General features: G+C 44.4%; 54 protein-coding genes, 1 rRNA gene, 1 pseudogene, 2 riboswitches and 1 other annotated feature (1 of these 59 cut by a window edge). Of the genes and pseudogenes, 41 read left to right on the plus strand and 15 right to left on the minus strand.

Annotated features, from left to right (window positions below; translation table 11 throughout):
- Positions 1-117: the beginning of a DUF378 domain-containing protein gene (locus ACFQ2J_RS15150; protein ID WP_386062303.1), read on the minus strand. The gene continues 117 nt to the left of window position 1, outside the view; only the first 117 of its 234 coding nucleotides appear in the window; it begins with the start codon at positions 115-117; its stop codon lies off the left edge, out of view.
- A 146-nt stretch (positions 118-263) separates the two neighbouring features.
- Here ACFQ2J_RS15150 and ACFQ2J_RS15155 point away from each other — a divergent pair, with 146 nt between their 5' ends.
- The 3 genes from ACFQ2J_RS15155 (at position 264) to ACFQ2J_RS15165 (ending at position 3,654) form a co-directional block, all read left to right on the plus strand.
- Positions 264-1,430, plus strand: a complete 1,167-nt coding sequence (locus ACFQ2J_RS15155) for an iron-containing alcohol dehydrogenase (RefSeq protein WP_386062306.1) — start codon at positions 264-266, stop codon at positions 1,428-1,430.
- Positions 1,431-1,730: 300 nt separating this feature from the next.
- A complete protein-coding gene (locus ACFQ2J_RS15160; protein ID WP_386062309.1) occupies positions 1,731-3,080 on the plus strand; it encodes a glucose-6-phosphate isomerase in 1,350 nt (449 codons plus the stop codon).
- 169 nt (positions 3,081-3,249) lie between these two features.
- The gene (locus ACFQ2J_RS15165; RefSeq protein ID WP_386062312.1) at positions 3,250-3,654 is read left to right on the plus strand and encodes a YugN-like family protein; all 405 of its coding nucleotides are present in this window, start codon (positions 3,250-3,252) and stop codon (positions 3,652-3,654) included.
- Here the strand turns inward: ACFQ2J_RS15165 and ACFQ2J_RS15170 are convergent.
- The 3 genes from ACFQ2J_RS15170 to ACFQ2J_RS15180 all read right to left on the minus strand — a co-directional run bounded on the left by ACFQ2J_RS15170 (position 3,643) and on the right by ACFQ2J_RS15180 (position 5,820).
- Positions 3,643-4,641, minus strand: coding sequence for a potassium channel family protein (locus tag ACFQ2J_RS15170; protein ID WP_386062314.1), 999 nt, complete (start codon positions 4,639-4,641; stop codon positions 3,643-3,645). The two genes, ACFQ2J_RS15165 and ACFQ2J_RS15170, sit on opposite strands and share 12 nt — an antisense overlap.
- 82 nt (positions 4,642-4,723) lie before the next feature.
- Positions 4,724-5,284: a thioredoxin family protein gene (locus ACFQ2J_RS15175; RefSeq protein ID WP_386062317.1), complete on the minus strand. Its 561-nt coding sequence runs from the start codon at positions 5,282-5,284 to the stop codon at positions 4,724-4,726.
- Between the two features lie 104 nt (positions 5,285-5,388).
- Positions 5,389-5,820 carry a DUF4395 domain-containing protein gene (locus ACFQ2J_RS15180; RefSeq protein WP_386062319.1) on the minus strand — a complete coding sequence of 144 codons (432 nt, stop codon included), beginning with the start codon at positions 5,818-5,820 and terminating at the stop codon, positions 5,389-5,391.
- 136 nt (positions 5,821-5,956) lie between these two features.
- Here ACFQ2J_RS15180 and ACFQ2J_RS15185 point away from each other — a divergent pair, with 136 nt between their 5' ends.
- The 8 genes from ACFQ2J_RS15185 to ACFQ2J_RS15220 all read left to right on the plus strand — a co-directional run bounded on the left by ACFQ2J_RS15185 (position 5,957) and on the right by ACFQ2J_RS15220 (position 10,891).
- The gene (locus ACFQ2J_RS15185; RefSeq protein WP_386062322.1) at positions 5,957-7,015 is read left to right on the plus strand and encodes a M20/M25/M40 family metallo-hydrolase; all 1,059 of its coding nucleotides are present in this window, start codon (positions 5,957-5,959) and stop codon (positions 7,013-7,015) included.
- Positions 7,016-7,319: 304 nt separating this feature from the next.
- Positions 7,320-7,514 (plus strand): hypothetical protein, encoded by a 195-nt coding sequence (locus tag ACFQ2J_RS15190; RefSeq protein WP_386062324.1) that lies wholly within the window; start codon positions 7,320-7,322, stop codon positions 7,512-7,514.
- A 19-nt stretch (positions 7,515-7,533) separates the two neighbouring features.
- Positions 7,534-7,953: a metallothiol transferase FosB gene (gene fosB / locus ACFQ2J_RS15195; RefSeq protein WP_386062326.1), complete on the plus strand. Its 420-nt coding sequence runs from the start codon at positions 7,534-7,536 to the stop codon at positions 7,951-7,953.
- 16 nt (positions 7,954-7,969) lie between these two features.
- On the plus strand, positions 7,970-8,353 hold the full coding sequence (locus ACFQ2J_RS15200; RefSeq protein ID WP_386062329.1) for a VOC family protein: 384 nt from the start codon (positions 7,970-7,972) through the stop codon (positions 8,351-8,353).
- A complete protein-coding gene (locus ACFQ2J_RS15205) occupies positions 8,350-8,835 on the plus strand; it encodes a tetratricopeptide repeat protein (protein ID WP_386062331.1) in 486 nt (161 codons plus the stop codon). Before ACFQ2J_RS15200 ends, ACFQ2J_RS15205 begins: the two co-directional genes overlap by 4 nt.
- Positions 8,795-9,319 (plus strand): GNAT family N-acetyltransferase, encoded by a 525-nt coding sequence (locus ACFQ2J_RS15210; RefSeq protein WP_386062334.1) that lies wholly within the window; start codon positions 8,795-8,797, stop codon positions 9,317-9,319. The genes ACFQ2J_RS15205 and ACFQ2J_RS15210 overlap by 41 nt, the downstream gene beginning before the upstream one ends.
- 10 nt (positions 9,320-9,329) lie before the next feature.
- A complete protein-coding gene (locus ACFQ2J_RS15215) occupies positions 9,330-9,863 on the plus strand; it encodes a DJ-1/PfpI family protein (RefSeq protein ID WP_386062336.1) in 534 nt (177 codons plus the stop codon).
- 135 nt (positions 9,864-9,998) lie between these two features.
- Positions 9,999-10,142, plus strand: a riboswitch (FMN riboswitch).
- A 170-nt stretch (positions 10,143-10,312) separates the two neighbouring features.
- A complete protein-coding gene (locus ACFQ2J_RS15220; RefSeq protein WP_386062339.1) occupies positions 10,313-10,891 on the plus strand; it encodes an ECF transporter S component in 579 nt (192 codons plus the stop codon).
- 47 nt (positions 10,892-10,938) lie between these two features.
- On the opposite strand, the gene ACFQ2J_RS15225 is transcribed toward ACFQ2J_RS15220, so the two are convergent.
- The 3 genes from ACFQ2J_RS15225 to ACFQ2J_RS15235 form a co-directional block, all read right to left on the minus strand.
- Positions 10,939-11,316, minus strand: a complete 378-nt coding sequence (locus ACFQ2J_RS15225) for a TraR/DksA C4-type zinc finger protein (protein WP_386062342.1) — start codon at positions 11,314-11,316, stop codon at positions 10,939-10,941.
- A gap of 20 nt (positions 11,317-11,336) precedes the next feature.
- Positions 11,337-11,732 (minus strand): hotdog fold thioesterase, encoded by a 396-nt coding sequence (locus tag ACFQ2J_RS15230; protein ID WP_386062345.1) that lies wholly within the window; start codon positions 11,730-11,732, stop codon positions 11,337-11,339.
- Positions 11,733-11,845: 113 nt separating this feature from the next.
- Entirely contained in the window at positions 11,846-12,784 is a 939-nt protein-coding gene (locus tag ACFQ2J_RS15235; RefSeq protein ID WP_386062348.1) for a 1,4-dihydroxy-2-naphthoate polyprenyltransferase, read from the minus strand.
- A gap of 260 nt (positions 12,785-13,044) precedes the next feature.
- Between ACFQ2J_RS15235 and ACFQ2J_RS15240 the strand changes: the two genes are divergently transcribed.
- The 8 genes from ACFQ2J_RS15240 to ACFQ2J_RS15275 all read left to right on the plus strand — a co-directional run bounded on the left by ACFQ2J_RS15240 (position 13,045) and on the right by ACFQ2J_RS15275 (position 22,050).
- Positions 13,045-14,457 carry an isochorismate synthase gene (locus ACFQ2J_RS15240; protein WP_386062351.1) on the plus strand — a complete coding sequence of 471 codons (1,413 nt, stop codon included), beginning with the start codon at positions 13,045-13,047 and terminating at the stop codon, positions 14,455-14,457.
- A complete protein-coding gene (gene menD / locus ACFQ2J_RS15245) occupies positions 14,436-16,172 on the plus strand; it encodes a 2-succinyl-5-enolpyruvyl-6-hydroxy-3-cyclohexene-1-carboxylic-acid synthase (protein WP_386062354.1) in 1,737 nt (578 codons plus the stop codon). Before ACFQ2J_RS15240 ends, menD begins: the two co-directional genes overlap by 22 nt.
- A gap of 5 nt (positions 16,173-16,177) precedes the next feature.
- Positions 16,178-16,981 carry a 2-succinyl-6-hydroxy-2,4-cyclohexadiene-1-carboxylate synthase gene (menH, locus tag ACFQ2J_RS15250; protein WP_386062356.1) on the plus strand — a complete coding sequence of 268 codons (804 nt, stop codon included), beginning with the start codon at positions 16,178-16,180 and terminating at the stop codon, positions 16,979-16,981.
- A gap of 33 nt (positions 16,982-17,014) precedes the next feature.
- Complete coding sequence (menB, locus tag ACFQ2J_RS15255) at positions 17,015-17,833, plus strand: 1,4-dihydroxy-2-naphthoyl-CoA synthase (protein WP_386062359.1); 819 nt, start codon at positions 17,015-17,017, stop codon at positions 17,831-17,833.
- A 354-nt stretch (positions 17,834-18,187) separates the two neighbouring features.
- Positions 18,188-19,678: an o-succinylbenzoate--CoA ligase gene (locus ACFQ2J_RS15260; RefSeq protein WP_386062529.1), complete on the plus strand. Its 1,491-nt coding sequence runs from the start codon at positions 18,188-18,190 to the stop codon at positions 19,676-19,678.
- The gene (gene menC, locus ACFQ2J_RS15265; RefSeq protein ID WP_386062363.1) at positions 19,675-20,775 is read left to right on the plus strand and encodes an o-succinylbenzoate synthase; all 1,101 of its coding nucleotides are present in this window, start codon (positions 19,675-19,677) and stop codon (positions 20,773-20,775) included. Before ACFQ2J_RS15260 ends, menC begins: the two co-directional genes overlap by 4 nt.
- A 110-nt stretch (positions 20,776-20,885) precedes the next feature.
- A complete protein-coding gene (locus ACFQ2J_RS15270) occupies positions 20,886-21,638 on the plus strand; it encodes an IucA/IucC family C-terminal-domain containing protein (RefSeq protein ID WP_386062366.1) in 753 nt (250 codons plus the stop codon).
- Between the two features lie 85 nt (positions 21,639-21,723).
- Entirely contained in the window at positions 21,724-22,050 is a 327-nt protein-coding gene (locus ACFQ2J_RS15275) for a hydrolase (RefSeq protein WP_386062369.1), read from the plus strand.
- 46 nt (positions 22,051-22,096) lie between these two features.
- Here the strand turns inward: ACFQ2J_RS15275 and ACFQ2J_RS15280 are convergent, their stop codons facing one another.
- Positions 22,097-22,906: a DUF6612 family protein gene (locus ACFQ2J_RS15280; RefSeq protein WP_386062371.1), complete on the minus strand. Its 810-nt coding sequence runs from the start codon at positions 22,904-22,906 to the stop codon at positions 22,097-22,099.
- Positions 22,907-23,034: 128 nt separating this feature from the next.
- Here ACFQ2J_RS15280 and ACFQ2J_RS15285 point away from each other — a divergent pair, with 128 nt between their 5' ends.
- Together ACFQ2J_RS15285 and ytkD are read left to right on the plus strand one after the other, a co-directional pair.
- Complete coding sequence (locus ACFQ2J_RS15285) at positions 23,035-23,634, plus strand: hypothetical protein (protein ID WP_386062374.1); 600 nt, start codon at positions 23,035-23,037, stop codon at positions 23,632-23,634.
- 35 nt (positions 23,635-23,669) lie between these two features.
- Positions 23,670-24,140 carry an RNA deprotection pyrophosphohydrolase gene (gene ytkD / locus ACFQ2J_RS15290; protein WP_386062377.1) on the plus strand — a complete coding sequence of 157 codons (471 nt, stop codon included), beginning with the start codon at positions 23,670-23,672 and terminating at the stop codon, positions 24,138-24,140.
- 47 nt (positions 24,141-24,187) lie between these two features.
- Here ytkD and ACFQ2J_RS15295 read toward each other — a convergent pair whose 3' ends face one another.
- From ACFQ2J_RS15295 to pckA, 4 genes are all read right to left on the minus strand, one after another.
- Complete coding sequence (locus ACFQ2J_RS15295; RefSeq protein WP_386062379.1) at positions 24,188-24,991, minus strand: ABC transporter permease; 804 nt, start codon at positions 24,989-24,991, stop codon at positions 24,188-24,190.
- On the minus strand, positions 24,972-25,748 hold the full coding sequence (locus ACFQ2J_RS15300) for an ABC transporter ATP-binding protein (protein WP_386062382.1): 777 nt from the start codon (positions 25,746-25,748) through the stop codon (positions 24,972-24,974). The genes ACFQ2J_RS15295 and ACFQ2J_RS15300 overlap by 20 nt, the downstream gene beginning before the upstream one ends.
- A gap of 11 nt (positions 25,749-25,759) precedes the next feature.
- Positions 25,760-26,752 (minus strand): ABC transporter substrate-binding protein, encoded by a 993-nt coding sequence (locus ACFQ2J_RS15305; protein ID WP_386062385.1) that lies wholly within the window; start codon positions 26,750-26,752, stop codon positions 25,760-25,762.
- A gap of 384 nt (positions 26,753-27,136) precedes the next feature.
- A complete protein-coding gene (gene pckA, locus ACFQ2J_RS15310; RefSeq protein WP_386062388.1) occupies positions 27,137-28,726 on the minus strand; it encodes a phosphoenolpyruvate carboxykinase (ATP) in 1,590 nt (529 codons plus the stop codon).
- A gap of 173 nt (positions 28,727-28,899) precedes the next feature.
- Here pckA and ACFQ2J_RS15315 point away from each other — a divergent pair, with 173 nt between their 5' ends.
- The 3 genes from ACFQ2J_RS15315 (at position 28,900) to asnB (ending at position 33,323) form a co-directional block, all read left to right on the plus strand.
- Positions 28,900-29,286: a thiol-disulfide oxidoreductase DCC family protein gene (locus tag ACFQ2J_RS15315; protein WP_386062391.1), complete on the plus strand. Its 387-nt coding sequence runs from the start codon at positions 28,900-28,902 to the stop codon at positions 29,284-29,286.
- Positions 29,287-29,340: 54 nt separating this feature from the next.
- Positions 29,341-29,452: riboswitch (SAM riboswitch) on the plus strand.
- A gap of 258 nt (positions 29,453-29,710) precedes the next feature.
- Complete coding sequence (gene metK, locus ACFQ2J_RS15320) at positions 29,711-30,907, plus strand: methionine adenosyltransferase (protein ID WP_386062394.1); 1,197 nt, start codon at positions 29,711-29,713, stop codon at positions 30,905-30,907.
- Positions 30,908-31,415: 508 nt separating this feature from the next.
- Positions 31,416-33,323, plus strand: a complete 1,908-nt coding sequence (gene asnB / locus ACFQ2J_RS15325) for an asparagine synthase (glutamine-hydrolyzing) (protein ID WP_386062397.1) — start codon at positions 31,416-31,418, stop codon at positions 33,321-33,323.
- On the opposite strand, the gene ACFQ2J_RS15330 is transcribed toward asnB, so the two are convergent.
- Entirely contained in the window at positions 33,310-34,188 is an 879-nt protein-coding gene (locus ACFQ2J_RS15330; protein ID WP_386062400.1) for a C39 family peptidase, read from the minus strand. The two genes, asnB and ACFQ2J_RS15330, sit on opposite strands and share 14 nt — an antisense overlap.
- A gap of 27 nt (positions 34,189-34,215) precedes the next feature.
- Positions 34,216-34,737 (minus strand): gamma carbonic anhydrase, encoded by a 522-nt coding sequence (locus ACFQ2J_RS15335; protein ID WP_386062403.1) that lies wholly within the window; start codon positions 34,735-34,737, stop codon positions 34,216-34,218.
- 69 nt (positions 34,738-34,806) lie between these two features.
- Here ACFQ2J_RS15335 and ACFQ2J_RS15340 point away from each other — a divergent pair, with 69 nt between their 5' ends.
- The gene (locus ACFQ2J_RS15340) at positions 34,807-35,592 is read left to right on the plus strand and encodes an alpha/beta hydrolase (RefSeq protein ID WP_386062406.1); all 786 of its coding nucleotides are present in this window, start codon (positions 34,807-34,809) and stop codon (positions 35,590-35,592) included.
- 46 nt (positions 35,593-35,638) lie between these two features.
- On the plus strand, positions 35,639-36,685 hold the full coding sequence (locus tag ACFQ2J_RS15345; RefSeq protein WP_386062532.1) for a tetraprenyl-beta-curcumene synthase family protein: 1,047 nt from the start codon (positions 35,639-35,641) through the stop codon (positions 36,683-36,685).
- A gap of 12 nt (positions 36,686-36,697) precedes the next feature.
- On the opposite strand, the gene ACFQ2J_RS15350 is transcribed toward ACFQ2J_RS15345, so the two are convergent.
- The gene (locus tag ACFQ2J_RS15350) at positions 36,698-37,267 is read right to left on the minus strand and encodes a class I SAM-dependent methyltransferase (RefSeq protein WP_386062410.1); all 570 of its coding nucleotides are present in this window, start codon (positions 37,265-37,267) and stop codon (positions 36,698-36,700) included.
- Positions 37,268-37,373: 106 nt separating this feature from the next.
- Between ACFQ2J_RS15350 and ACFQ2J_RS15355 the strand changes: the two genes are divergently transcribed.
- The 15 genes and pseudogenes from ACFQ2J_RS15355 to ACFQ2J_RS15430 form a co-directional block, all read left to right on the plus strand.
- Positions 37,374-37,661, plus strand: a complete 288-nt coding sequence (locus ACFQ2J_RS15355) for a DUF2524 family protein (protein WP_386062413.1) — start codon at positions 37,374-37,376, stop codon at positions 37,659-37,661.
- Positions 37,662-37,839: 178 nt separating this feature from the next.
- Positions 37,840-38,460: a hypothetical protein gene (locus ACFQ2J_RS15360; RefSeq protein ID WP_386062416.1), complete on the plus strand. Its 621-nt coding sequence runs from the start codon at positions 37,840-37,842 to the stop codon at positions 38,458-38,460.
- Between the two features lie 24 nt (positions 38,461-38,484).
- Positions 38,485-39,030: a DUF4247 domain-containing protein gene (locus ACFQ2J_RS15365; protein ID WP_386062418.1), complete on the plus strand. Its 546-nt coding sequence runs from the start codon at positions 38,485-38,487 to the stop codon at positions 39,028-39,030.
- Between the two features lie 19 nt (positions 39,031-39,049).
- Positions 39,050-39,472, plus strand: coding sequence for a DUF350 domain-containing protein (locus ACFQ2J_RS15370; protein WP_386062421.1), 423 nt, complete (start codon positions 39,050-39,052; stop codon positions 39,470-39,472).
- A gap of 20 nt (positions 39,473-39,492) precedes the next feature.
- On the plus strand, positions 39,493-41,025 hold the full coding sequence (locus tag ACFQ2J_RS15375; protein ID WP_386062423.1) for a polyamine aminopropyltransferase: 1,533 nt from the start codon (positions 39,493-39,495) through the stop codon (positions 41,023-41,025).
- 140 nt (positions 41,026-41,165) lie between these two features.
- Positions 41,166-41,921, plus strand: coding sequence for a hypothetical protein (locus ACFQ2J_RS15380; RefSeq protein ID WP_386062425.1), 756 nt, complete (start codon positions 41,166-41,168; stop codon positions 41,919-41,921).
- Positions 41,922-41,929: 8 nt separating this feature from the next.
- Positions 41,930-42,304: a GntR family transcriptional regulator gene (locus ACFQ2J_RS15385; RefSeq protein ID WP_386062535.1), complete on the plus strand. Its 375-nt coding sequence runs from the start codon at positions 41,930-41,932 to the stop codon at positions 42,302-42,304.
- A 37-nt stretch (positions 42,305-42,341) separates the two neighbouring features.
- Positions 42,342-42,995 (plus strand): annotated as a pseudogene (locus ACFQ2J_RS18800) (ATP-binding cassette domain-containing protein); the annotation flags it as partial.
- A 2-nt stretch (positions 42,996-42,997) separates the two neighbouring features.
- Positions 42,998-43,918, plus strand: coding sequence for an ABC transporter ATP-binding protein (locus tag ACFQ2J_RS15400; protein WP_386062428.1), 921 nt, complete (start codon positions 42,998-43,000; stop codon positions 43,916-43,918).
- A complete protein-coding gene (locus ACFQ2J_RS15405) occupies positions 43,911-44,852 on the plus strand; it encodes an ABC transporter permease (RefSeq protein WP_386062431.1) in 942 nt (313 codons plus the stop codon). The genes ACFQ2J_RS15400 and ACFQ2J_RS15405 overlap by 8 nt, the downstream gene beginning before the upstream one ends.
- A gap of 62 nt (positions 44,853-44,914) precedes the next feature.
- Positions 44,915-45,131 (plus strand) — a binding site (T-box leader).
- Between the two features lie 54 nt (positions 45,132-45,185).
- Positions 45,186-47,600, plus strand: coding sequence for a leucine--tRNA ligase (leuS, locus tag ACFQ2J_RS15410; RefSeq protein WP_386062434.1), 2,415 nt, complete (start codon positions 45,186-45,188; stop codon positions 47,598-47,600).
- 171 nt (positions 47,601-47,771) lie between these two features.
- Positions 47,772-48,080: a rhodanese-like domain-containing protein gene (locus ACFQ2J_RS15415; RefSeq protein WP_386062437.1), complete on the plus strand. Its 309-nt coding sequence runs from the start codon at positions 47,772-47,774 to the stop codon at positions 48,078-48,080.
- A gap of 21 nt (positions 48,081-48,101) precedes the next feature.
- Positions 48,102-48,440: a rhodanese-like domain-containing protein gene (locus tag ACFQ2J_RS15420; RefSeq protein WP_386062440.1), complete on the plus strand. Its 339-nt coding sequence runs from the start codon at positions 48,102-48,104 to the stop codon at positions 48,438-48,440.
- Positions 48,441-48,624: 184 nt separating this feature from the next.
- Positions 48,625-48,825 carry a hypothetical protein gene (locus ACFQ2J_RS15425; RefSeq protein WP_386062445.1) on the plus strand — a complete coding sequence of 67 codons (201 nt, stop codon included), beginning with the start codon at positions 48,625-48,627 and terminating at the stop codon, positions 48,823-48,825.
- A 333-nt stretch (positions 48,826-49,158) separates the two neighbouring features.
- Positions 49,159-49,221, plus strand: a 16S ribosomal RNA gene (locus ACFQ2J_RS15430); the annotation flags it as partial.

The raw sequence follows: 49,221 nt of genomic DNA on the forward strand, positions 1-49,221 counted from the left end.
TTGCTCTCCGCCGCCGAATAGTCCTGCGACTAGATCGTACTGGAATAGTCCGATCAAGCCCCAGTTCACAGCGCCGATGATGACTAGTGTCAAAGCAATCCGTTGAATCAGGTTCATGTGTGATTACCTCCATTAATAGTAAGATGATGTTCGCGTTTAGCATCACACATTTTCCAAATAATATACATGAAGCTGATGTTTTGAGTGAGCAGCTGATTTCATCCATAATAAGTGATGTATTGCATCGAAAGGAGAGACGACGAATGGACACATTTACTTTTCAAAATCCGACTAAACTTATTTTTGGAAAAGATACATTGACGAAACTTCCAGAAGAAATCCCGGCGGGTACGAAGCGTGCCTTGATGGTGTATGGAGGCGGAAGTATTAAGAAGAACGGCATTTATGACCGTGTACTGGCTCAGTTCGAGAAAGCCGGTGTAGAAGTCTTTGAACTTGGTGGTGTCGAACCGAACCCTAAACTTTCCACAGTGAAAGAAGGAGCGAAAATATGCAAAGAAGAACAGGTCGACTTCATCTTAGCGGTTGGTGGCGGAAGCGTCATCGATGCCACAAAAACAATTGCAGCAGCAGCGAAGTATGACGGAGATCCCTGGGACCTGGTAACGAAGAAAGCTACACCGGATGGAGTACTTCCATTTGGAACTGTATTGACATTGGCTGCTACAGGTTCAGAAATGAACGCAGGTGCGGTCATCACGAATTGGGAGACGAATGAGAAGTATGGCTGGGGCTATTCACCATACACTTATCCTGCATTTTCCATCCTGGATCCTGCACACACGGTGTCAGTGCCAAGAGATCAGACGGTGTACGGCATCGTAGACATGATGACGCATTTGATGGAACAGTATTTCCATAATCCTACGAATTCGCCTGTCCAGGATGAAATGATTGAAGGTGTGTTGCGCAGCGTCATTGAAACGGCTCCGAAACTGCTGGATGACCTAGCATCCTTTGAACATCGTGAAACAATCCTGTATGCAGGAACAATTGCGTTGAATGGGATGCTGCAAATGGGCTATCGTGGAGACTGGGCTTCCCACAATATCGAGCATGCGGTATCAGCAGTTTATGATATCCCACACGCAGGAGGTCTTGCTATTCTGTTCCCTAACTGGATGAAGTACAATGTCGAGCAAGATGCAGCGAGATTCAAGCGCTTCGCTGTAAAGGTGTTCGGTGTGGATGCAGCTGGTAAATCAGATGAGGAAGTCGCCCAGGAAGGGATCGCTGCCCTTCGCAGCTTCTGGTCTTCAATAGGAGCGCCGGAACGACTGAATGACTACAACATTGGATTGGATAAATTTGATGTGATCGTCGACCGTGCGATGCGCCGTGGTAAATTCGGTAATTTCCGCCAGCTTGACTCCATTGATGTTGAAAAAATCCTGCACATGTCTAAATGATTGGATGACCGCCCTGGATTCTGGGGTGGTCTTTTTGTGTGTTCGCTCATAAAATCTGATTTTCGCTTATAAATCTCAGTTATCGCTCATAAATTCGAAATTCCGCTCACAAACGTACGAAAATCGCCCATAAATCCAGAATTCCGCTCACAAATCCCACGCACCCCGTAATAACCCCCATAACAATCGAATTTCAGATGTATCCGTTTACATTCATCCGCTTGCTTGATTTGTCCGTCCGGTTTCGATAAAGTGAAAATGGCTTATAGAAAAATTAAGTACGGAAGTGGAGGAAATACGATGACACATATTCGCTTTGACTATAAAAAGGCGCTGCCGTTTTTCGGCGAGCATGAACTTACTTACATGGAAGATGCAGTGCAGCTTGCTCACGAAGCATTGCGCCAGAAAACTGGACCAGGGAATGACTTCCTAGGCTGGCTAGACCTTCCTGAGAATTACGATAAAGAGGAATTCTCACGGATCAAACAATCTGCTGAAAAAATCAAAAATGATTCTGATGTTCTGCTAGTAGTCGGTATCGGCGGTTCTTATCTTGGAGCGCGTGCTGCACTAGAGATGCTGAACCATAGCTTCTACAATGAGCTTTCCAAGGAGCAGCGCAAGACACCACAAGTGTTCTTCGTAGGAAACAGTATCAGTGCTCCTTATTTGAATGATCTGTTCGACGTACTGAAAGATAAAGACGTCTCCATCAACGTCATTTCAAAGAGTGGTACGACAACGGAGCCTGCGATTGCGTTCCGCATTTTCCGTAAATTCCTTGAAGAAAAATACGGAGTGGAAGAGGCGCGTAAACGTATTTACGCGACGACGGATAAAGCGAAGGGTGCACTGAAAACACTGGCAGATGAAGAAGGGTACGAAAGCTTTGTTGTACCAGACGATGTAGGGGGCCGTTTTTCTGTACTGACAGCTGTCGGACTGCTGCCAATCGCAGCTAGCGGCATCGATATCGATCAGATGATGGCTGGTGCGAAAGATGCAAGCCACGAGTTAAGTGCAGAAAAATTGGAAGAAAACCCGGCGTACCAATACGCTGCTGTGAGAAACGTCCTCTACAACAAAGGGAAATCAATTGAAATGCTTGTGAACTATGAACCTGCATTGCAATACTTCTCAGAGTGGTGGAAGCAATTGTTCGGTGAAAGTGAAGGGAAAGACCAAAAAGGAATCTTCCCTGCGTCTGCAAACTTCTCCACAGACCTCCATTCAATGGGGCAGTATGTACAGGATGGTCGTCGCGATTTGTTCGAAACTGTACTTAAAGTGAATGAACCTAAATCGGATGTGACGATTGAAGAGGATGCACAGAACCTTGATGGCTTGAACTACCTCGCTGGAAAGACTGTCGACGAAGTGAATGAAAAAGCATATGAAGGAACGTTGCTTGCGCATACAGATGGCCAAGTTCCTAACTTGATCATCGAAGTGCCGAAGCTTGACGCTTATACATTCGGCCAGCTTGTGTATTTCTTCGAAAAAGCTTGTGCCATCAGTGGGTACATCCTTGGAGTCAATCCATTCGATCAGCCTGGTGTGGAAGCGTACAAGAAAAATATGTTCGCTCTGCTTGGTAAACCAGGATTTGAAGACTTGAAAGAAGAACTTGAAAAACGCTTGAAATAATTAAAAAATGAGGGTGTCCGTTGCGGGCACCCTCATTTTTTATACTTTAAGAAAGTCTAATTTTATTAAAGGAGGATTTCGCCATATTTGCATGGCGACAAGCCAAGTTTTTCTAATGAATTCATATTTCCATCGAGAACGGTAAAACTAACGAAAAAGGAGTGTTCGAATGATACCTATCTCTTCGAAAGTCACTGGTGAAGTATTTTCACTGCACGACCTTGAATCAAAACTTAGCCCTTTAGGTTATGTGATAGGCGGCAACTGGGATTACGACCATGGAAGTTTCGACTACAAAATTGATGATGATGTCGGTTATCAATTTTTACGCGTGCCATTTGATGTGGAGCATGGTTCCCTTGACGCGCCAACATCAACCGTAAAAATAGGCGAGCCATTTCTCCTGTCACACAAATACCAGCGTGGTCTTGATGACAATGTACATGTGGGAAATATCAAAGCCTCTTTCGATCAGTTTTCTGAGCCACAGGATCCGGATGCTTCCGTCGACGAGAAGTATATCGCAGTCGGTCAGGAGCTTGTCCGGGAACTGGAAGCTACGCTATTGGCTTAAAGGAGTCAACACGACAAGCCGATCTGATTTCTCGATGATTGCATCACTGTATAAATTCAATTTCAACTGTTCATCTCTGATGATTCCTACCAATGTTTCTTTGTCAGAGGCGTAATGGATCAACGCCTCTTTGAACTGCTTTCCAACCAACGTATCTGGAGGATCAAGTTCATGGAATTGCTGTTCAGTCATGATTTCCAACAGCAGCTCGAATGGCTTGACTGGATCATTCCGATGTAATTCATGATAAAACAATGCGCTCATGAAATCATTGGAACGGATCACTGTTGTGGCACCTGCCCTCCGCGCATTAACAGAATGTTTTTCCGTCAGAATTTCCGCAATGATCTTCAATTCAGGGTTAAGGCCTTTCATTGCAACAATCGCCAGTATAACCACCTGATCGGCTTGTTCCTCTCTCATTGAAGGATCGGCGGTGATTAGTATTTCTTTGGCATAGGAAATATTCGCTTTATGGAGCGTCTCATCATCACTAACATCCCCACGGATGAAGTGAACGGGGTATTGATTGTAGGGAAGTTCCCTCATGGTCCGATCAATTAATACGATATCTTCAGGGTCATTATGCTGCTGCATGATCTCAATCAATTGCCGTGTCCGTTCATTCCATCCGACCAGAATAATGTGGCCTTTTCCTTTGAAGGCAACTTTTCCGGTGGATAAATCTTTCTCGTGCTTGATTGTTCCTGCAGACAGCGTAGCCATATAAAAGGTTACCAGTCCCCCACCAGCCAGAATGAGCAAGATGCCTATGATGCGTCCCGCATTGCTCAATGGAACGTAATCACCGTAACCCACGGTGGACCCTGTCACGAACGCCCACCAAATCCCGTCGAAAATAGTGGGGAAATGCTGAGGTTCGATAAAATGGATGAGTGCACCGAAAAAAACCATGAATACAATCACGGTCAGGAACAGTCGCAGGAATATGGGAAGCCGGAAGTAAAATCTTGTCCAACTGTACATGATTAGGAAGGACTCCTTTTTAAGATACAGTATGGACGAATTCAAATGGAAATATAAGAAAACCGGCCGCAGAGGGCCGGTTTTATGCAATAGACTTCAAACGCGAGCGGATGCATGAATAGACTTCATCCCAAAAATCGCGATTCTCACGGAATGCTCTTGTCAGGAACGTGAACATTTCCTGTTGTTTTTCTTTGAAATCATTTGCTTCCTTAGGGGGAAGCGCGGCATTCGATTCGTTGATGAAACGCTGGATTGTTTTAGCGCGTGGACCCCAAACTGCAACTTCCCTGCCGTTTTTATCTATGAAAATGAAAATCGGGATCGATCGGCTCTTTCCATTAGTGAGATACTGATCCATCAGTTCCAGATTCTGATCCCTGTAAAGGAAATGGACATCCATATTCGTTGCTTCAGCAATCCTCAATAAAATCGGGATATTCAGCATGGCGTCCCCGCACCAGCTTTCTGTCAGTACTAGGACTCTCAGTTCTTTCGAGCGTAATTTCTCGAACAACTCATAATCCTTTTCTTCCAGTTGAAAATTCTCATATATATGAATGAGGTTTTCCCGGTGAACCTCCATAACGTCCACATATTCCTGTGCAGTAATGCCTTTGTTGTACCATTCTTCCAGTTTCATGGAACTCCTCCTCCTAAAATAAGCCTCCCTTGGTGCATACCCGAAAAGTCCCTGTTTCAAGCTCATCAAAAAGAAAAGCTCCATCAAATGAGGGAGCTTTGTGACTATCGTCCACTATGCAATTTGCGATATCGATATTGCTGCCATTGAAAACGGATGAAGCATCCGACGCAGAACCCCATGATAGCAATAGAAGCAGCCAGGAAGACCATAGCAGTGAAGAGATGACCGATGATCATCCATCCGCCGGTATAAGCCATGTATGCCATCGTCAGACAGAAGACAGCGATGATTTGATTGAATTGCTGCTGCTGCTTATCTTCTGGAATATAGGATGGAAGCGGCTTTTTCAGGAACTTTTTTCCTATATACAAAACCGGGTGGAGATCGAAGAGTAAGCCTGATATTCCAGCCAGTAAAGGAACAAGTAAAAAGTAATGCCAGGATGTCAGCCAGGTCAGCAAGACAGCAGTTACGATCGTCCATTGATTCAGCCTGACAAGTGGGCGCGGGATCGTTTGACTCCTACTGTTCATCGTTAAAACCAACCTTTCTTATCGGTTATTATGTAATTATATTATATACCCTGATGGGAACTTTGTGAAGGATAACGCTTACCAACGGGGAGCGTGTTTTGATATGATGGTTGCAGAGGAAAAAAGGAGGATGACCATGGAACAACAACGTTTGGATTTTTTACTGGAATTATTGCAGACACCTTCTCCGTCCAGCATGGAAATGGAGATTCAGAAAAAGTGGATACAAGAAATGAACAGCTATGCGGATGAAATCCGCACCGACCACGCCGGAAATGCAATCGCAGTATTGAACCCGGAGGCTGAGTTCAAAATCATGCTTGCCGGCCATTGCGACGAAATTGCATTAGTGATCAATCGGATCGATGACCACGGCTATCTCCATATCGATAAAATGGGCGGAGTAAATCCGAAAGCGGCTGTAGGAATGAAAGTGACTGTACTCGGTTATCAAAAAACGGTAACAGGAGTCATCGGGGTGAATGCCCAGCATCATGGAGGATTGAAGGGTGACTTTGATCTTGGTGATCTTTTCATTGATTGCGGAGCAAAATCAAAGCAGGAAATGGAAGAGCTTGTCCAGATCGGTGACCTTGCTGTCTATAAACGGGAGCCGGAAGTGCTGATGGACCGTTACATAGCTGGTCGTGGATTGGACAACAGGACGGGTACATTCATAGTCGGTGAAGTACTTCGTCGCCTGTCAGATAAAGAGATTAACGTCGGAGTGTACGCTGCAAGTACCGTCAATGAGGAAACAAACATGGGCGGTGCATACTTCGCGGCAGCAGGTGTAGAGCCTACAATGGCGATTGCCTGTGATGTCACCTTTGCGACCGACTATCCGAATGTCGATAAAAATAAGCATGGAGATGTACGTCTGGATGGAGGTCCGGTGTTGGCGAAAGGTGCACCAATCAACCGAAAAATCAATGGGTTGCTCGAAGCGACGGCCAAGAAGCTGAAAATGGATGTCCAATATGAATTGACACCTCGCATGACAGGAACGGATGCAGATAAAATGCGTCTGACAGGGAAAGGCGTCCCGGTAAGTCTTGTTTCGCTGCCATTACGATACATGCATTCGCCGGTAGAAACGGTAAGCATCAAAGATATCGACGAAGAAATCGACCTTCTTGTAGAAATGATTGCAGGCATGACAGGAACGGAAAGCCTGAACCCATTAGAAGACTAACGATTTTTTAAAAAAGATGAGTCACGAGAGTATAAAGTGAAGTCAACATACGCAGACTCCAGCGGGAACAGCACAAGTCTGAAGACCCCGGAGGGAAGCGTTCTGTGCTTGCCGAGGAGGCTGAGGCCGTGCCCGCGGAAAGCGGAGTATGCTGATGAAGCGGTAGATGCCATCATAAGAGAGGTCCGAACTAATGGTTCGGATCTTTTTTAGTTTTATTTAAACAATAGATGGAAAAGTGATCCTTGTGAAATATTTGGAAATTTGAAATAATGTATGGCATGATGATTCGAGGAGGGAAAGCATGCGCTCACTCAAAACACAGATGACCTTAGCTATTGCTACAGCACTATTATTTGTTGCAGGCTCATTTTATTACGTGGAATTCTCAGGAAAAGAAGAATTCCTCCCAATCAGGATGATCTTTTATTTTGTTATGATTTCTTCGGTATTCAATGCTGGCCTATTGACCCAGAAATATATAGGTGCGAGAAACTGATTGATCAGGAGGGAAGGTAATGAAAGTGCGTGGATTGAACCATCTGATGTTCTCTGTCTCAGATTTGGAAAGATCGATCGATTTTTATAGGAAAGTATTCGATGCAAGGCTGTTGGTGAAAGGTAGGACGACTGCCTATTTCGATCTTGCTGGGATGTGGCTTGCTTTGAATGAAGAAACCGATATCCCGCGGAATGAAATCCATCAGTCCTATACGCATCTGGCTTTTACTGTGGAAGCCTATGATCTTCCTGATCTACATAAGAAGCTGGATGCTTTGGGAGTGAACATCCTTCAAGGTCGTACGAGAGATGAACGGGATAAAGCATCCATCTATTTCACCGATCCGGATGGACATAAGTTTGAATTTCATACTGGAACTCTTGAGGATCGCCTGAGTTATTATAAGGATTCGAAACCGCATATGACTTTTTATTAAGAAGAGAGGGATTGAGATGGCAAGCTTGACGGGAATCACTTTTCAAGTAAGGGTAACAGATTTTGAAGAAGGTATTCGATGGTATCGGCTGCTTTTCAACAGGAAACCGGATTTTATTCCGCACGAAGACTTTGCGGAATGGGAAATGGTAGAAGGGACTTGGCTCCAGGTCGCAAAAGGGAAACCAGCGGAAGGTAGTGGTCCGTTGAGGCTTGGTGTCGAGAATATTAAAAAAGAACGTTCCAGATTGATGGACCAGTTGAATCTTGAATTAGAAGCTGTCAACACAAGAGAAGGAGTACCAGCTGCATGGCTTTCATTTGAGGATCCTTATGGAAACCGACTCGGTTTGTTTCAGGATTTGGAAAAACGTCCATTTCGAGAAGGTGAACAAGGATGAAGCGACTGAAGGAGATATTGGAAACAGACGATTTGGAACAAGCACATGTACATATTATTGATTTGCTGGAATCCCATCCTGATGATGCAAATGTCCGTTTCCAAATCGCTTCTGCCCATGATGCGTGTGGGTTTGAAAGAGAAGCGATTCGCCATTATTCAGACGCATTGAAAATCGGATTGGAGAATGAAGTGGAACAGCAGGCATACATACAGTTAGGAAGCAGTTACCGTTGTATCGGTATGTATGAGAAGGCGGAGCAGCTATTGGAAGAAGGATTGAAAAAGCACCCGGAAAACGCGGCGATGAAGGCGTTTATGGCAATGACGAAGTACAACTTACATAAAAATAAAGCGTCTCTGCAGTTGTTATTCTCTGTCATATTAAATCAGGATAACACTGACCCGTGGATCCTGAAATACAAGCAGGCGCTGCTTTTCTATGCTGACCGGATCGATGATACATGGCAGACGGAGGAATAATAAACAGAAAGTTGGAGCACAAGTGGAACTGAACTTTACTGAGATACCTGAGGGAGAAAGGCTACCTTATTTGCCTTATTTACTGATGGCAGACGAATCTCCTGAAATCATCAAGCCCTATATTGACCTTGGAGACTTGTTCGCGCTCGGCATTCAAAGAGAAGTGGCTGGAGTTATGCTCTATATACCTGTTGATTCTCACACGATAGAACTTAAGAATATTGCAATCAAGGAAGCATTTCGTGGAAAAGGTATCGGGAAAAAGGCCATTGATTACGCTTGTACGTACTACAACAATGCCGGTTATGAAACGTTGAGGGTAGGTACGGCAAATTCAAGTATTGAAAATCTAGCTTTCTACCAGCGGGCAGGTTTCCGGATGACGGGTGTGATAAAGGACTTTTTCCTTCAGTACCCCGAACCGATTTATGAAAATGGCATTCGTGCACTTGATATGATTCTGTTTGAAAGAAGCCTGGGGTAGGAGGGGTTTTATGTACACAGGAATCATCCTTTATCAACGATTCAGCGAATACGAACTATCTGTATTGCTTTCTGTTCTGAGCCAAGGTAATAAACCTGTAAGATACATCGGCTTGGACAGCACTACTGTGCAGGGGGAAGCTGGATTGACGTGTGTGACACAATCCAAGGTCTCTGACTTACCTATTGATGAACTGGACAGTGTCGTTCTTCCTGGAGTGGAAGATTTCCAGCATCTGGTCGGTCATCAAGGGTTGATCGATTTTTTGAAACATGTCCAAAAAGAAAACATGCCGATCGGGGCAATTTCAAGCGCCCCTTATTTCTTAGCAATGAGTGGACTTTTGGATGGGTATCGTTATACGACAGGACTGACCGAAGAACAGAGAATGTTTCTAGGCACATTCCAGGAGGATAACTATATCGATGCACCAACTGTCCAAGATGGTAATATCGTCACTGCCAAAGGTGCTGCATTCATTGATTTTGCGATTACATATGGAAAACTCCTTCAGTTGGAATTCAATGAAAGCTGGTATCGGTAACCAATTTTCACTTGAGCCATATGATAAGTACATCTATTGAAATGCCTATAAAATGAACAACCATTCATTTTTTCAAGCAAAAGTATTGTAGATTCATAGAGTTAGGTATAAAATAGTGGTACAGCATAATATCGATTCCATCTTCGGGGCAGGGTGAAATTCCCGACCGACGGTGATGGGTGTAATGCCCTTAGTCCGTGACCCGTGAGGCTTTGCCGAGCGGTGGACCTGGTGAAAATCCGGGACCGACAGTTACAGTCTGGATGGGAGAAGATGTCGAGTGAAAAGAAGGTACCTTAACGTACCTCTAGTTTCCTATGACTTCATTTATTAAACTCCCCCGAAGCGTAATAAGCGCATCGGGTTTTTTAATGAAAAAGAATAGACGGAAGCTTTTCGCTCACCTTCATCGGGATGTGAATCGGAGCTGAAGATGAAGGGAGAGATCGATGATGAACCAATCATCAAAGTTATTCAAGTTGATCGTTTTAGCTATTTTCGGAACAATGTCGATGGTACTGATGTTCCTGAACTTCCCACTGCCGTTTCTGCCGCAGTATTTAAAAGTGGATTTTAGTGAAGTGCCGGCATTGATTGCTGCCATCCTGTTCACACCGGCAGCCGGAGTAATCGTAGAGGGATTGAAGAATTTGTTATATCTCATCTACACAGGTGCGGGTGACCCAGTTGGGGTTGTTGCGAATTTTGCAGCAGGAGTCTTATTCGTCGTACCAGTAGCTATGCTCTACCATAAAGTGAAGAGCACGAAAGGATTAGTTTCCGGGCTTGTTACTGGAACGGTTGTCATGGCACTGGGAATGTCAGTGTTGAACTATTTCATCATATTGCCTGCGTATAGCTGGTTCATGGGCTGGGAGACGATGAGCGCCCAGGTGAAATGGGTGACCGTAGTTGCTGCAATCCTGCCTTTCAATGCATTGAAAGGGATCATTGTTGCGCTATTGTTCGTACCATTATTTGCGAAACTCCAGCCATGGATGAGACAGAAACGATTGAACGTAACCTAATAAAAAGCCAATAAAAAAGAGTAAGGAAGTGGCCTGAGCCACATTCCTTACTCTTTTTCCATTTCTTCTTGTTCTTCCACAGTATAGCGGGCTGTAGGCATTGCCTCCAAACGCTCAAGTGGAATTTCTTTTCCTGATTTTTCACTTTTACCATAGGTGCCTTCTTCAATTTTCTTCAATGCATCTTCGATATCCATCATTCGTTCACGTGCCTGTTCATAAAAGGTCTGCTCTTTCGCACGTTCGAATTGATCTGTACCGGAATTAGCGGGGTGATCCTGAACACTGGATAATTCACCAGTTTCATCGTTCTGATAAGTTTCTTTGGCTTCATCATTGTGATAGTCCTCTAGTTCGGCCTCTGTTTCTTTTTTCATGGTTACAAGTTTCTCTTTGAATTGCTGCAATTGTTTATCGGATAACATTGTGAAGTCTCCTCCCTGTTTCAGGAATTATTTACAGGAACTACTCCAATCGTACAACGCGATGTGCAAAGCAATACGTTCTCTTCATCCGTGATTTCGATCGTCCACACCATTGTATTCCTGCCTATGTGTACAGGTAAGGCGGTTGCGGTCACCAAACCGTCTCGCTTACTTTTGATGTGGTTGGCATTGATTTCAAGTCCGAAAGCGCGGTGGGTCTGGAGGTCGATATTCGCTACAGCACCGATGCTCGCTGCTGATTCAGCCAATGCTACATTCGCGCCACCGTGCAGATAGCCAAGTGGCTGGTGGGTCGAAGCATTGACAGGCATCGTCATCACGACTTTATCCTTTTCTAGTGTGACAACTTCCATTCCCAGTGCTTCCATCATCGTGTTGGAAAAAGATAGTTCCATCGTTCATCATCCTTTTGTAAGTATTTCCCCAGATATGTATCTTAAAACATGGGTGAGGGGAGGTATGCGTTGTAATCAGATATGAAAAAAGCGGCATCGGTGTGCCGCTGATCTCAGAGAGGAAAATATAATTGAATCAGTAATGATAAGCCGAGCAAAGCTCCGTAAATTGTGTTGGTCTGTGCAGTGGCTTTCATAGCAGGCATCATTTCAAGTGGCATCGACTTTCCTATAAAACCTTTCACTGCTTTGATGGCTTTCTTGATGCTCAGCAATGTCAGCAGACTCCACAATGGCAGCATTCCAACTGCAATGAATACAATTGTCAGCCCGTAAGCAAGTACGAACATTGTCGCCAGAAAATAAATCGCATTTTTTCTTCCAAGCAGGATTGCAATCGTCTTTCTCCCGTTTTTCTTATCCCCATCCAAATCTCTGATGTTATTTGCAAGCAGGATTGCACCTACGAAGATGGCTACAGGTATGGATACCCAGAGTACAGTAGCGGTGATTTGAAGTAAATGGATATAATAGCTGATGCCAATGATGACTGTACCCATGAAAAAGCCGGCAACAATTTCTCCGAATGGTGTATAAGCGATTGGGTATGGTCCGCCTGTGTACAAGTAGCCGAAAAGCATGGAGACCAAGCCGATCCCAGCAATCCACCAGCTGGAGGATGCACAAATATAGATTCCTAGAAGCATTGCAATACCGAAGAATCCTAGTGCAAGTCCAAGGACTGTTCGAGGTGAGATACCATCACGTACGATTGTGCCACCTATTCCGACTGACTGTTCATTATCAAGGCCGCGTTTGAAGTCATAATATTCATTGAACATATTGGTTGCTGCCTGAATGAGCAAGGAAGCGAGCAGCATTGCAGCAAACAATGGAAGGTCGACGTTTCCATCGAGTGCAGCCAGCATGGTTCCAACAAAGACGGGTACGAATGCGGCCGTCAGTGTATGGGGACGTAAAAGTCGCCACCAAACCTGGAATCCTTCTTTTTCATTCAGCGATGATTTAATGTTAGGTTGTGCAGGGTTCATGATCTTTTTCTCCTTCATCTTGTAACGGTAGTGATACTAATCAATCTTAAGTGTATGGAAACAGGGAAATCGTGTCAATATCAGTGATTGGAATCAATAGGAAGTAAGCCTTTCTTGAGTCGGAGCGGAAAAGGGAATAAAATAGAGGAGGAGCCTTTTGGAATGGCTATGACTGTCGTTTTTCCAAAGGGTTTATTATAATGGTCTTGTGACTTTTTATTTCAAAATAATAACATTCCTGATTTTCAGGAGGGAACCCTATGATTTTAACGAAAAATGCAACACGCGATGAAGTAATTCAACAGGTATTGACGGAGGCGGTGCGTACCAGTGAACCTCAGCTGATCAGCCTCGTTGAAAAAATAGATCCGATCGATCCCTTTCTTTTCTATGCAGAAGGAACAACGATTGCTGACCACCGTACATTTTGGAAAAGTGCGGAAGGGGATGTTGTCATTGCTGGCGTCGGTAGTGTCACGCGTCTACGGGCGAGCAAGGGAGATAGATTCACAGAATTAGAGAATCAATGGAAATCATTGATGGAAGAAGCAGTCGTCTATGATCAGTACGATCAGAAAGGTACAGGACCTGTAGCACTTGGAGGATTCAGTTTCGATCCTAAGAAAAAAAGAACAGAGCTGTGGAAGAACTTTCCTGACCACCAGATGACCGTTCCTTCCTATTTGCTGACTAAAAATGGGAGCGAGCATTATTTTACAATCAATGCGCTCGTGTTTCCTGATGATCATAAAGAACAGCTGAAGTTCCAATGGGACCAGGATCGTGAACGTCTCCTTTCTGCGACAAGTCACGACTTTATTCCCCCGGAAATAATCGCAAAGGAAGAAATCGATCCGGAAGAGTGGAAGCAATCCGTAAAGAAGGCTACTGAAGATATTCTTAACGGTAAGCTGGACAAAGTTGTCTTAGCGCGAGAGCTGCAGTTGGTATTTGATGAAAAAATCGATCCTGCTCAAGTTCTGCAGCACCTGGAGGATTCCCAGTCCAACAGTTATCTGTTCGCGATCGAGAGTGATGGCGATTATTTCGTAGGTGCCACACCTGAACGGCTCGTGAAGGTTGAAAACCGTGAGCTCACTTCAGCATGTCTTGCAGGAACAGTGCCAAGAGGAGCTACGGACGAGGAAGATCGACTTTTAGGTGAATCGTTATTGAACGATGAAAAGAACCTTGAAGAGCATGGATACGTTGTGCAAATGATACGCGACGCCGTGGAGGCTTGCAGTGAGGAAGTGGATATTCCGGAACATCCGGTTTTATATCCTCTGAAAAATTTGCAGCATTTGTACACGCCTGTACATGCGAAGTTGAACGAAGAGCATACGTTGCTCGATGTCGTTTCAAGGCTGCACCCTACACCTGCGCTTGGCGGGTTGCCGTCTGCTGATGCCGTCGATTATATCAGGGGAAAAGAACAGTTGGATCGAGGCTGGTACGCTGGTCCAGTAGGCTGGTTCGATTCAAGGCAGAATGGTGAGTTCGCCGTTGCCATCCGTTCCGCATTGTTACGTAAGGATCGAGCGTCCCTATTTTCCGGCTGTGGAGTCGTAAAAGACTCTATTCCGGAGGATGAATATGAAGAAACAGCAGTCAAGCTCATGCCGATGCTGTCAGTCTTAGGAGGAGCACCATGGACCACACTGAAACAATGACACGATATATTGCTGCATTCATTCAAAGTCTAGTTGAAGCCGGCTTGAAGGATGTAGTCATTTCACCAGGATCAAGGTCGACGCCACTTGCGATGACATGCGCTGAACACCCTGAAGTCAATCATTGGGTGAATCTCGATGAACGTTCTGCAGGTTTCTTTGCCTTAGGTATCGCGAAAGAGCAGCAACTGCCGGTTGCCTTGATATGTACGTCCGGGACGGCTGCAGCAAATTACTATCCTGCAATCGTAGAGGCCTATTACAGTAGAATTCCTTTGGTTGTCCTGACCGCTGATCGGCCTCATGAATTGCGTGATACTGGAGCACCTCAGGCAATTGAACAGATTAAGCTGTATGGAGATTATGTGAAATGGTTTCATGATCTTGCGTTACCTGAGGCACAGCCATCCATGCTTAACTATGCTGCACGAACCGCTGCTCGTGCTGTCCACGAGGCGGAGCATGGGAATAGCGGTCCTGTTCACATCAACATCCCGCTGAGAGAGCCGTTAGTACCTGACTTTACACTTTCAGAATTATGGAAGCCGCTGGCGATTGAACCGCCTCTTACAGGGAAACGGAAACTTGGTGAACAGGAAGTTGAATGGCTTCTTAAACAATTGGACGGTAAACATAACGGCCTTCTCGTAGTTGGACCGCAAACCGATCCGGCTTTAGGAGCCTCTGTCGATGAACTTGCTACAAAGTGTAATCTTCCGGTACTTGCTGATCCATTGTCAGGCATACGTGCGGGGCAACATGGTAAAGCGAACATCATTGAAACGTACGATGCCATCCTGAAGTCAAAAAGATTGAAAGAGGCTCTCCGTCCGGATTTCATCATCCGCTTCGGTGCTATGCCTATATCTAAAGCATATTTGCAATGGCTGCAGACTTTGGATGAAACGAACCAAATCGTTGTCGAATCCGAAGCAGGCTACCGAGAACCATCCGGAACACAAACGACGTTCCTCTACGGGGATAGCACAAATTTATGTGAAATGTTGAGCTCTTCAATGGATGAACAACATAAAAGCTCTGGAGAATGGCTGGAAAAGTGGCAGTCGATGAATCGTACGGCAAAAGATTTTCTTCTGACGAAGAGTGACCGCGAGTTGAATGAAGGACATGTCGTGTCAGAACTGTCGTCTCTTATGCCGGAAGAATCGATCCTGTTTGCTGGTAACAGCATGCCAATCAGAGATGTCGATACCTTTTTCATGACAACTCCTAAGAATATCGCCATCATGGCAAATCGAGGCGGGAATGGAATAGATGGGGTAACATCTGCTGCGCTTGGAGCAGGAGTGTACGGTAAACCGGTGACACTGCTGATCGGTGACTTATCGTTTTTTCATGATATGAACGGGTTGATGGCAGCTAAACAATATGGATTGAATCTTACTGTCGTACTCATTAACAATGATGGCGGGGGAATCTTCTCCTATCTTCCACAGGCAGCTCATCCGAAGCATTTCCAGTCGCTCTTTGAGACGCCTATGGGGCTTGATTTCAAAAAAGCAGTTGAACTCTACGATGGAAGCTATCATTCTGTCGACAACTGGGATGCATTCGATAACGCAGTCCGTGCAAGCTATCATGGGGAAGGTCTGCATGTCGTCGAGGTAAGGACCAACAAGGCAGATAATGTTTCCTTCCATAAAGCTAAATGGAAGACGATTGAAGAAATGCTTATACAGCAACTGGAAGGTTGATTGAATTGTTCTATGAGGTAAATGGTACAAGCTATTGGGTTGAGGAGAGCGGTGAAGGAGAGCCGATCGTCTTTTTGCATGGCTTCACTTCCAGCTCAAAGACTTGGGAAACGGTGTTGCCCTATATCCGTGATGATTATCGCAAAATTGTAGTCGATCTTCCCGGACACGGCTGCACCACCAGTCACAATGGAATGCCTGATACGATGGAAGCGCTGTGTGAGGAATTGGCCCAATTGCTTCAACAGTTAGGGGTCGATCGGACCTCCCTTGTCGGATATTCTATGGGAGGCAGAACAGCCCTGTCCTTTGCAGTCACTCACCCTGAGCTTGTCGATAAGCTTGTCCTTGCAAGCGCCTCCCCGGGCCTTGACTCTACAGAGGAACAACTGGCTCGTCAGGCAAAGGATGAGACACTTGCGCAGTTCATCGAAAAAGAAGGAATCGAAGCATTCGTCAGTTACTGGGAAAACATCCCGCTTTTCCGGACCCAGAAGCAGCTGCCACCCGATGTGCGTGAAAAAGTGAGAAAAGAACGCATCGATCAGTCAGCTGCAGGTTTAGCAGCATCGCTTCGCAGTGTAGGAACGGGCGTGCAGCCTTCATGGTGGTCGAAGCTCGGAGAACTGGAATTACCTACTTGCCTGATCGTCGGGGAACTCGATGATAAGTTCGTCCGTATCAACAAAAGGATGCTGGATGAACTGAAACAAGCTGAAATGCATGTCGTTCCAGGCGTCGGCCATGCGGTCCATGTAGAAACCCCACGAGTTTTTGCTGAACATGTCAACAAATTCATGGTACAATAGGAAAGTGAAATCGCTATAAAGGAGGATACATTCATGGCAATTGAATGGGTAAACGAACGTAAATACGAAGATATACTTTATGAAACGTATGATGGAATTGCAAAAATCACAATCAATCGTCCGGAAGTACGTAATTCGTTCCGTCCAAAGACGGTTACTGAATTGATTGATGCATTTGCATGGGCTCGTGATGATTCCAATATTGGTGTAATCGTGCTTGCCGGTGCTGGCGATGATGCATTCTGTGCTGGTGGAGACCAGAAAGTGCGTGGTCATGGCGGATACGTAGGAGATGACCAGATTCCACGTCTGAATGTACTTGATTTACAGCGTCTGATCCGTGTCATCCCTAAACCGGTTGTAGCAATGGTATCCGGTTATGCAATTGGTGGCGGACATGTACTACATATCGTCTGTGACTTGACGATTGCTGCGGATAACGCTATCTTCGGTCAGACCGGCCCTAAAGTCGGAAGCTTTGATGCCGGATATGGTGCTGGACTGCTTGCACGTATGGTAGGGCACAAGAAAGCTCGTGAAATTTGGTTCCTATGCCGCCAGTATTCGGCTAAAGAAGCGATGGATATGGGAATGGTCAACACAGTTGTACCATTAGAGAAATTGGAAGAAGAAACGGTTCAGTGGTGTTCTGAAATGCTTGAGAAATCACCGACTGCTCTTCGCTTCCTGAAAGCATCCTTCAATGCAGATACAGACGGACTTGCCGGCCTGCAGCAAATGGGTGGAGACGCGACACTTCTTTACTACACGACAGATGAAGCTAAAGAAGGCCGTGACGCATTCAAAGAAAAGAGAAAACCGGACTTCAAACAGTTCCCAAGGTTCCCTTGATCGTTTGAAGCTGAATAAAACTATTGAAGCATCAGGCCATGCCCACCAGCAAGGCCTGATGCTTTACTCATTTTACATTCATGTTTTGCTAACCAAAAGAGTTTCCTAAAGTGACTTTTATGATTTCGAGATGGTTTAAGTGTTAAGGACGTTTGGGAAGGACTCGCTTTCCTGTGGGGGAACTGCCAAGCCTCCTCAGGCTTCGCCTTGTGGGGTCTAGCCTAGCTCCTTCTCCCACGGGAGTCTCGCCCTTCCCAAACGTCCTATACCGTATGTGTTCTCGAAATCACTATCAATCACCCTCACATTAAGAAAAACATAATAAAATTTGAAGGAGGGGTAGCTTTGAGTGACGTGATTCCACATTGGCTGGATAAGCAGGCATTTTTAAAACCGGAAGATATTGCTGTACAGACAGCTGATGGCCAGAGCCTGACCTTCCAAGAACTGAATGAGAAGAGCAGAATGTACGCTTCCTACTTCGCTGAACACGGTATTAAGAAGGGGAGCCATGTAGGAGTCCTATCCTCCAACTGTGTGGATATGATCATAACCATACATGCATTAAGTTATATTGGAACGGTCATTGTGTTATTGAATACCCGACTCACTCCATCAGAAATCTCCTTCCAGTTAAAAGACTCAGAAGCGACTTACCTGATCACGAATACTGCACTAAAGGATAAGGGTAGGAATTCCATGGAGGGTACGGGTATTCCTCCGTATCATCTGCTCACCTATGATGAAATTCAACCATTCGAAAAAACGATTGATGTTGTAACTGAATTGGAACTCGATCAATTGTTCACGATTCTATATACATCCGGAACGACAGGCAAACCGAAAGGTGTACAGCTGACCTATGGGAATCATTGGCATAGTGCGGTTTCCTCCGCATTGAACTTGGGGCTTTCACCGAACGATAAGTGGCTTGTCTGTTTACCGATGTTCCACGTAAGTGGATTCTCTTCCGTTATAAAAAGCGCATTGTATGGCATGCCGATCTATCTAGTGGAAGATTTCGATGAGCGCGCGGTTAATCATGCGATAAAGCATCAAGGTGTGACGATGATTTCGGTCGTTTCCCTCATGATGGAGCGCATGTTGAAAGAGCTTGGTGGTGGCGGGTATCCTGACCATTTTCGTGGGATGCTGCTTGGTGGAGGTCCTGCCCCACTTCATTTACTGGAGCAGGCAAAAGAGAAAGAGATACTTGTTTATCAAACCTACGGGATGACCGAGACCTCATCTCAAGTTGCCACACTGTCACCAGGGGTTGCATTGCAAAAAACAGGATCAGCAGGCAAAGCACTGAGCACCGCTCAGTTGAAAATTGAAAATCATCAGACTGCATGTGTGGTTGGTGAGGTTGGCGAAATCAAGGTGAAGGGACCAATGGTCACTAAAGGCTATTATAAAAGACCTGAGGCTAATTTAGAGACATTCAACGATGGATGGCTGTCTACTGGAGACCTCGGATACCTCGATGAAGATGGGTTCCTTTTTGTAGTGGATCGTAGAAAGGATCTGATCATTTCCGGAGGAGAAAATGTCTATCCGGCGGAAATCGAAAGTGTAGTTACGGAGTTGAAAGAAGTAGTGGAGGCTGGGGTCATCGGAAAGCCAGATTCTCAATGGGGACAAGTGCCCGTTGCTTTCGTGGTGAAAGAAGAACATGCCCATTTAGGTGAAGAGGAAGTCATCAGCCATTGTAAACGGAGGCTCGCGAAATACAAGGTACCTACGACCGTCCATTTTCTCGAAGAGGTACCAAGGAATGCTTCGAAGAAAATCCTCCGTAGAAAATTAGTGGACCTCCTTTCGGAAATGGAGGGGGAAGAATGAACGTTGAGTCGGTGACATTGCGCAGAATCCGTATGCCATTGAAAAAACCGTTTGTGACCCACGCTGGTTCTGTTAAAGAGCGTGAACTCATTATCATCGAAACAGCTGACTGTGAGGGAACAACGGGGTATGGGGAAGTAACAGCCTTCTCCACCCCTTTTTATACAGCTGAAACGATCACTACTGCATGGCATATGCTTACGGACATATTCCTTCCTGCTGTCCATTGGGCGGACATCTCCCACCCTAAGGAACTTCCTGATCGGTTAAGCGGTTTCCAGGGAAACCAAATGGCAAAAGCAGGGCTTGAAGCAAGCCTATGGGATTTGTATGCTAAACAGAAAAATGTCAGTTTGAGTAAGCTGATTGGCGGCACCAGAGAAGCCGTGGAGACAGGAGTTGTCATCAGTCTGACGGATGACTTGGAAGATGTGCTAGAAGGCTATCTTCAAGAAGGATACCAACGGTTTAAAGTGAAAGTGAACAAATATGATGAAAAAAAGATGCTGTTGAAAATTCAGGAACTTTCCCAGGGAATACCTTTGATGATTGATGGTAATGGAGTCTACCAGCAAGAGGATCTGTCTCATCTGAAAGCCTTGGATGAACTGCATTTACAAATGATTGAGCAGCCGTTCCGTCCTGGAGACTTCTATTTGCACCAAACGCTGCAGAAAGAAATGGACACTCCGGTTTGTCTAGATGAATCGATTTCAAGTTATGATGATGCATTCCAAGCGCTCTCGATGGATAGTTGTCGGATTATCAATATTAAAGCAAGCAGGGTAGGAGGCCTTTCGGAAGCGATTGCCATCCATGACCTTTGCGTTGAATCGAACGTGCCTGTATGGTGCGGTGGGATGGTCGAGAGTGGAATTTCACGGGCTCACAACATTGCACTTGCCAGCCTGCCGGGCTTTTCAATTCCTGGGGATATATCTTCTTCCTCAAGGTTTTGGGAGCGAGATCTCATCCAACCTGAAGTGTTTGTTGAAAAAGGCAGTATTGCTGTGCCTGAAAAGCCTGGTATCGGTTTCAATATTGATTATGAATACCTCGACTATATTACTACCGAGTCGTTCACTTTTCACAAATGAAAATGATTATCATATTCATTGACACCGTACATCCATCCTTTTACACTTGAATAGGAAAGAAATTTGTCCGGTAACATAGACTAGGATAGATGGATATTGAGGTGAGCATGATGCAAAAATTGACACCAGCAGAAGAAGCTTTTCTGGACGATCATTTCCGCTATCTCTCGATGGCTTATCAAGGGCAGCAGCCCCTTGAAATTGTAGATGGAAGTCAGTTAGAAACGAAACAGGATCTTCAACACGTGCTGGACCGCATACATGTATTTATGGAATCTGAGCTGATGCTGACGACAGCTTCTATATTTGCAAAGCGTTATGCTTATTACATGGTGACTGGGCCACTCGCGTTAATGTCTGCTTTCGATAAATTCCCTGATGTACGCTTTGAAAATTTTCGATTTGTCCGAATGGATGAAGCGAAAAAGTGGCTTCCTAAATTCGAATTGATCGATAAGACTGTCAGCACACCTGGTGAAGGTGAGCGAAGAGAATGGGTAAAGAACAGTCTAGAAACGTTATTCAAACAGAATGTAAGGCCGCTATTCCTTCATTTGAATCAAATGACTCGATTATCAATGAACGTGTTATGGGAGAACTTCGCGATTTATTTATACTGGTTCTATGAGCTCGAGGCACAGAAACTATTCGAGGGTGAGCAATTAGCCAGAATCCGTGATGACTTCCATATGATGCTGAATGAATTTGATGGCGACGTTTTCGGAGAAGAGGAAAATCCATTCTTTTACTTCCAGTATCAAACGAAGAAACCGACAGGCAAACGAGAACGGAAGTATTGCTGTCTCACCTATCGCAAGAACGAATCCAGCGGATACTGCAAAACATGTCCTCACCGTTGCTAAAAGCAGCCGTGGGGATATTTTTTTCATATATCGCATGGTTTTCCCTCAGTCTGTATAACCTAAGGGCAGAGTGAGGAGTGATTGTATGGAAAAAGAGAAGTATTATGTGAATTTGGGCACCCAGGAAATTTCCCTCAACCATGATGCAAATAATGATGACTTCATCATCCAGGCCACACCGGAAGAAATCATCGAATTAAGGACGGTTTTCGATGAAATGTATATCGCAGATGAATGGAGTTTCTACAGGTCTCATGTGCCTGCCCGTCCTTATCATAAGGATAAGTCGAATGATGAATATGACGAAGGGATGAAAAGAGCGTTTCGTATGCTGCATGATCTAGGCGATGAGACGACGAAGCACCATATCGAGAGTATGGGTGTGCTCGAAGAATATACCCAAGACGATTAAAAGCGGTGAGGCATCCAGCCTCACCGCTTTTTTGTGTTCCTGATATTCACTCATGACCTAAGCCTGGTAGTTCCTCGGCCTGTTCCATCACTTCATCTGGTACTTTAATATTCTTCACTTGATTGAACTTGCTGTACACAGCATTGATTTTTTGATTGATGGTTGTACGTTCACCATTTTCTTCAAGTTCGATTTCGAGTTCCATATCAAGTTTCTCAGGATAGTATTTTTCCTTATCAATCGTATAGTTGAAAGATAGCTGATTCGTCGTAAGCCCTTCAAACATTTCTTCATTGAACTGACCTTCAGGGAGATTTTCTTTCATGATTGCCTGGACCAATTTGTTGACTTTTTCACCTTCAGCATCAAAGGTAAGTATGTAGGAGTCTTCTTTATTCTCTAGGGAGAAGTCTTCTGAGTATTCCTTAAGCAATTCCATCTGTTCACTGGGATTTTGCTGCATGTTCCCCATCTGATTAAGATCTTCCAGTAATTTTTCAGGGGCTTTATACCATTTGGTTTCCCCGTTCATTGATTCATTGAGGTATAGAGCCTCTTCTGTATAATACATCTCTATTTTCTGCCCCATCATCTCCATCGTCTGATGAAACGCTGAGGGTTCCACTTGAATGTCAGAGGACAGGCTTGTGGTAGTGTTCATGCCGGGGAAGTCTTCCATTCCTTCCATCGTGATCTCCTGGTCCATCGTTGCCTCCATGTGGAAGCTTTCCAATTTTTCGCTTGCTTTGACTGCCTTTTGGAAGAGTTCTCCTGCTTCCTCTGATTCTGTCTTGCTGCATGCTGATAGAGCGATCAAAGCCAGAAGCATAAAAGTAGTGAAAGTCCATTTCTTCATTGCATTTCCTCCTATTTGATTGTTGTAGTCGTAAAGTTTCATTTCCAACCGCTTTGCCGATAGACGTTTATGGGGTTTTTCATAAAGGAATACTACCTTATGAAAGCCTTCTTCAAAGGGGGATAAAGATGAGAAATTACGACAAAAAGACGAAGCACCTACGCTACGGAATGCTATTCCTGATCGCAATGTTAACCATCACGATTAATAGTGACACTGGGATAAATGCGGAAAGTCCGCAAGACATAGCACTTCATTCTAAGGCTGACTTAACTATACAAGATAAAAAAGAGCCTTTACAAGGTGATGTTCATAAGGAAAGGGAAAATGAGTCGAAAGAAGTCGAACAACTTGACCATGAACTGATTGTGGAGCTTACAGAAGGCTTCATGAATCAGCTCGTTCAACCTGTCGATGAAGCGAATAAAGTGAAGAACTATGATTCTAAAGACTCGTTACTTAGTGATTTTGAACCTTATTCAAGCATAGAGGTTGCCCGAACCTATGTAGATTATTACTATAAAGAAGACCAGGAAGGATTGTATATCCGTCCTACCGAAACACCTCCATGGTTTGTAAATGAAGCACCTTATGATAACATCAAACTAGATGATCGTCATTTCCGTATAAAGCAGACGAATAAAAGTGAACTTTATGGTGAATACACCATCCAAATCGACTTTGAATATGATGGAGCGTGGAAGATCACCCGGATTGAACATTTGTAATACTACGATGCAGAGTAAAAGGCAGTTGAAATGAGATGAAAACATTCAAGGATTACTATAGCAATGTGGTCAAGCTTTCATTTGATGACCACCCTTTTTCCAAGGCACCTAAGCATGTCTGGATCATTTGCCAATATGAAGGGAAATGGTTACTTACCCATCATAAGGACCGGGGACTGGAGTTTCCTGGAGGAAAAGTGGAACAAGGGGAAACAGCAAGGGAAGCAGCAATTCGAGAAGTGAAAGAAGAAACAGGTGCGACGATTGAAGCCCTCACGTACATTGGCCAATATTTCGTAGATGGCAAAGGTGGAAAGATCATAAAAAACATCTATTTTGCCAGAATCAAAGAACTGGAGCAGCAGGAGACCTACTTTGAAACGCATGGCCCTGTACTTCTGGAGGAACTGCCTGAAAATCTGAAGCAAAATGCAAAATACAGCTTCATGATGAAAGACGGCGTCCTGCCGAACAGTCTCGCTCAAATCAATGAATTGAAGTTATAAGAAAGCAAGCAGGTACGCACCCTGCTTGCTTTTTTCATGCTTATCACTCAGTACTTGATCAGCTTCTTTTCCAATCGCTCGACCAGCTGGTACATGATCGCAGCAAAGATTGCGATGAACATGAGACTGAAGAGGACCAGTGTAAAGTCGAAGACCTGGAACCCGTAGATGATTAAGTATCCAAGACCTTGCTTTGAAACAAGGAATTCACCGACGATGACCCCAACCCATGACAAACCTACATTCACTTTCAAAGTGGAAATCATCGTTGGGAAGGAGGCCGGGAAAATCACTTCCCTGAAGCACTGCCACTTCGTTGCCCCGAAACTTTGCAGCACTTTGAGATAATTTCTATCAATGCCTTTGAAAGATGCATAGACGACTAAAGTCGTAATAATCACAGAAATGATCGCACCCATTGCAATGATTGACAGGTACCCAGGTCCAAGAGCGACGATGATGATCGGTCCTAATGCAACTTTAGGCATCGCGTTCAATATGACGAGATACGGGTCCATGATTTTCGAAAAGCGTTCAGACCACCAAAGAAGCGCTGCCAGTACGATTCCGGCAATCGTACCGAGGATGAATCCTGCAATCGTTTCAAATAAAGTGACCTGCACATGGACCCACAACGAACCATCTCCGACTTTATCAAAGAACATTTGACCGATCTTCCAAGGAGAACTGAATAACAATGGATCAATTAATCTGAACCTGCTTGTAAGCTCCCACAGTACAAAGAAAATGAACAGAATCGCCAACTGCCAAAAACGGACCGTATAGGTTTCTTTCTTCAGTCTGCCAAGGTATTCCTGATGCAGTTCTAAGTCAGATTTTTTCTGTTTCAAGCGCGCTCATCTCCTTCCAAATTTCATCAAAGATTCCTTGGAAGGAGGGATGCTGTCTCGCTTGGAAAGGGGGGAGTTCACGAAGGTCGGACGGTACAGTGAAAATCTGTTTGATTTCTCCCGGCCTCGCTTTCAGCAGGATGATGCGGTCGCTCATGACAATGGCCTCGCTGATATCATGGGTGACCAGGATCGCTGCCTTTTCATACTGTTTCAGCAATCCCGAGACGAAATCCTCAAGCCGCAGCTTCGTTTGGAAATCCAAGGCGGAGAAAGGTTCATCGAGCAACAGGATTTTTGGCTCAGTGATTAGCGTACGTGCCAGGGCAGCACGCTGACGCATTCCTCCTGACAATTCTCCTGGATAATGATTGACGGTAGGCTCAAGACCAACTTCCTTCAGTAAGTCAAGCGCCCTCAGTTCCATCTTTGTATTCACTTGATGCGTAATTTTAGGACCTAACATGACGTTTTCTTTAATTGTCTTCCATGGAAATAGATAGTCCTGCTGGAGCATATAGCCCATGTCGACAGTGTTAGCTTCACCATTGGAGGAATCGATCTCGATTTTCCCGCTTGTAGGCGGAATCAACCCGGCTATGATAGAAAGCAGTGTAGTTTTACCACAGCCACTAGGGCCGAGGATGGAGATGAATTCCCCATCCTCAAGGGTGAAGCTGATATTTTCCAGCGCTTTTGTATAGTCCTGTTTTGTATAATAGTGATGGGAAATTTGGTTGACGGTCAGCAAGGACACTGGAATTCCTCCTACTCGTTGATGATTTCTTCCGCTATCTCTGTATTCACAAGGTCAGCATGAGGTACATCCTCAGGCAATTCTCCTGCTTCATCCATGATTGCTTTCAAGTTGTTCCATTCTTCTTCATCGAGGATCGGATCAGTTGCAAAAGAACCTTGACTCTTATAACGGTCAACTACAGTCGTGATCAAATCCAATTCCGTATCTTCAAAATATGGCTGGATGAGCTTAGCTGTCTCTTCAGCCGGTTGTTCTTCCACCCATTTCTGAGCTTTATAGACTGCACGGGTGAACTTCTTGATCGCTTCCTCATCTTCGTCGATCATGCTCGCTTTTGCCATGAATACCGTATATGGGACATGACCGGATTCCTCACCGAAGCTGGCAATGATATGGCCGACACCTTCTTTTTCAAAGATACTCGCAGTTGGTTCGAATAGCTGGACGTAATCACCTGTACCTGAAGCAAATGCACTTGGTATATTGGCGAAATCAATATTTTGGATCAATTCTAGATCCTGTTGGGGATCGATTCCGTTCTGTTTAAGCACGTACTCTCCTACCATCTGTGGCATACCGCCTTTACGCTGTCCAAGGAAGGTGCTGCCCTTCAAGTCTTCCCATTTGAAGTCTGTCACTTCTTCTCTGGCGACAAGGAACGTACCATCTGTCTGCGTCAGCTGCGCGAAGTTGATGACGGGATCATTCGCTTCTCTTGCTTTCACATAAATGGAGGTTTCAGAACCGACAAGGGCAATGTCTGCTCCATCAGATAATAGCGTCGTCATCGTCTTATCTCCGCCCCAAGTTGTTGTCAGCTCGACTTCCAATCCTTCATCTTCAAAAAAACCTTTCTCCAACGCTACATATTGCGGGGCATAAAAAATCGAGCGGGTTACTTCTGCTACTTTCAATTTTGTCGTTTGCTGCCCACAGGCGCTCAATGCAACGGTTAGAAAGAGGGTTAACAGTGCAATTCCTATCACTTTAAGTTTTTTCATACGGAAGCTTCCTCCTGTTTAGTAAGGTCAAATCACTAAGATAGCTTATGTTGGAGGGAAAATATGTGTGAATGCCTAAATCAGGAAAGGGGAGAAGGGGATTTCGATAGGGGGAGTTGGGGTGTTTGGAAAACGATTCGCTTTCCTGCGGTGATGGCGGCAAGCCTCCTCGAGCTATCGCTCTGTGGGGTCTTGCCAGCCAGTCTATTACCGCGGGAGTCTCACCGTTTTCCTAACACCCCACACATAATAGAATTAAACCAACCTTCACACCTATCTCAAGCAAACTTCTTAAATGCATAAAAAGAAAAAGCGGATGCTCCCTGGTGGGAACATCCGCTTTTCATCTATTTCATATTGGAGATGGGGAACAATATTCAGGTGCTAGCCTCGGTAAGATGGGCCGGCAGATGCGATTTCATCACTTGCTTTTGTGAATTTCTCGAAGTTCTCGTGGAACTTCATCGCAAGCTCTTTCGCTTTTTTATCATATGCTTCTGGATCGTTCCACGTTTTACGAGGAACAAGTACATCATCAGGTACCCCTGGAACGTGCATCGGAATTTCAAGCCCGAAGATTGGGTCCTGCGTTGTCTCAGCATTATTCAACTCGCCCTCAAGAGCTGAGTGGATCATGGCTCTCGTGTAGGAAAGCTTCATACGGCTGCCTTCGCCATAAGCGCCTCCAGTCCATCCTGTGTTAACAAGGAACACATTCGAATTGAACTGGTCAATCTTCTCCCCGAGCATTTCTGCATAGGTAGAAGGAGCAAGCGGCAGGAATGGAGATCCAAAGCATGCTGAGAATGTCGCTTCTGGTGAAGTGACTCCACGCTCTGTGCCTGCAAGCTTACTTGTATAGCCGCTAAGGAAGTGGTACATCGCCTGCTCTTTCGTCAATTTGCTGATTGGAGGCAGGACACCGAATGCATCAGCAGTCAAGAAGATGATCGTATTCGGGTGACCAGCTACACTAGGAATTACGATATTATCAATATTATCGATCGGATAAGCGGCACGTGTATTTTCAGTCAAAGACGTATCATCATAATCAGGCAGTCGCGTATCTTCATCGAGAACGACGTTTTCCAATACAGATCCGAAACGGATCGCATCAAAAATCTGTGGTTCTTTTTCCTGAGACAGGTTGATGGTTTTTGCATAGCATCCGCCTTCGATATTGAAGACACCGTTATTGGACCATGCATGTTCGTCATCTCCGATCAAACGACGGTATGGATCTGCGGAAAGGGTTGTCTTTCCAGTGCCGGATAGACCGAAGAACAAGGCGACATCTCCTTCATTTCCAACGTTTGAAGAACAGTGCATGGACAAGACGTTCTTCTGAGGAAGGATGTAGTTCATCACAGAGAAAATCGATTTTTTGATCTCGCCGGCATACTCCGTACCACCGATCAGGACGATTCGATGCTTTAAAGATACGATGATGAATGCTTCCGAACGGGTACCATCCACTTCAGGATCTGCCTTGAAGTTCGGTGCTGAAACGACCGTGAACTCCGACTGGTGTTCATTCAGCTCTTCTTCAGTAGGACGGATGAACATCTGACGGGCAAACAGGTTATGCCAGGCAAACTCGTTCACGACCTTGATCGGAAGTCGGTAGTTGGCATCCGCTCCTGCGAAACCATTGAATACGAAAACTTCCTCTTTTTCTTTTAAGTAGTCGACCACTTTATGGTAAAGTTTTAAGAAGACATCTTCATCTATGGATCGGTTGACGGTTCCCCAGTCTACTTTATCTTTGGATACTTCATCTTCGACGATGAATTTATCCTGAGGAGAACGTCCAGTGTATGTCCCGGTAGTTGCGCGCACAGCACCTGTGGCTGTGAGAACGCCTTCATTTCTTTCTAAAACGCTTTCAATTAATTGAGGAACGGATAAGTTCGTTTTTATATTTTTCTGTAGTAATAGCTCGGATAATTGAGACAATTGATTGATCGTACTCATTGCGATAACCCGCCTTTGCATTCATATTTTAAACTTGCGAATTCATGTACTGTTAAAATCTGATTATTAGTATAACACATTCAACTCAATAATCCATACTAATATCAGATTTTGAAATATTTTTTTTACAACTACCCGTTTCTATTATAATGAAACAAAGCAGAGGTGAAAACATGCAGAAATCACATGTACTTTATGATGGTCATTGTTATTTATGCCAGCAGTCGAAGCGGATCTTTCAGAAGCTGGATTGGATCGGGAAATTCGACTGGGTCTCCCTTCAGCATTATGAAAGACAATTTCCAATAAGTGAAGAAAAAAGCGCTGCAATCAAGCGGGAACTGCATGTGATCTTACCTTCTGGAAAAGAGTTGTCAGGTTATGGTGCGGTAGCTTATATGCTGACCAGATGCCCACTAACATTTCCGCTGGGTCTGATCGCTTCCATCCCTGGTGCAGGCTTGATCGGTAAACCGCTCTATCGCTTTATTGCGAAGAACCGTTATCGGATGTTCAAAGACAAATGCGAAAATGGTGCATGCAATATTCACGACAGATGAGGTTTCGTTGACATCAGACGACAATTTGGGTACGATAAACAGCGAACGGATACTCTCTTATCCAGAGTTGGTGGAGGGACAACAGGCCCGAAGAAACCCAGCAACCATCACGTGAGGTGAAACGGTGCTAACCCTGTAGCAAGGATAACTCCTTGAACGATAAGAGCGAAAGGAAACGGACCCCTTTCCTCAATGAAGGAAAGGATTTTTCTTTTTATTAAAGGAAATGACTGAATGTGTGCCCTTGTGCACCTGATATCCTATAAAACTCTACTGCTTATGTATATGTCAAATGCCCTGTAGCGTGTTTGCGTTGGCGACATATACTCAAAAACAGCAGGAGAAGGTTAGTTTTTCGTGAAGCTTACTTGGAGAAGAGTTCCGTCTATTATATTTGTCAACTCATAAAGGAGGAGTTTGTTAAATGTCTGCAAATCGCCGACTATTTACATCAGAATCAGTTACGGAGGGTCATCCGGATAAGATCTGTGACCAGATCTCTGATGCTATTTTAGACGAAATCTTGAAAAATGACCCGAATGCACGGGTAGCTTGTGAAACGACGGTTACCACTGGTCTTGTGCTTGTAGCGGGAGAAATAAGCACGAATACGTATGTTGATATTCCGAGCATTGTCCGTCAGACAATCCGCGATATCGGATACACTCGTGCGAAATACGGCTTCGACGCAGATACATGTGCCGTATTGACTGCAATTGATGAACAATCGCCGGATATCGCCGGTGGAGTGGATAAAGCACTCGAAGCACGTGAAGGTACGATGACCGATGATGAAATCGAAGCTATCGGCGCCGGGGACCAGGGTTTGATGTTCGGATTCGCCAACAATGAAACTGATGAATTGATGCCGTTGCCGGTATCCCTTGCACATAAGCTATCCAAGCGTCTATCTGATGTGCGTAAAGACGGAACTTTGGAATACTTACGTCCGGATGGAAAAACACAGGTAACGATCGAGTACGATGAAAATGATCAGCCATTGCGTGTGGATACGATTGTCATTTCTACGCAGCATGCAGAAGAAATCACACTCGACCAGATTAAAAAAGATTTGAAATCCCATGTCATTGATGCAGTCGTTCCTGAAACGTTAATTGATGACAAAACGAAGTACTTCCTGAATCCTACCGGCCGCTTTGTCATTGGTGGACCACAAGGTGATGCAGGTTTGACAGGACGAAAGATCATCGTTGATACGTATGGCGGAATTGCTCGTCATGGTGGAGGTGCATTCAGCGGGAAGGATGCGACGAAGGTCGATCGCTCCGCAGCTTATGCAGCTCGTTATGTAGCGAAAAACATCGTAGCAGCAGGTCTTGCGGACAGCTGTGAAGTGCAGCTTGCCTACGCAATCGGAGTAGCACAGCCTGTTTCCATTGCTGTTAACACGTTTGGTACCGGCAAAGTAAGCGAAGAGAAGCTTGTTGCTGAGATCCGCGAACTTTTCGACCTGCGCCCAGCAGGCATCATCAAAATGCTTGATCTTCGTCGTCCGATTTACCGTGACACAGCCGCTTACGGTCACTTCGGTCGTACAGACATCGAATTCCCATGGGAAAAGACCGATAAAGCAGAACACCTGAAAAAATTACTAGGCTAAACCAAAAGCATGACCCGACAATTCATTCGAATTTGATCGGGTCTTTCTTTTTATTTATAGAGGTCAAATATAAATACATATAGGAAGGGTCTCATTAGGGAACAAGGACTTCAGTGAACAATTGGTGGGATGGAAGGGGAACGAGGAGACTCCCCCGGGAATGGATTGGCTGGCAAGACCCCACAGAGCGACAGCTCGAGGAGGCTTGCCGTCATCCCCGCAGGAAAGCGAATCGTTCCCCTTCCATCCCGGCTCTGTATTAACACCTGAGGTTATTGCTGGACAAAGTACGAGGAAGTGCCGGGGAAAGTGAGTAATTATCTGAACCTCCATACTCTGATAACCAAATCCAACTGGATTTATTCTTGAGATTTTCGTTTTGGACATGCGTTTTATGGGAAAGCTGAAACTGGATAGTTACGGATGTTCTTCCTATATTTTTATGTGCGTTTTTGTGATATACTGCTAAAGTTAAAATGATTCACTGAAGAAAGAGGGGCCTTTAACTATGTGTGGTTTTATCGGTTTGATACGTAACAAGCCAGGTCTTCCAAGTGAAGAGGAAAAAAGCTTATTCAAACAACAGAATGATTTGATTACCCATCGCGGACCTGACGATGAGGGATTTTTCCATAACGATTACATTTCTTTCGGATTCCGCCGCTTAAGTATCATTGATATCGAGAGTGGTCATCAGCCATTAAGCTATGATGATGAACGTTACTGGATGATTTTCAATGGAGAAATATACAACTATGTAGAGCTGCGTGAGCAACTGATCGATTCAGGAGCTACCTTTGCGACTGAATCTGATACGGAAGTCATCGCGGCACTATTCCATAAGAAGCGCGAACATGCATTCAAGGAATTGCGCGGAATGTTTGCGATTCTGATCTGGGATAAACAAGAAGAAACACTGTATGGCGCGAGAGACCAATTCGGAATCAAGCCTTTGTTCTATTCTGAGGCAGAAGCAGGTACATACTTTGCGTCTGAAAAGAAGAGTCTTACAATGACAGATGAAGAGAGCGAAGAGGTAGACACGGATGCGCTGCACCATTACCTCAGCTTCCAATACGTACCTGAACCTTATACAATGACAAAAAACATCAACAAAGTGGAGCCGGGGCATTACTTCGTCAAAAAGCCTGGAGAAGCGGTTCGTTTCGAACGATACTGGCATGCTACGTTCCAGCCGAAACTGATGGAAAAGAATGACTGGATTACGAAAATCCAGGATGTCATGTACGATTCGGTAAGCAAGCATATGCGTAGTGATGTACCTGTAGGTTCATTTCTTTCCGGTGGCATCGATTCCTCCATCATTGTAGCGATGGCTAGGGAATTCAATCCGAATATCAAGACATTCTCCGTAGGTTTTGAGCGGGAAGGCTTTTCAGAAGTGGATGTGGCTAAAGAAACTGCCGCAAAGTTGAATGTCGAGAACCATTCCTATATGATTACGCCTGAAGAATACGTTCAGAAGCTGCCTAAAATCATGTATCATATGGATGATCCATTGGCAGATCCAGCATGTGTGCCGCTTTATTTTGTTGCGCGTGAAGCGCGTAAACACGTTACAGTTGTTTTATCAGGAGAAGGATCGGACGAATTGTTCGGCGGTTACAACATTTATCGTGAACCGGAATCGTTGAAGATGTTCCAGTCCATTCCTGAACCAGCAAAGCAGCTGCTGGCGAAAGTGGCAGAAGTTCTGCCTGAAGGAGTGAAAGGGAAGAGCTTTCTTGAACGTGGTACGACACCGCTTGAAGAACGGTACATCGGAAACGCGAAAATGTTCGAAGAAGCTGAAAAACGCAAGCTGATCAAGGATTATCGTGAATTATCCTATCAGCAGGTTACGAAACCATTGTATAAACGTGCGGAGCATTACGATCTCGTCAATCAAATGCAGTATGTCGACATCCACACTTGGCTGCGTGGAGATATCCTGTTGAAAGCAGACAAAATGACGATGGCAAACGCTCTTGAACTTCGTGTACCTTTCCTTGATAAAGAGGTATTCCAGGTGGCGCGTGAAATCCCTGTCGATATGAAAATTGCTGACGGAACAACGAAAAGCATCCTCCGTCAGGCATCGAGAGGCATCGTACCTGATCACGTGCTTGATCGTAAGAAACTCGGCTTCCCAGTACCAATCCGTCACTGGCTGAAGAATGAACTGAACAGTTGGGCGAAAACGCTCATCCATGAAAGTGAAACAGGTCATCTGATCCATAAAGACTACGTGCTGAACCTTCTGGAGGCGCATTGCCAAGGTAAGGGTGATTACAGCAGGAAGATATGGACTGTGCTTATGTTCATGCTATGGCACCAGATTTTTGTTGAGCGTCGCTACTCAATTGAAGAATTGATCAATGAAGATAAAACAGAAAGCAAGCTCACGTATTCTTGATCGTGATTGCTTGCTTTCCCATCTGCGCCCAGGCTTCTTTGAAGTCATCGATGGGCGCTTTTTTATTTTTACCTAAAATCGGATCATTGAAGTAAATAAACTTTTCGTCATATCCGGTAACTAATACCGAGTGTTCCTTATAGGTGATCTGGATCGATCCCTGAGGTGTTTCCCATGTTTGAAAATATTTCTCCGGCAATTTCCTATAGGTCGTGTTGGTGATGATCCAGACAGGCAACCCATCGTTCAGGTAGTTGAGGATATAGTTGAAATCCTGGCCGGTGAAATCAACTACTCTTTCTCCTGCATACTGGCTCGCAAGTTGGAAAATCGGTTTATGGTACACACCAAGGCCCGGCTTGTCCAAAGTGTACATATCACCAACAAAGCCTTCGTTTGGATGACCATACGTAATTTTTCCTTCTGACTTTTGATAAGGAGCCGGGTTTTTTGTCACTTCAGCCGCAAGCTTCATTTTATCCGTTTGGATATCGTGATAATTAAGCAGCATTGCGAGACTCGTCACTTCACATCCACGTGGAAGCTCAGGGTATTGATTGATCAATGGAGCTTCAAGTTTGATGGATTTCTTCAACTTATACTGATTGATCAAAGGGTGATCCTTCGGCGCTTCTTTCATTTCTTTTATGCCTTCGAGTTGTTGATCTGTTTCTTTTGGAGATAATGCGGCCAATACAGTTGTGCTGTGCTGGTTCAATAACAATACCGCCAACACTAAACTGCAGACACCGAATAAGATGCTGTACCGTGTAGAAAGCTTTTTGTAGTGGTTCCTCTTCTGAAATCGATAGAGGAAGAGCGCCACTGCAAAAATAGTTGCGAATGCCCATAAGCCTATAAGCATGTGAGACCTCCTAAAATACCTTCTACATCATTTATCGGACGATAATAACTTTTTATAATACTGTCCTTTTTCGACATACTCTTTTCGGATCCGATCCATTTCTTTATAGTCATCGTCCGTCAATTCCCTGACGACTTTGGCAGGACGACCGAAGGCGAGCGTCCGTGGTGGAATTTTCTTTCCCGGTGGGACAAGGCTGCCTGCACCGACAAAAGCGTCTTCACCGATTTCTGCTCCATCAAGGATGATGGAAGCCATGCCGATCAGTGCATTTTTCCGAATGACGGAAGAGTGCAGGGTCACTTGATGACCGACGGTAACCCCATCTTCAATCACCAGTGTTTTCCCTGGGCTTTGGTGTAGCAGGCTCAAGTCCTGAATGTTCACATCATCACCGATTTCTGTTGGTGCGACGTCCCCTCTGATCACAGTCTTGAACCAGACACTCGAGTTTTTACCGATGGTCACATCCCCAGTCACCACTGCGTCTTCTGCAATGAAAGCAGATGAATCGATCTTTGGATATTTATCATAATATTCGCAAATCATTAGTCTCCCCCTTATACTATCATTATGAACAGTATAGCAAATCTGATGGCTGGTAAAGGGGAGAAACAGATGAAAAAAATGGAGGCGGAATCGCCAGGAGTCGGTGTCATCGTCATTGTACACGGGGCATTTGAGCATGCGGGCAGGTATGATGAAACAGCACGTTTTTTTCAAGAGCATGGGTACCATGTAATCTATGGAGATTTGCCAGCACATGGAGATTGTTCCGGTAAAAGAGGCCATATCCAGAAATTTGATGAGTATATTGAAAGTGTAGGTGGATGGCTGGACGAAGCGTTCGCATACGAACTTCCGGTATTTCTGCTGGGACACAGTATGGGCGGGTTGATTACTGTAAGAGTAATGGAAGAACTGCAACCTGATGTAACAGGTGTTATTTTATCTTCCCCGGCACTCGGTATATTTGGGAAACCTTCGATCGCACTGCGCCCTTTCGTAGCGATAGGCGATCGTTTTTCACCTGAAATCAGAGTGAAAGCTCCATTAAAGATGGATGCAGTCACAAGGAACAAAGCGATCATTGATCGAGATGAAAATGACCCGAAGATGCTGAAGCGGATATCGATCAGGTGGTACACCGAGTTTGAACGTGCAATTGAAGCTAGTTTCGAAAACATTTCGCGATTCCCGGATGTTCCGACATTAGTCATGCAGGCGGGAGACGATAAGATGGTCAAAGTAAGCAGTACGGAAAAATGGTACGAACAATTGAGGGTGAATGAAAAAAGTTATAAAAAATGGGAAAGCTTATACCATGAGATTTTCAATGAACCAGAACGTCAGGAAGTACTCGAGCATACGCTCGACTTTTTGAAGCATCATACGAACAAGTAAGGAGGGAAAATCGTTGCGTGTTAAAAAACCATCGAATGCCTGGACCATGATGGGACAAGTGTATGTCAACATTTTTCCAAAAGTGAAAAAGGAACTGAATGGTTGGAGGGAAAGGGCAGAAGCCATACCTGATAAGGAATTAAGGAAGCAGGCGCTTGCCAGTATCGATTCCAAAACCTTCCACTGTGAAGGTGGCTCCATCTATGCGTTGCTTGCTCAGGACCAATGGCAAGATGCAGTGCGATTCATCGTCGCGTATCAGACAATCAGTGATTATCTTGATAATTTATGCGACAGAAGTGTTTCGCTTGATCCCGTTGATTTTCGCATGCTGCACGAGTCGATGACGGATGCTTTATCTCCCGGGAATGCACTGAAAGATTATTATCACTATCGGGACAATGATGGGGACGGGGGATATTTACGTGATCTCGTTTCAACTTGCCAGCGTGTATTGGAGAAATACCCGGATTATGCATTCGCACAAACACATGTGAAAGAGCTGGGCTTCTTGTACAACGACCTCCAAGTACATAAGCATGTGGTGGAGGAAGAACGGATTCCCCGTTTGAAAAATTGGTTTGCAGAAAACAAACACCTATGTCCGGATATGGGTTGGTATGAGTTTTCTGCATGCACTGGTTCGACATTGGGGATTTTCTGTCTCGTTTCCTATTCTCTAGGTGGAACGATGTCGAAAGAGTTGGCAGAACAAGTGGGACAAAGTTATTTTCCATTCATGCAGGGGCTTCATATTTTGCTCGATTATTATATCGACCAGCAGGAGGATCAAATCGAAGGCGACTTGAATTTCTGTTCGTATTATGATGACAGCGATCAAATGGAAACTCGTTTCGTCCACTTCGTCCAGGAAACGAACCGGAGGGTGAGTAATTTGCCGGACTCCGCCTTCCATCAAATGATTCATGAAGGGCTGGTCGGCATGTATCTTGCGGATGAAAAAGTGGATCAATTGGAATTCGGAAAGCAGTTCGTTAGGAAACTATTGAAGGTAAGTGGAAGGAAAGCGAAATTCTTCTACTACAACACGAAAATGTATAACAAATTGAAGCCCGGGCGCTCTCATGCATGACCCGGGCATTTTTCATTTTTTCTCAATCGCGATGATGAATGGTGGCGCATTCCTTTGATTGATGAATCCATACTGCAATACGTCATAATGCTTCTGATCCAGATTCTCAACCATTTCAAGCAGCGCGTCTTTCTCCTCGGTGCCACCTTCGTGCCCGTGATAGACGACTAGTACAATCCTCCCGCCTGATTGCAGCATGTAAAGTAGTGACTGTAATGCAGTGAGTGTGGAATCAGGAGTGGTGACGATGGACTTATCGCTTCCAGGCAAATATCCAAGGTTGAAAATCGCTCCTTTCATGCGCAGGGCGTGATCTTCCGTTATAAGAGTATCTGCCTTTGCATGACTGTCATGAAACAGCTGCACATTAGAAAAGGAGGCGTTATTCAGCTTTTCCTTTGTGTTTTCAATTGCTTCCTCCTGTATGTCAAATCCATACACAACACCGCTGGGACCGACCAGTTCACTTAAAAAAAGTGTATCATGGCCGTTTCCGCAGGTGCCATCCACGACGACATCTCCTCGTTTGATCACCTCAGCCAATAACTGATGGGAATACTCCAAAATTTTCATAAAACCCATGATGGCATCTCCTTTTTCATATAAGAATCATCGTAATTGTAGCATGACCCAGCAATCGATGAATATTATTCTTCGGCTCAACGAAAAATAAACATGAGGTGATCCTATGGCAACTAGAGCTTCCATTGATGAAATGATCCATCAGGCAAAAGCAAGCATCGACCAGGCAAAATACGAAATGTCATTAGCTGATCAGAACGGATACCCGATCACAGCGAGTTACGTAGAAGCACAGCAAGGGTTATCCCAAATTGAGCAGCAGATCGACAAGTTGATGCACAGTGCTAACCATCAGCAGAAAGATGAATTACACAGGCTGCATCTTCAAGTATCTCAATGTATGAACGATATGATTCTTGATGGTGTGGACTTGGAGCATTCCAGAGACCTATAAGAAGAACGACCCCACTTAATAAAGGTGGGGTTTTTAATTTTTAACAGAGATATGGCAAAATCCGACTATTTTTAAGGTTATTCGTTGTTTATCAAGAGGGGTATTAGTATAATGATAAAGATTTATTGGGAAAAAATACCTTGATCGAACTGGAGGCATTCATAAGGAGGTGAATGGAATGAAAAAAATATTGAAAATCATAGGGTCCGTTATCATCGGAATTATTGCACTTCTTTTCCTCATAGGGATGATGATGCCTGGTGATGTCGATGTTGTTGGTGCAGACCCGGATCATCCTGATAACCTCTCGTTGATGATGGATACTTATATTACGGATGAGAATTACGAACCGGAGGAAAAGGAATTTGTCAGGCATACGATGGCCGCCCTGAATAAAATCGATTCACACGAATGGGGCAGACTCGATGAATACTTCACGAGTGAAGCTGTCATGGAGACGAATCTCAGAGAAGTTTATATGAACAAAGAGGTTGATCCTGACGAGATTGATGAAATCCAATATGAAGTGACCAATAAGCAGTTTGCTGCTTTCCTTAATGAGGAGCAAGTGAGGCCGATTGGAATGAACGAGGCTAACGGGGTAGAATGGTACGTTTTCCCTTATGATGTCTGGGTGGAATTCAAATTTGAACTGGAAAGGTACATTAAGACAGATGATGGAGAAACGTACACAGATAAATTTGAAGTAGCTGGCAACTACCCTCCGACCTGGCGCGCTGATATCCAGGAAACGCACTGGGCGCTCGGAGCATTGATGCTGCGGGAAATGAATGACTGAGACTCTTAAAGGAGGTGCAAATCTATGAATCTTAAATTAGCTGGGGTCGTCCTTTTCATTGGCGTTGTTTTGACAGGCTGCTCCACGATTGATGCAGCTGTCGATAATAATTTCCCAATGGAGGATATTGTTTATGATGACCAGGGAAATACATCCAAAGTTTACCGCGCCTATGGTCGTTCAGTCGAAAAGGCGGCAACAATCATCCAGGAGGATAGTGAACCTTTACACAAAGCATCAAAGGATGGTAAAAACCTGATGATCTATGATGATTACCTTGTGCAGGTCTATAAGGATATCGAGAATCCGGATGACTCCCTCGTAGAGATTTCAGGAGAAAAATTCGTCCGTAATAATTATGATTCTGCTTTCTTTACTACATATGGAATCGCAAACGAAGCAGAAGATGAATTCGATATGGATTTAGACAATCGAAGCGGAGGCAGTTACATTTACACAGGTTATATCGGTAAGAGTGGGTACGTAAAGAACTCCGGTAATCCATCAGTACGTATGTCATCGGATTCATCAAGTGGTGTACGTGGCGGTGGACCTGGTGCAGGAAAATAAAGTAGAGGAGTGAGGATTAGTGTTTGAATTTGATTTTAGTGAAATTCTCGATATGTATGAATTGTTGATGACATTACTCTATTGGATCATCATGTTGGTGATAGCCGGGGTATGTATGGCGATTTTTGAAAAGTTCACCCCATACAATGATAAAGAGGAATTATTGAAAGGAAATACTGCGGTAGGTGTTCAATTTGCCGGTAAGCTCATCGGATTAGGCATCATCACTGAATCTTCCATTGCCCACAACTTGAGTGTGTGGGGGGCATCCATTTGGATTTTTATCGGATTCATTCTTATGGTTGCAGGATACTTCCTGTTTGAATGGGTTACCCCTTTCAAAGCGGAAGATGAAATACGTAAGAATAATGTAGCTGTTGCAATCGTCGCGGCTTCTGTCAGTATTTTCATCGGGTTCGCAGTAGCGGGAAGCATTACGTAATACATGAAGGAGGACTACTTGTGAACGACCAAAGATATCTTTATCTATCATCAGGAATCGTCTCTGTCTGCGGAATCGTTTTTCAGGTCCTCTACGGGGCAGCCGGAAGCTATCTTTTCGGAGATAGTGTCCTCTATTATTGTATTACCATAGGACTTTTCCTCATGGCAATGGGAATAGGGGCAGCTGTCAGCGAGAAATTGAAAAAACAGCTGATCACCAGATTTGTCCAGGCAGAATATCTTATTGCTGTCATCGGAGGCTTTTCCATCTTCGGCTTATTTTTCTTCACATCCTTCTTTGGACAAGAGGTAGCACAGATCTACCTTTACTTGGTCATATCGCTTACGGGTTATCTGACGGGGTTGGAAATGCCGATTCTGATTCGTAGAGTACAGGAAATCAGGGACGATATCAGTAAAAGTACGGCGAGAGTCCTGTTCTTCGATTACGCAGGAAGTCTGATCGGCTCAATCGGTTTCGCACTTTTACTTCGTCCTATGCTCGGTCTGATCAAGACCGCTTTTCTGATCGCGGCAATCAATGCGATTATCGCATTGTTCATTACCCTGAAGTTCAATAAGGAGATGGCCAAGCCCATCCTCCACAACTTTGCTGGTGCAGGAATTTTAATATTATTGATTACAGGGTTTTTATTTGGAGAAAATTACGCGTACGCATTCGAACAGAAAGTGTATTCCGATCCAATTGTCTATTCGGAAGACACGAAATACCAGCGGATCATTTTAACGAAGGAACCAAATGATGTACGGCTGTATCTAAATGGACAGCTGCAGTTTTCGGAAAGTGATGAGCATCGCTATCATGAAGCATTAGTCCATATCCCCATGGCACTGGCTAACCAAAAGAAGAATGTGCTCATCCTTGGGGGAGGCGACGGTCTCGCTGTGAGGGAAGTACTCAAGTATAAGGAGGCGGAGCACATTACGCTGGTTGATTTGGATCCGGCCATGACGGAGCTTGCGAATGCCAATCACGAACTGCTTCGGCTCAATCAAGGTTCTCTTAAGGATGATCGGGTGAAGATTGTTCATGAGGATGCCTTCCAATACTTGTCCAATACGACAGAGATGTATGATGTCATTCTCAGTGATTTGCCTGATCCGAACAACGAAGCACTCAATAAACTCTATACAAAGGAGTTTTATTCCTTAGTGCGTAACCATCTTTCTCCTGGAGGAAAGGTGAGTATCCAATCCACCAGTCCGGTTTTTGCAACGAAAGTTTTCTGGACCATTCACAATACAGTTGAATCTACAGGGCTTTCCTCAAAAAGCTACCACTTGGATGTCCCGAGCTTTGGAAACTGGGGATTCACACTTGCATCACGTGAACCGATTTCATTAAAAGGTATGGAGTTTTCCGTTCCTATGAAATTTTTGAATGAGGAAATTGCCCCAACCTTGTTCGCATTCGGTAATGATACCGATGAAAAAATCGAGGAAAAGGGAAAATGTTTTGAATTTCCGATCAATCGGTTGAATCGTCCAGTTCTCGTGCGGATGTATCAGGATGCTTGGAAGTACTATTGATATATTTTTTACTACCATCAAAAGTCCGAACCATTCGTATAAATGGTTCGGACTTTTATTATTTTTAAAAACAATATTGCTAACGATTTCGTATTAGTGTACTATCTAACTAGAACGCTAATACAAAAGGTGGTTAATTGATGAGTACGTGGAGTGGACTTTGGTTCAAAGAATGGAAAATGATGCAGGTCACTTACTTGGTAACCTTGTCATTATGTGTGGCAGCTGTCTTGTTCGGACCGGCTTTCTTAGGCTTTGATGAAATTTATTTAGTGTCTGGCATCGTCATTGCCCTGCTGGTGTTTATGTTTCCGGCATTGTTGATGACCAGCTTGAACAAAGAAACGGATCAACTAGCTCAATTCCTTCACACACCGGTTTCCGGAATGAAGCTGATTGGAGTGAAGTTTTTACAATCCGGTTTAGTTGTCGGACTTCTGGGAGTCTGCTTCAGCCTGATAACTATTTTGACTGTGCAGCCCTATGCAGGTTTGGATTTTGATCAGCTGTTGCTGTATGGAATGTACTTTCTACTGTTGGCTTTAGGTCAGGGGCTGACGTTGGCCATTATCGTTTTCTTCTTATGGGTAGTGAATGGAATATTGAGGGTGTATATAGGTGGTGTCAGCATCGCAATTTCTATCGGTATCTTCATCCTGATGATGTATCTGGAGGAAAGGATTGCTGCAACCGAACTATTTCAGCGTATCACCACTTGGGGCGAACTGAGTATTCCTGCTTCTGATATGAGTTTCATTTTCTCTGGAGCTGCAGTTGAGATAGGCATGGAGGATGGATTCGTCTTCATGCTTGGGGTGCCGTTGTTTTGGAGTGTCATTTTAATCGCGATGTTTGCTCTCGGACTCTTCCTGCTTGATCGGAAAGTTGAGGTGTAGGAATGGTGATGGAATTTCAATCGGATAAACCAATCTACCAGCAAGTCGTTGATCGAATAGCGAGTGAAATTGTCCGTGGCGATCGGAAACCTGGAGATAAATTACCCTCCGTAAGGGAGTTCGCGATTGAAGTCGGTGTCAATGCAAATACGATGCAGCGTGTGTACAGGGAAATGGAAGGGCAGGATCTCGTGGAAACTAAAAGGGGGCAGGGAACATTTGTTACGAATGATCCTGCACGTATCGCTGCTTTGAGGGAAACATTGAAGGATGCATATATCCGTAGTTTTGTGAGAGATATGAATGATCTAGGCATTTCCTTGGATGAGACAGTAGAAGGGTTACAACGATTCAAAGGGGAAGAGGGTGAAGGCAATGATTGAGCTTAAACATGTGACGAAGAAATTCATAACTGCAAGAGCAATCGATGATTTAACGGTGGATTTCCAACAAGGGAGAATTATCGGTGTGATTGGAGAGAATGGAAGCGGCAAGTCGACTTTATTGAAATTGGCGTCAGGGTTGTTGCACCCAACAGACGGGGAAGTGATGGTCAATGGGGAGCGGCCAACTAAAGGAACATACCAGAAAATCGCTTATATGTCAGACAGTGATCGTTTTTATCCTTACTTTAACGTTAGGGAACTGCTGGAATTCTATAAAAGTCAATTCGGCGATTTTGACACGGACAAAGCAAAAGAAATCCTGGACTTCATGAAGATTGATCTGGATAAAAAAATCAAACACCTATCCAAGGGGAATCGCGGCAGGGTGAAAATTGCCGTAACCTTCGCAAGGAAAGCTTCTTTCCTCATGCTGGATGAACCCTTCTCGGGACTGGATCCAATGGTCAGGGATTCAATAGTTCGTGGACTTGCTCGATTTATCGATCTTGAAACGCAGACCTTGATCATTACGACACATGAAATCAAGGATATTGAACCGTTACTTGATGAAGTCATCGTCATTCGAAGCGGAAAAGTCATTGCCCGCAGCGAAGTGGATGAAATCAGGCAATCCTATGGGCTGGATGTATCCGACTGGATGAAACGTCTATACCGGGAGGAGTTGTAGAGATGAATCGTAAGAAACCTGTTGTGCAGTTGAAGCAATTAACGAAGCAAATCAGAAAAAAGAAAATCATCGATGATTTATCTCTTGATTTATATCCAGGGGAAGTAACCGGGTTCCTCGGTCCGAATGGTGCGGGGAAAACGACAACGATACGGATGATGGTTGGGTTGATGAAACCTACATCAGGAGAAGTGATCATCAATGGCAAACGACTTGACAGTAACTTTGAGGAAAGTGTCAGTCATATTGGTGCAATCGTCGAGAATCCTGAAATGTATAAATACCTTTCGGGGTTTGACAACCTCGTTCACTTTGCGAGGATGCATGGGAATATTTCAAAAGACAGGATCAATGAAGTGGTACGCCAAGTCGGGTTGGAAAAGAGAATCAATGAAAAAGTCCAATCCTATTCATTAGGAATGCGACAGCGGTTAGGGCTTGCACAGGCGATGCTTCACAAGCCGAAGTTTCTGATACTTGATGAACCTACAAACGGCCTGGATCCAGCCGGTATTAGGGAGTTCCGGTTTTACCTTAGAAAGATTGCAGCAGAAGACGGTGTTGCAGTATTGGTATCTAGCCACCTCTTATCCGAAATCGAACTTATGTGTGACAGAATTGCCATCATCCAGCAAGGGAAGCTGATCAGTATCCGGCACGTTCATGAGCAGGAAAGTGAGAGTGCACACGCATATCGTATTGCTGTTTCATCTTTGGATGAAGCTGCAAAAATACTAAATGAAAAAGCATACGCCTTCGAGATCGTCGATCAACACCTGGCAGTAGAGATGGAAAAGGATGAGGTTGCAAAGTTGAATCGTATGCTTGTTGAAAACGATATCGACGTCTATGAAATTGTACCTGTCAGGAAAACGCTGGAAGATCAATTCCTTGAAATGACTGGAGGTGACCAAATTGTCTAGATTATTTAATCTGATACGGAATGAATCGATGAAATTAGCGAAAAAAAGAAGTTCATGGGTCATGATGGGAGTATTGATTATCGGCATCGTTTTAGTTGCTATTCTTTCAAAGGGAACAGGGACCGGTCAGCAGATTCCATGGGAAACTCAATTGAAGCAGCAAGCAGGAAACTATCAGCAACTGCTTGAAAGTGATGGAATAAGTGAGCGGGAACGGAATTATTATGAAGAAGAACTGGCGATTGCGGACTATCGTCTAAATGCGGACATTCCCCCATTAGAGCTGAATAGTTTTGAACAATATTTGCTGGACTCAAAAAGTGTCCTTGCATTTGTAACTTTATTTACGGTTATCATTGGTGCGGGGATCGTGGCAAGTGAGTTCACCTGGGGCACGATAAAGATGTTGATGATCCGGCCAGTAAGAAGGTATAAAGTGCTCCTATCCAAATATTTGACGACACTGATTGCTGCTGTGATCTTTGCAGGCATCGCTTACGTTGCCACGGTCATCTCGGGAATATTCATTTTCCCTTCATCTGAAGGTGCGTACCTTGTTGTTGATAATGGGGAAGTTGTCGAGCGGTCGATTTGGACAGCTTCACTATTCACGTACGGACTCGCATTTGTGAATTTACTGATGATGACTACCTTTGCCTTCATGATCGGTACTGTTGCACGCAGCAATGCGTTGGCAATCGGGTTATCGATCTTCCTTATGTTCACAGGTCAACAGGTTGTGTACTTGCTGTCAGACTATGATTGGATCAAGTATTATCTGTTCACACATACGGATATGACGCAGTATCTGCAGCCACGTCTGATTGTGGAAGGATTGACGGTACCATTTTCAGTTGCTGTTCTGGCTGTATATTTAGTGATATTCTTAGCAGTCAGCTTTTTTACTTTTACTAAAAGGGATATTGCAACGTGAGAAAGGGCTATCAAGCGCTTGACAAAGCCCTCACGTTTCATTAATATACGGATATAATCTATACAAGACGTATGAAGAGGAGTAGTAATCCTTTATTCAAGCCTCAGAGAATCAGCGGCTGGTGGAAGCTGATCTTGAAAATGGATGAACTCGCCTTGGATGTTGCGACTGTGAAACAAGTAGCTGTCGCCGGCACATCACCGATATCGATGCTAAAGCGGACGCAGGATTGCGTCAAGTTTGGGTGGTACCGCGGGAATCAAGCTTCTCGTCCCATATTTCATGGGATGAGGGGCTTTTTATATTGTTTTAAGACATAAAGGAGGAAGTTTCATGGCTTTTAAACATAGGCGAGTTGAAAAGAAATGGCAGGATTACTGGCTGGAGAATAAAACATTCAAAACAGACGCAAATTCTGAGAAAAAGAAGTTCTATGCACTGGATATGTTTCCTTATCCTTCAGGAGCAGGACTGCATGTCGGACACCCGGAAGGATTTACTGCAACGGATATCCTTTCGAGAATGAAGCGGATGCAGGGGTATGAAGTATTGCACCCGATGGGTTGGGATGCCTTTGGTCTTCCCGCCGAGCAATATGCACTCGATACAGGTAACGACCCTGCTGAATTCACAAAGCAGAATATTGATAACTTCCGCAGGCAGATCCAGGCGCTAGGTTTCTCCTATGATTGGGATCGCGAAGTGAACACGACTGACCCGGACTACTACAAGTGGACACAATGGATTTTCCTGAAGCTGTATGAAAAAGGTTTGGCTTATATCGACGAAGTAGCCGTCAACTGGTGTCCAGCACTTGGGACGGTGCTGGCGAATGAGGAAGTCATCGATGGGAAAAGTGAGCGGGGAGATCACCCGGTAGAACGCCGTCCGATGAAGCAGTGGATGCTGAAAATCACTGCATATGCAGACCGTTTGCTTGACGACCTGGAAGAACTTGATTGGCCGGAAAGCATCAAGGATATGCAGCGGAACTGGATCGGGAAGTCCGAAGGAGCCGAGGTTGTTTTCGGTATTGACGGACATGAAGATACATTCGATGTCTTTACGACTCGTCCTGATACGCTGTTCGGTGCAACCTATGCAGTCCTTGCGCCTGAACACCCACTGGTGAACAAGATCGTCACAGCCGATCAGAAAGCAGATGTCGATAACTACATCGATAAAGTGAAAGCGAAAAGCGACTTGGAACGAACGGACCTTGCAAAAGAAAAGACGGGAGTATTCACAGGTGCTTACGCAATCAATCCGATCAATGGCAGCAAAATGCCGATCTGGGTTGCTGATTATGTATTGATGAGCTATGGAAGCGGCGCAATCATGGCCGTACCGGCACACGATGAACGCGATTATGAGTTCGCCAAAACTTTCGACCTTCCAATTGTAGAAGTAGTGGAAGGCGGAAATGTTGAAGAAGAAGCTTACACAGGTGATGGGAAGCATGTGAACTCCGATTTCCTTGATGGTCTTGGAAAAGAAGAAGCGATTGAAAAAGCGATCGAATGGCTGGAAGAGAACGGTAAAGGGGAAAAGAAAACAACTTATCGCCTGCGTGACTGGCTGTTCAGCCGTCAGCGCTACTGGGGTGAACCAATCCCGATGATCCATTGGGAAGATGGCTCGATGTCACCAGTGCCTGAAGAAGAGCTGCCACTTGCACTCCCGAAAACGACGGAAATCAAGCCATCCGGTACAGGGGAGTCTCCACTGGCAAACATTGAAGAGTGGGTGAGTGTCGTCGACCCTGAAACAGGAATGAAGGGACGTCGTGAAACGAATACCATGCCTCAATGGGCAGGAAGCTGCTGGTATTACCTTCGTTATATCGATCCGAATAACGACGAGAAGCTTGCTGATTATGACAAAATGAAGAAATGGCTGCCGGTAGACACGTATATCGGAGGAGCGGAACACGCTGTCCTTCATCTGCTGTATGCTCGATTCTGGCATAAAGTACTATTCGATGTGGGAGTCGTTCCGACGAAGGAACCATTCCAGAAATTGTTCAACCAAGGAATGATTCTTGGTGAAAACAACGAAAAAATGAGTAAATCAAAAGGAAATGTCGTCAACCCGGATGATATCGTCGATAGCCATGGAGCGGATACCCTACGTCTTTATGAAATGTTCATGGGACCTCTGGAGGCATCAGTTGCATGGTCAACAAACGGACTTGACGGAGCGAGACGCTTCCTTGACCGCGTCTACCGTCTGATGGTCAATGAAAATGGCGAGCTTTCTGAAAAAGTAGTGGATGAGCAAGATTCCACACTTGAAAAGACTTATCATGAAACTGTCAAAAAAGTGACCGAAAACTTTGAGGGTCTTCGTTTCAATACAGGGATCTCGCAAATGATGGTGTTCATCAATGAAGGATACAAAGTCGATAAGCTTCCGAAAACCTATATGGAAGGATTCGTGAAACTTCTTGCACCGGTAGCACCTCACCTTGCTGAAGAGCTTTGGGAAAAGCTTGGATACGAAGGCACGATCAGCTACGAAGCATGGCCAGTCTATGACGAAGCTAAACTTGTAGAAGATGAAGTGGAAATCGTCATTCAGGTGATGGGGAAAGTACGTGCGAAGATGAATGTTTCCAAGGATGCTACTAAAGAAGATTTGGAAAAGCAGGCGCTAGAAAATGACACAGTACAAGAATGGCTCGAAGGAAAAACTGTAAGGAAAGTCATTGCAGTCCCTGGAAAGCTTGTCAATATTGTAGCGAATTAACTACTGTGGGAGTGCCGATTATAGAAGGCACTCCCTTTCATGTTTACGGATGATAAAATAGGAAAAACATATACTAGCAACGATAATCGATACCCCGAACCCTATCTCTTGACTTTGAGAAGATTTCTAATACAATAAATCAGTGGAAAGTGAAAAAAGGAGGAATTTTTCATGAGTAACATTAAAGATATCCAACCAACTGAAGTTGAAAAAATGATGCAGGAAAATAAAGATGTAACATTTATTGATGTGCGTGAAGACGAAGAAGTAGCCCAAGGGATGGTGCCTAATGCAAAGCATATACCACTAGGAAATATCCCCGAAGCAGTAAACGACCTGGACAAAGATCAAACTTACGTAATGATCTGTCGTTCAGGCGGCCGGAGCATGAAAGCGGCCAGCTATATGGAAGAACAAGGATTCAAAAATCTCTATAACATGGACGGCGGCATGCTTGCCTGGGATGGAGAGACTGAATAACAAGAAATGGGGTTATGAATAATGGAAATGTTTGCTGTTGTCGTAGCGAGCATTCTGTTTATCGGGATTAATCGATACCTTTTGAAGAAGAAATACTTGAAGAAGCTGAATGATACAGTAGAAAAAGAAGATCGTTTCTGTGTCATCGATATTCGTGATTATATATCTGCACACCGTGCCCCTTATCCAGGAGCGGAAAACATTCCTTTAAGCTATTTGTCACGAGCATTGAAGGAACGATTCGACTGTCCAAAAGAAATCCTGGTCATCACAGATGACGAACGAGGGGCCAGAATGGCAGCTAAATTGATTAGAAAGAAACAGAATAAACCGATTTATTACAAGACATCTGTTTCTTAAACGATTAAAAGATCATCCATTATTGGGTGATCTTTTTTATACGTATAGATCGTATCTAGTTTATGCAGAAATTTAGAAGCAAATTTACAATAGAGATCCGTTTGATATAGAATAGTTTCGACATGAATTTCTTGAATCAATTTTCCTGCATGTTTAAATATGAGGCTTGGGAGTGGAATGAAAGATGACTGGAAAAGAGAAAAGGTGGAGACGCTTTTACATTTTCTTGATGATATTTTTCTATGGTGTATATTTACCGATTTCGTTATTCGAGTGGATCGTCGGTAGTTCAGGTTTTCCATATACAGCATTAATTGTTGGTTTGGCTCTGCCATGGATGCGGAAGAATCATATCCATACAATTAAGAAACAATGGGGCACGTAGATAATCTATAAGAATAGTGATTTATCAGATTATGAAAAAGGGTGTTGACTTTCTATTTCAACCCATGTAATATAGTCAACGTTGCTTCTTTAAGCAGCAACAAAAAAGTGCCAATCGAGGCAAAAAATTCTAGTTATATTTTCTCTTTTGAAATATTGACAATATTCACTGAAATGTGCTAGAATTTATTTACTGTCGCTAAGGCAGTAGGCGAAATATTGATCTTTGAAAACTGAACGAACCAACCAGTACGTCAATTATGTTTCTTCATTATTATGAGGGAACGACAACAAGCACTTTCGAGTGCATTTTAATGAGCTAATCAACTCAACTTTTATGGAGAGTTTGATCCTGGCTCAGGACGAACGCTGGCGGCGTGCCTAATACATGCAAGTC

Source organism: Thalassobacillus hwangdonensis, assembly GCF_042675915.1.
In the GTDB taxonomy this organism is placed as follows: Bacteria; Bacillota; Bacilli; order Bacillales; family Halobacillaceae; genus Thalassobacillus_A; species Thalassobacillus_A hwangdonensis.

Bases quoted from the DNA above. Each gene is read 5' to 3' on its own strand.
- ACFQ2J_RS15315 (WP_386062391.1), top strand. From the start codon at position 28,900: ATGCAGAAATCACATGTACTTTATGATGGTCATTGTTATTTATGCCAG.
- pckA (WP_386062388.1), bottom strand. From the start codon at position 28,726: ATGAGTACGATCAATCAATTGTCTCAATTATCCGAGCTATTACTACAG.
- ACFQ2J_RS15350 (WP_386062410.1), bottom strand. From the start codon at position 37,267: ATGGGTTTTATGAAAATTTTGGAGTATTCCCATCAGTTATTGGCTGAG.
- ACFQ2J_RS15220 (WP_386062339.1), top strand. From the start codon at position 10,313: ATGATGAACCAATCATCAAAGTTATTCAAGTTGATCGTTTTAGCTATT.
- menD (WP_386062354.1), top strand. From the start codon at position 14,436: ATGGACCACACTGAAACAATGACACGATATATTGCTGCATTCATTCAA.
- menB (WP_386062359.1), top strand. From the start codon at position 17,015: ATGGCAATTGAATGGGTAAACGAACGTAAATACGAAGATATACTTTAT.
- asnB (WP_386062397.1), top strand. From the start codon at position 31,416: ATGTGTGGTTTTATCGGTTTGATACGTAACAAGCCAGGTCTTCCAAGT.
- ACFQ2J_RS15285 (WP_386062374.1), top strand. From the start codon at position 23,035: ATGAGAAATTACGACAAAAAGACGAAGCACCTACGCTACGGAATGCTA.
- leuS (WP_386062434.1), top strand. From the start codon at position 45,186: ATGGCTTTTAAACATAGGCGAGTTGAAAAGAAATGGCAGGATTACTGG.
- ACFQ2J_RS15360 (WP_386062416.1), top strand. From the start codon at position 37,840: ATGAAAAAAATATTGAAAATCATAGGGTCCGTTATCATCGGAATTATT.
- ACFQ2J_RS15215 (WP_386062336.1), top strand. From the start codon at position 9,330: ATGTACACAGGAATCATCCTTTATCAACGATTCAGCGAATACGAACTA.
- ACFQ2J_RS15155 (WP_386062306.1), top strand. From the start codon at position 264: ATGGACACATTTACTTTTCAAAATCCGACTAAACTTATTTTTGGAAAA.
- ACFQ2J_RS15400 (WP_386062428.1), top strand. From the start codon at position 42,998: ATGAATCGTAAGAAACCTGTTGTGCAGTTGAAGCAATTAACGAAGCAA.
- ACFQ2J_RS15280 (WP_386062371.1), bottom strand. From the start codon at position 22,906: ATGAAGAAATGGACTTTCACTACTTTTATGCTTCTGGCTTTGATCGCT.
- ACFQ2J_RS15230 (WP_386062345.1), bottom strand. From the start codon at position 11,732: ATGGAACTATCTTTTTCCAACACGATGATGGAAGCACTGGGAATGGAA.
- ACFQ2J_RS15305 (WP_386062385.1), bottom strand. From the start codon at position 26,752: ATGAAAAAACTTAAAGTGATAGGAATTGCACTGTTAACCCTCTTTCTA.
- ACFQ2J_RS15210 (WP_386062334.1), top strand. From the start codon at position 8,795: ATGCTGACCGGATCGATGATACATGGCAGACGGAGGAATAATAAACAG.
- ACFQ2J_RS15415 (WP_386062437.1), top strand. From the start codon at position 47,772: ATGAGTAACATTAAAGATATCCAACCAACTGAAGTTGAAAAAATGATG.
- ACFQ2J_RS15365 (WP_386062418.1), top strand. From the start codon at position 38,485: ATGAATCTTAAATTAGCTGGGGTCGTCCTTTTCATTGGCGTTGTTTTG.
- ACFQ2J_RS15235 (WP_386062348.1), bottom strand. From the start codon at position 12,784: ATGAACCCTGCACAACCTAACATTAAATCATCGCTGAATGAAAAAGAA.
- ACFQ2J_RS15160 (WP_386062309.1), top strand. From the start codon at position 1,731: ATGACACATATTCGCTTTGACTATAAAAAGGCGCTGCCGTTTTTCGGC.
- ACFQ2J_RS15420 (WP_386062440.1), top strand. From the start codon at position 48,102: ATGGAAATGTTTGCTGTTGTCGTAGCGAGCATTCTGTTTATCGGGATT.
- ACFQ2J_RS15225 (WP_386062342.1), bottom strand. From the start codon at position 11,316: ATGTTATCCGATAAACAATTGCAGCAATTCAAAGAGAAACTTGTAACC.
- ACFQ2J_RS15335 (WP_386062403.1), bottom strand. From the start codon at position 34,737: ATGATTTGCGAATATTATGATAAATATCCAAAGATCGATTCATCTGCT.
- metK (WP_386062394.1), top strand. From the start codon at position 29,711: ATGTCTGCAAATCGCCGACTATTTACATCAGAATCAGTTACGGAGGGT.
- ACFQ2J_RS15270 (WP_386062366.1), top strand. From the start codon at position 20,886: ATGCAAAAATTGACACCAGCAGAAGAAGCTTTTCTGGACGATCATTTC.
- ACFQ2J_RS15330 (WP_386062400.1), bottom strand. From the start codon at position 34,188: ATGCTTATAGGCTTATGGGCATTCGCAACTATTTTTGCAGTGGCGCTC.
- ACFQ2J_RS15180 (WP_386062319.1), bottom strand. From the start codon at position 5,820: ATGAACAGTAGGAGTCAAACGATCCCGCGCCCACTTGTCAGGCTGAAT.
- ACFQ2J_RS15340 (WP_386062406.1), top strand. From the start codon at position 34,807: ATGAAAAAAATGGAGGCGGAATCGCCAGGAGTCGGTGTCATCGTCATT.
- ACFQ2J_RS15385 (WP_386062535.1), top strand. From the start codon at position 41,930: ATGGAATTTCAATCGGATAAACCAATCTACCAGCAAGTCGTTGATCGA.
- ACFQ2J_RS15185 (WP_386062322.1), top strand. From the start codon at position 5,957: ATGGAACAACAACGTTTGGATTTTTTACTGGAATTATTGCAGACACCT.
- menC (WP_386062363.1), top strand. From the start codon at position 19,675: ATGAACGTTGAGTCGGTGACATTGCGCAGAATCCGTATGCCATTGAAA.
- ytkD (WP_386062377.1), top strand. From the start codon at position 23,670: ATGAAAACATTCAAGGATTACTATAGCAATGTGGTCAAGCTTTCATTT.
- fosB (WP_386062326.1), top strand. From the start codon at position 7,534: ATGAAAGTGCGTGGATTGAACCATCTGATGTTCTCTGTCTCAGATTTG.
- ACFQ2J_RS15205 (WP_386062331.1), top strand. From the start codon at position 8,350: ATGAAGCGACTGAAGGAGATATTGGAAACAGACGATTTGGAACAAGCA.
- ACFQ2J_RS15355 (WP_386062413.1), top strand. From the start codon at position 37,374: ATGGCAACTAGAGCTTCCATTGATGAAATGATCCATCAGGCAAAAGCA.
- ACFQ2J_RS15345 (WP_386062532.1), top strand. From the start codon at position 35,639: ATGATGGGACAAGTGTATGTCAACATTTTTCCAAAAGTGAAAAAGGAA.
- ACFQ2J_RS15200 (WP_386062329.1), top strand. From the start codon at position 7,970: ATGGCAAGCTTGACGGGAATCACTTTTCAAGTAAGGGTAACAGATTTT.
- ACFQ2J_RS15425 (WP_386062445.1), top strand. From the start codon at position 48,625: ATGACTGGAAAAGAGAAAAGGTGGAGACGCTTTTACATTTTCTTGATG.
- ACFQ2J_RS15275 (WP_386062369.1), top strand. From the start codon at position 21,724: ATGGAAAAAGAGAAGTATTATGTGAATTTGGGCACCCAGGAAATTTCC.
- ACFQ2J_RS15380 (WP_386062425.1), top strand. From the start codon at position 41,166: ATGAGTACGTGGAGTGGACTTTGGTTCAAAGAATGGAAAATGATGCAG.
- ACFQ2J_RS15165 (WP_386062312.1), top strand. From the start codon at position 3,250: ATGATACCTATCTCTTCGAAAGTCACTGGTGAAGTATTTTCACTGCAC.
- ACFQ2J_RS15175 (WP_386062317.1), bottom strand. From the start codon at position 5,284: ATGAAACTGGAAGAATGGTACAACAAAGGCATTACTGCACAGGAATAT.
- ACFQ2J_RS15190 (WP_386062324.1), top strand. From the start codon at position 7,320: ATGCGCTCACTCAAAACACAGATGACCTTAGCTATTGCTACAGCACTA.
- ACFQ2J_RS15170 (WP_386062314.1), bottom strand. From the start codon at position 4,641: ATGTACAGTTGGACAAGATTTTACTTCCGGCTTCCCATATTCCTGCGA.
- ACFQ2J_RS15240 (WP_386062351.1), top strand. From the start codon at position 13,045: ATGATTTTAACGAAAAATGCAACACGCGATGAAGTAATTCAACAGGTA.